General features: G+C 60.2%; 51 protein-coding genes and 1 other RNA gene (1 of these 52 cut by a window edge). 28 read left to right on the top strand and 24 right to left on the bottom strand.

Annotated features, from left to right (window positions below):
• The first annotated feature begins 70 nt into the window (after positions 1–70).
• From AWX27_RS20465 to AWX27_RS20455, 3 genes are all read left to right on the top strand, one after another.
• Entirely contained in the window at positions 71–358 is a 288-nt protein-coding gene (locus AWX27_RS20465; protein ID WP_004937121.1) for a YqjK-like family protein, read from the top strand.
• 294 nt (positions 359–652) lie between these two features.
• On the top strand, positions 653–1,048 hold the full coding sequence (locus AWX27_RS20460; RefSeq protein WP_004937119.1) for a DoxX family protein: 396 nt from the start codon (positions 653–655) through the stop codon (positions 1,046–1,048).
• A gap of 70 nt (positions 1,049–1,118) precedes the next feature.
• Positions 1,119–2,105, top strand: coding sequence for a glutathione S-transferase family protein (locus AWX27_RS20455; RefSeq protein WP_060424696.1), 987 nt, complete (start codon positions 1,119–1,121; stop codon positions 2,103–2,105).
• Positions 2,106–2,155: 50 nt separating this feature from the next.
• Here AWX27_RS20455 and AWX27_RS20450 read toward each other — a convergent pair whose 3' ends face one another.
• The gene (locus tag AWX27_RS20450; protein ID WP_004937113.1) at positions 2,156–3,052 is read right to left on the bottom strand and encodes a LysR family transcriptional regulator; all 897 of its coding nucleotides are present in this window, start codon (positions 3,050–3,052) and stop codon (positions 2,156–2,158) included.
• Between the two features lie 107 nt (positions 3,053–3,159).
• Here AWX27_RS20450 and AWX27_RS20445 point away from each other — a divergent pair, with 107 nt between their 5' ends.
• Positions 3,160–3,861, top strand: a complete 702-nt coding sequence (locus AWX27_RS20445; protein WP_060424694.1) for a pirin family protein — start codon at positions 3,160–3,162, stop codon at positions 3,859–3,861.
• A gap of 57 nt (positions 3,862–3,918) precedes the next feature.
• Here AWX27_RS20445 and rnpB read toward each other — a convergent pair.
• Positions 3,919–4,296: RNase P RNA component class A (rnpB, locus tag AWX27_RS20440), an RNA gene on the bottom strand.
• 41 nt (positions 4,297–4,337) lie between these two features.
• A complete protein-coding gene (gene rsmI, locus AWX27_RS20435) occupies positions 4,338–5,201 on the bottom strand; it encodes a 16S rRNA (cytidine(1402)-2'-O)-methyltransferase (RefSeq protein WP_004937108.1) in 864 nt (287 codons plus the stop codon).
• A 62-nt stretch (positions 5,202–5,263) separates the two neighbouring features.
• Between rsmI and AWX27_RS20430 the strand changes: the two genes are divergently transcribed.
• The 5 genes from AWX27_RS20430 to AWX27_RS20410 all read left to right on the top strand — a co-directional run bounded on the left by AWX27_RS20430 (position 5,264) and on the right by AWX27_RS20410 (position 10,559).
• Positions 5,264–7,303, top strand: coding sequence for a penicillin-binding protein activator (locus tag AWX27_RS20430; protein WP_060424690.1), 2,040 nt, complete (start codon positions 5,264–5,266; stop codon positions 7,301–7,303).
• Complete coding sequence (locus AWX27_RS20425) at positions 7,300–7,653, top strand: YraN family protein (RefSeq protein ID WP_094300729.1); 354 nt, start codon at positions 7,300–7,302, stop codon at positions 7,651–7,653. Before AWX27_RS20430 ends, AWX27_RS20425 begins: the two co-directional genes overlap by 4 nt.
• 51 nt (positions 7,654–7,704) lie before the next feature.
• The gene (gene diaA, locus AWX27_RS20420) at positions 7,705–8,295 is read left to right on the top strand and encodes a DnaA initiator-associating protein DiaA (RefSeq protein WP_004937103.1); all 591 of its coding nucleotides are present in this window, start codon (positions 7,705–7,707) and stop codon (positions 8,293–8,295) included.
• Positions 8,296–8,304: 9 nt separating this feature from the next.
• Complete coding sequence (dolP, locus tag AWX27_RS20415) at positions 8,305–8,880, top strand: division/outer membrane stress-associated lipid-binding lipoprotein (RefSeq protein WP_004937101.1); 576 nt, start codon at positions 8,305–8,307, stop codon at positions 8,878–8,880.
• Between the two features lie 116 nt (positions 8,881–8,996).
• Positions 8,997–10,559, top strand: a complete 1,563-nt coding sequence (locus tag AWX27_RS20410; RefSeq protein WP_072265375.1) for a S10 family peptidase — start codon at positions 8,997–8,999, stop codon at positions 10,557–10,559.
• A gap of 57 nt (positions 10,560–10,616) precedes the next feature.
• Here the strand turns inward: AWX27_RS20410 and mtgA are convergent, their stop codons facing one another.
• The 4 genes from mtgA to AWX27_RS20390 all read right to left on the bottom strand — a co-directional run bounded on the left by mtgA (position 10,617) and on the right by AWX27_RS20390 (position 15,606).
• Positions 10,617–11,348 carry a monofunctional biosynthetic peptidoglycan transglycosylase gene (gene mtgA, locus AWX27_RS20405; RefSeq protein ID WP_060424685.1) on the bottom strand — a complete coding sequence of 244 codons (732 nt, stop codon included), beginning with the start codon at positions 11,346–11,348 and terminating at the stop codon, positions 10,617–10,619.
• Entirely contained in the window at positions 11,345–11,998 is a 654-nt protein-coding gene (gene elbB / locus AWX27_RS20400; protein WP_060424683.1) for an isoprenoid biosynthesis glyoxalase ElbB, read from the bottom strand. Before elbB ends, mtgA begins: the two co-directional genes overlap by 4 nt.
• Positions 11,999–12,235: 237 nt before the next feature.
• Positions 12,236–14,575 carry an aerobic respiration two-component sensor histidine kinase ArcB gene (gene arcB, locus AWX27_RS20395; RefSeq protein WP_060424681.1) on the bottom strand — a complete coding sequence of 780 codons (2,340 nt, stop codon included), beginning with the start codon at positions 14,573–14,575 and terminating at the stop codon, positions 12,236–12,238.
• A gap of 92 nt (positions 14,576–14,667) precedes the next feature.
• Positions 14,668–15,606 carry a tRNA modification radical SAM protein MnmL/YtqA gene (locus AWX27_RS20390; protein ID WP_060424679.1) on the bottom strand — a complete coding sequence of 313 codons (939 nt, stop codon included), beginning with the start codon at positions 15,604–15,606 and terminating at the stop codon, positions 14,668–14,670.
• 692 nt (positions 15,607–16,298) lie between these two features.
• Between AWX27_RS20390 and gltB the strand changes: the two genes are divergently transcribed.
• The 3 genes from gltB (at position 16,299) to AWX27_RS20375 (ending at position 22,837) form a co-directional block, all read left to right on the top strand.
• Positions 16,299–20,759 (top strand): glutamate synthase large subunit, encoded by a 4,461-nt coding sequence (gene gltB, locus AWX27_RS20385; protein WP_060424677.1) that lies wholly within the window; start codon positions 16,299–16,301, stop codon positions 20,757–20,759.
• Positions 20,760–20,773: 14 nt separating this feature from the next.
• The gene (locus AWX27_RS20380) at positions 20,774–22,192 is read left to right on the top strand and encodes a glutamate synthase small subunit (RefSeq protein WP_048234903.1); all 1,419 of its coding nucleotides are present in this window, start codon (positions 20,774–20,776) and stop codon (positions 22,190–22,192) included.
• A gap of 165 nt (positions 22,193–22,357) precedes the next feature.
• Positions 22,358–22,837 carry a hypothetical protein gene (locus AWX27_RS20375; RefSeq protein WP_049198519.1) on the top strand — a complete coding sequence of 160 codons (480 nt, stop codon included), beginning with the start codon at positions 22,358–22,360 and terminating at the stop codon, positions 22,835–22,837.
• Between the two features lie 62 nt (positions 22,838–22,899).
• Here AWX27_RS20375 and sspB read toward each other — a convergent pair whose 3' ends face one another.
• From sspB to zapE, 5 genes are all read right to left on the bottom strand, one after another.
• Entirely contained in the window at positions 22,900–23,400 is a 501-nt protein-coding gene (gene sspB, locus AWX27_RS20370) for a ClpXP protease specificity-enhancing factor (protein WP_004937084.1), read from the bottom strand.
• A 5-nt stretch (positions 23,401–23,405) separates the two neighbouring features.
• On the bottom strand, positions 23,406–24,047 hold the full coding sequence (sspA, locus tag AWX27_RS20365) for a stringent starvation protein SspA (protein ID WP_004937082.1): 642 nt from the start codon (positions 24,045–24,047) through the stop codon (positions 23,406–23,408).
• A gap of 325 nt (positions 24,048–24,372) precedes the next feature.
• Entirely contained in the window at positions 24,373–24,765 is a 393-nt protein-coding gene (gene rpsI, locus AWX27_RS20360; RefSeq protein ID WP_004937080.1) for a 30S ribosomal protein S9, read from the bottom strand.
• 15 nt (positions 24,766–24,780) lie between these two features.
• Entirely contained in the window at positions 24,781–25,209 is a 429-nt protein-coding gene (gene rplM, locus AWX27_RS20355; protein WP_004937079.1) for a 50S ribosomal protein L13, read from the bottom strand.
• A 264-nt stretch (positions 25,210–25,473) separates the two neighbouring features.
• On the bottom strand, positions 25,474–26,601 hold the full coding sequence (gene zapE / locus AWX27_RS20350; RefSeq protein WP_060424675.1) for a cell division protein ZapE: 1,128 nt from the start codon (positions 26,599–26,601) through the stop codon (positions 25,474–25,476).
• A gap of 231 nt (positions 26,602–26,832) precedes the next feature.
• Here zapE and zapG point away from each other — a divergent pair, with 231 nt between their 5' ends.
• The 3 genes from zapG to degS all read left to right on the top strand — a co-directional run bounded on the left by zapG (position 26,833) and on the right by degS (position 29,933).
• Positions 26,833–27,234: a Z-ring associated protein ZapG gene (zapG, locus tag AWX27_RS20345; RefSeq protein ID WP_004937074.1), complete on the top strand. Its 402-nt coding sequence runs from the start codon at positions 26,833–26,835 to the stop codon at positions 27,232–27,234.
• A 181-nt stretch (positions 27,235–27,415) separates the two neighbouring features.
• Entirely contained in the window at positions 27,416–28,786 is a 1,371-nt protein-coding gene (degQ, locus tag AWX27_RS20340) for a serine endoprotease DegQ (RefSeq protein WP_060424673.1), read from the top strand.
• A gap of 88 nt (positions 28,787–28,874) precedes the next feature.
• A complete protein-coding gene (gene degS / locus AWX27_RS20335) occupies positions 28,875–29,933 on the top strand; it encodes an outer membrane-stress sensor serine endopeptidase DegS (protein WP_019453130.1) in 1,059 nt (352 codons plus the stop codon).
• A gap of 72 nt (positions 29,934–30,005) precedes the next feature.
• Here the strand turns inward: degS and murA are convergent, their stop codons facing one another.
• From murA to mlaF, 7 genes are all read right to left on the bottom strand, one after another.
• Positions 30,006–31,265, bottom strand: coding sequence for a UDP-N-acetylglucosamine 1-carboxyvinyltransferase (murA, locus tag AWX27_RS20330; RefSeq protein WP_004937068.1), 1,260 nt, complete (start codon positions 31,263–31,265; stop codon positions 30,006–30,008).
• 55 nt (positions 31,266–31,320) lie between these two features.
• Positions 31,321–31,575: a BolA family iron metabolism protein IbaG gene (gene ibaG / locus AWX27_RS20325; protein WP_004937066.1), complete on the bottom strand. Its 255-nt coding sequence runs from the start codon at positions 31,573–31,575 to the stop codon at positions 31,321–31,323.
• A 140-nt stretch (positions 31,576–31,715) separates the two neighbouring features.
• Positions 31,716–32,018, bottom strand: coding sequence for a lipid asymmetry maintenance protein MlaB (mlaB, locus tag AWX27_RS20320; protein ID WP_060424671.1), 303 nt, complete (start codon positions 32,016–32,018; stop codon positions 31,716–31,718).
• Positions 32,018–32,647, bottom strand: a complete 630-nt coding sequence (mlaC, locus tag AWX27_RS20315) for a phospholipid-binding protein MlaC (protein ID WP_060424669.1) — start codon at positions 32,645–32,647, stop codon at positions 32,018–32,020. Before mlaC ends, mlaB begins: the two co-directional genes overlap by 1 nt.
• Positions 32,648–32,661: 14 nt before the next feature.
• Positions 32,662–33,210, bottom strand: a complete 549-nt coding sequence (mlaD, locus tag AWX27_RS20310; RefSeq protein WP_060424667.1) for an outer membrane lipid asymmetry maintenance protein MlaD — start codon at positions 33,208–33,210, stop codon at positions 32,662–32,664.
• Between the two features lie 4 nt (positions 33,211–33,214).
• The gene (mlaE, locus tag AWX27_RS20305) at positions 33,215–33,997 is read right to left on the bottom strand and encodes a lipid asymmetry maintenance ABC transporter permease subunit MlaE (RefSeq protein ID WP_004937059.1); all 783 of its coding nucleotides are present in this window, start codon (positions 33,995–33,997) and stop codon (positions 33,215–33,217) included.
• A gap of 4 nt (positions 33,998–34,001) precedes the next feature.
• The gene (gene mlaF, locus AWX27_RS20300; RefSeq protein ID WP_060424665.1) at positions 34,002–34,817 is read right to left on the bottom strand and encodes a phospholipid ABC transporter ATP-binding protein MlaF; all 816 of its coding nucleotides are present in this window, start codon (positions 34,815–34,817) and stop codon (positions 34,002–34,004) included.
• A 303-nt stretch (positions 34,818–35,120) separates the two neighbouring features.
• Here mlaF and AWX27_RS20295 point away from each other — a divergent pair, with 303 nt between their 5' ends.
• From AWX27_RS20295 to AWX27_RS20235, 13 genes are all read left to right on the top strand, one after another.
• Positions 35,121–36,098: a calcium/sodium antiporter gene (locus tag AWX27_RS20295; protein WP_004937053.1), complete on the top strand. Its 978-nt coding sequence runs from the start codon at positions 35,121–35,123 to the stop codon at positions 36,096–36,098.
• A gap of 16 nt (positions 36,099–36,114) precedes the next feature.
• Entirely contained in the window at positions 36,115–37,101 is a 987-nt protein-coding gene (kdsD, locus tag AWX27_RS20290; protein ID WP_038879650.1) for an arabinose-5-phosphate isomerase KdsD, read from the top strand.
• 17 nt (positions 37,102–37,118) lie between these two features.
• Positions 37,119–37,673 (top strand): 3-deoxy-manno-octulosonate-8-phosphatase KdsC, encoded by a 555-nt coding sequence (gene kdsC / locus AWX27_RS20285; protein WP_021505108.1) that lies wholly within the window; start codon positions 37,119–37,121, stop codon positions 37,671–37,673.
• Complete coding sequence (gene lptC / locus AWX27_RS20280; RefSeq protein WP_060424663.1) at positions 37,670–38,248, top strand: LPS export ABC transporter periplasmic protein LptC; 579 nt, start codon at positions 37,670–37,672, stop codon at positions 38,246–38,248. Before kdsC ends, lptC begins: the two co-directional genes overlap by 4 nt.
• Positions 38,217–38,756 carry a lipopolysaccharide ABC transporter substrate-binding protein LptA gene (lptA, locus tag AWX27_RS20275; RefSeq protein WP_025304377.1) on the top strand — a complete coding sequence of 180 codons (540 nt, stop codon included), beginning with the start codon at positions 38,217–38,219 and terminating at the stop codon, positions 38,754–38,756. Before lptC ends, lptA begins: the two co-directional genes overlap by 32 nt.
• Positions 38,757–38,762: 6 nt before the next feature.
• Positions 38,763–39,488: an LPS export ABC transporter ATP-binding protein gene (gene lptB / locus AWX27_RS20270; protein ID WP_004937040.1), complete on the top strand. Its 726-nt coding sequence runs from the start codon at positions 38,763–38,765 to the stop codon at positions 39,486–39,488.
• A gap of 52 nt (positions 39,489–39,540) precedes the next feature.
• A complete protein-coding gene (gene rpoN, locus AWX27_RS20265; protein WP_060424661.1) occupies positions 39,541–40,974 on the top strand; it encodes an RNA polymerase factor sigma-54 in 1,434 nt (477 codons plus the stop codon).
• Positions 40,975–40,997: 23 nt separating this feature from the next.
• The gene (gene hpf, locus AWX27_RS20260) at positions 40,998–41,285 is read left to right on the top strand and encodes a ribosome hibernation promoting factor (protein ID WP_004937038.1); all 288 of its coding nucleotides are present in this window, start codon (positions 40,998–41,000) and stop codon (positions 41,283–41,285) included.
• Between the two features lie 155 nt (positions 41,286–41,440).
• Complete coding sequence (gene ptsN, locus AWX27_RS20255; RefSeq protein ID WP_016930212.1) at positions 41,441–41,902, top strand: PTS IIA-like nitrogen regulatory protein PtsN; 462 nt, start codon at positions 41,441–41,443, stop codon at positions 41,900–41,902.
• A gap of 129 nt (positions 41,903–42,031) precedes the next feature.
• The gene (gene rapZ, locus AWX27_RS20250; RefSeq protein ID WP_015379177.1) at positions 42,032–42,886 is read left to right on the top strand and encodes an RNase adapter RapZ; all 855 of its coding nucleotides are present in this window, start codon (positions 42,032–42,034) and stop codon (positions 42,884–42,886) included.
• Complete coding sequence (gene npr, locus AWX27_RS20245; protein ID WP_004937034.1) at positions 42,883–43,155, top strand: PTS phosphocarrier protein NPr; 273 nt, start codon at positions 42,883–42,885, stop codon at positions 43,153–43,155. Before rapZ ends, npr begins: the two co-directional genes overlap by 4 nt.
• Before the next feature lie 296 nt (positions 43,156–43,451).
• Entirely contained in the window at positions 43,452–43,763 is a 312-nt protein-coding gene (locus tag AWX27_RS20240) for a type II toxin-antitoxin system HigB family toxin (RefSeq protein WP_060424659.1), read from the top strand.
• The gene (locus AWX27_RS20235) at positions 43,760–44,182 is read left to right on the top strand and encodes a helix-turn-helix domain-containing protein (protein WP_060424657.1); all 423 of its coding nucleotides are present in this window, start codon (positions 43,760–43,762) and stop codon (positions 44,180–44,182) included. Before AWX27_RS20240 ends, AWX27_RS20235 begins: the two co-directional genes overlap by 4 nt.
• Positions 44,183–44,187: 5 nt before the next feature.
• Here AWX27_RS20235 and AWX27_RS20230 read toward each other — a convergent pair whose 3' ends face one another.
• From AWX27_RS20230 to AWX27_RS20210, 5 genes are all read right to left on the bottom strand, one after another.
• Complete coding sequence (locus AWX27_RS20230; RefSeq protein ID WP_060424654.1) at positions 44,188–46,104, bottom strand: BglG family transcription antiterminator; 1,917 nt, start codon at positions 46,102–46,104, stop codon at positions 44,188–44,190.
• Between the two features lie 51 nt (positions 46,105–46,155).
• On the bottom strand, positions 46,156–47,370 hold the full coding sequence (locus AWX27_RS20225) for a lactonase family protein (RefSeq protein ID WP_060424653.1): 1,215 nt from the start codon (positions 47,368–47,370) through the stop codon (positions 46,156–46,158).
• 337 nt (positions 47,371–47,707) lie between these two features.
• Positions 47,708–48,448 carry a 2-dehydro-3-deoxy-phosphogluconate aldolase gene (locus AWX27_RS20220; protein ID WP_033648993.1) on the bottom strand — a complete coding sequence of 247 codons (741 nt, stop codon included), beginning with the start codon at positions 48,446–48,448 and terminating at the stop codon, positions 47,708–47,710.
• Positions 48,445–49,563 carry a DgaE family pyridoxal phosphate-dependent ammonia lyase gene (locus AWX27_RS20215; RefSeq protein WP_060424650.1) on the bottom strand — a complete coding sequence of 373 codons (1,119 nt, stop codon included), beginning with the start codon at positions 49,561–49,563 and terminating at the stop codon, positions 48,445–48,447. The genes AWX27_RS20220 and AWX27_RS20215 overlap by 4 nt, the downstream gene beginning before the upstream one ends.
• A protein-coding gene (locus AWX27_RS20210) for an amidohydrolase/deacetylase family metallohydrolase (RefSeq protein ID WP_060424648.1) crosses the window boundary here: on the bottom strand, positions 49,547–50,508 show its 3' portion. The gene runs 178 nt beyond the window's last position; 962 of the gene's 1,140 nt are visible here — the last part of the coding sequence; its start codon lies off the right edge, out of view; its stop codon occupies positions 49,547–49,549. The genes AWX27_RS20215 and AWX27_RS20210 overlap by 17 nt, the downstream gene beginning before the upstream one ends.

Below are 50,508 nucleotides of genomic sequence, written 5' to 3'. Positions count from 1 at the left end.
GTCGCACCACGCTGCTCGGCGCCACGCGCAAGCAGCTGGAACTCGACCGCGCCGAACTGGAGCGCGAGCCATGAGCCGCCGCCGCTACCTGGAATGGAAAAAAGAAAGGCTGATTCGCCAGATCCAGCAGCAACGCCTGGATCTGGCCGAACACAAGTCTCTGTGGTTGGAGAAGACCGAACGCATTGACCGCGGCTGGCAGACGGTGTTTGGCCTGCGCCGCTATCTGGTGCTCGGTTCCAGCGTCATGGCGCTGTACGGCATTCGCCACCCCAGCAAGATGATCCGCTGGTCGCGCCGCGCTTTCGGTGCCTGGAGCGCTATCCGCCTGTTTAAAAAGACCTTCTCCGCCAAGTAAGCCTCACGCCTTTCCTTCAAACATCCTGTTGCTCCGCCCTCGTTTTCCCCCTAAAACAGCGCTGCTTATCCCGAGGGCCGGGCAACCTGCTGACCAGCGTCAGTTTATTAGCACGCTAAAGATTCAGATTTTTTGAAAAATTACGACAGTTTTACTTGCTAACAACCTGAGCACTTCCCGCTTAACATTCACTCCATCAATACGATATGGGCCGGACAGGGTGAGAGACCCGATATACCGCCCGTTGATATGACTACCGCCGAACAGGCGCACAAAAACACTTTGGAGTAGATGATGAAAAAATTAGAAGATACAGGTTTGCTGGTTGCTCGTATTCTGATGCCAATCCTGTTTATCGTGGCAGGCTACGGCAAAATGGGTGACGCTTATGCCGGTACCCAACAGTACATGCAATCGATGGGCGTGCCTGGCTTCTTGCTGCCGCTGACCATCCTGCTGGAATTTGGCGGCGGTCTGGCGATCCTGTTCGGTTTCCTGACCCGCACCGTAGCGCTGTTCACTGCCGGCTTCACCATTCTGACCGCGCTGCTGTTCCACACTGACTTTGCGGAAGGCGTAAACCAGCTGATGTTCATGAAAAACCTGACCATCGCCGGCGGCTTCATCGTGTTGGCGGTTGCAGGCCCGGGCGGCTTCAGCATCGACCGTCTTCTGAACAAGAAATGGTAATCTAAACTGTCATTCAGGGCCCGGCATGCCGGGCCCTGTCGCTTTTCACTCGGACACCAAGGAGATTCCCATGGGACAACTCGTCGATGGCGTTTGGCAAGACATCTGGTATGACACGAAATCTACCGGCGGCCGTTTCAAACGTTCAACCGCTCAGTTTCGCAATTGGGTGACCGCCGACGGTCAGCCGGGCGAACACGGCGCAGGCGGCTTCCAGGCCGAAGCGGGCCGTTATCACCTGTATGTTTCTCTCGCCTGCCCCTGGGCGCACCGCACGCTGCTGATGCGCAAACTGAAAGGGCTGGAGCAGATCATTCCGGTCTCGGTAGTGCACCCGCTGATGCTGAAAAACGGCTGGACCTTCGGCCAGGATTTTCCTGAAACCACCGGCGATCCGTTGTATCACGCCGACTTCCTGTATCAGATCTACCTGCAGGCCGATCCGCACTACAGCGGGCGCGTGACCGTGCCGGTACTGTGGGATAAACAGCGGCAAACCATCGTCAGCAACGAATCCGCCGACATCATCCGCATGTTCAACAGCGCGTTTGACGGCGTGGGGGCCCGCGCGGGCGATTACTACCCGGCCGAGCTGCGCGGCAAAATCGATGAGCTGAACGGTTGGATTTACGATCAGGTGAACAACGGCGTGTACAAGGCCGGTTTCGCCACCAGCCAGGAAGCGTATGACGAAGCGGTCAACGGGGTCTTCAACGCGCTGGAGCGCCTGGAGCAGATCCTGGGGCAGCACCGCTACCTGACCGGCGATCGGCTGACCGAAGCCGACCTGCGTCTGTGGACCACGCTGGTGCGCTTCGATCCGGTGTACGTCACCCACTTCAAGTGCGATAAACACCGCATCAGCGACTACCTGAACCTGTACGGTTTCCTGCGCGACATCTACCAGATGCCGGGCATTGCCGACACGGTCAGCCTGCCGCACATTCGCAACCACTACTACCGCAGCCACGCCACCATCAACCCGCACGGCATCATTTCCATCGGGCCGGCGCAGGATCTGGACGAGCCGCACGGTCGCGATCGGCTCTTCGGCTAAGACAAAAAAATCCCCTTGCCGCCCGGCAAGGGGATGTCATCCCACCGACGTTAACGCTGCGCGAACAGGCGCGGAATTTCGCGCAGGAACCAGGCTTTCGCCTCCCCCATGCTGTCGCGTCGCCAGGCCATGATGATATCGGCTTCGCGGCTGTATTCCGGCCCCACCACGCGCAGCCGCCCGGCCTCGATGTCTTTCTCCACCATCGGATACGGCATGGTCGCCACCCCCAGCCCGGCCAGCAGCGCCAGACGCTTGTCTTCGATGGTGCTCACCGTCAGACGCTGCTGCTTATCCAGCAGCTGCACGGTCAACACCGGGCGCTCGCGGGCGGTATCCGCCACCGCGATGCCGCGGTACTTCACGCGGGTCACCTCGGACAACGGCTCCGGCTCCTGGTGGATAGGATGATCCGGCGCGGCGACGTAAACGCTCATTACCTTGTACAGTTTGCGGGTGTTGATCTCCGACGACGCGCGAAAATGCATGTCCGGCGCGATCACGATGTCGGCGCGCCCCTGCTCCAGCCGTTCCCAGGCGCCCGCCAGCACCTCGGTGAAAATCGACACCTGGGTGTTGGCCTTCAGCGCCAGCTTGTCCACCAGCGGAAACAGCAGGCTTGGCGGCGACAGCGCTTCGCTGACGATGGTCAGGTGGGTTTCCCAACCGCGCGCCAGCGCCTCGGCGTCGGTGGTCAGCTTGTCGGCCGCTTCCAGCAGCACCCGCCCGCGCTCCAGCAACATGCGCCCTACGTTGGTGAACTTGGTGCGGTGGCCCGAACGGTCGAACAGCACCACGTCCAATTCTTCTTCCAATTTTTGCATGGTGTAGCTGAGCGCCGACGGCACCCGGCCCAATTCGTCGGCGGCCGCGGCGAAGCTGCCGCGGCGGTCGATCGCGTCCATCACTCTCAGCGCCTCAAGCGTGAGCGCCCGATCTCTGGCCATCACATCCCTCTGTCAGGAAATTTGAATATGCCGACCAGATTAACTGGCTAACAATCCGACGTCCAGATGCTTACCATTTGGATAATGAATTTAGAGAGCCGATTGCCATGATTACATGCAGAACAGCACAACAATGCGGGCAAGCTGACTTTGGTTGGCTGCAGGCTCGCTACACCTTTTCCTTTGGTCACTACTTCGATCCCAAACTGATGGGCTATGCGTCGCTGCGGGTGCTGAATCAGGAGGTGCTGGCGCCGGGCGCGTCGTTCCAGCCGCGCACCTATCCCAGCGTGGATATCCTGAACCTGATCCTGCAGGGCGAGGCGGAATACCGCGACAGCGACGGCAACGCCGCGCGCGCCAAAGCCGGCGAAGCGCTGCTGCTGGCCACCCAGCCAGGCCTGAGCTACAGCGAACAGAACGTCAGCAGCGATACGCCGCTGACCCGCCTGCAGCTGTGGCTGGACGCCTGCCCGGAACGCAACAACGAGCGGGTGCAGCGCCTGACGCTGCCGGCGGCGGGCAACCTGCTGCTGGCCTCGCCGGACGGTGCGCAGGGCAGCCTGCAGTTGCGCCAGCAGGTTTGGATCCACCATCTCGATCTGCAGCCGGGCGAAGAACAAACGCTGACGATTAACGGGCCGCGCGCCTATTTGCAGTCGATTCACGGCACCATCGCCGCCACCGGCGAACGCCACGAAGCGCAGCGCCTGACCTGCGGCGACGGCGCCTTCGTGCGCGAGGAGAACCGCCTGACGATTCGCGCCGAGACCCCGCTGCGCGCGCTGCTGATTGACCTGCCGGTGTAAGCCGGCCGGAAAACGAAAAACCCCGCGCAACTGGCGTTGCGCGGGGTTTTCTTTTGTCGAGGGAGTTGACCGGTAAGCCGGGTTCTGTCGTGGACAGTCATTCCTCTAGGCCAGCAATCGCTCACTGGCTCAAGCAGCCTACCCGGGTTCAGTACGGGCCGTACCATGTGAACCCCTATTTGGCCTTGCTCCGGGTGGAGTTTACCGTGCCACGAACTGTTGCCAGCCGCGCGGTGCGCTCTTACCGCACCCTTTCACCCTTACCTGATCCCGCTTGCGCGGGCCATCGGCGGTTTGCTCTCTGTTGCACTAGTCGTAGGCTTGCGCCTCCCAGGCGTTACCTGGCACCCTGCCCTATGGAGCCCGGACTTTCCTCCCCTCCATCTGTCTCCCCGAAGAGGACGGCAATGAAGCGGCGACTGTCTGGTCAACTCCGGCGCGGATAGTAGCGTCGCGGCGGCGGCAGGTCAACCGCTTTACGGCTGTTGTTGCTCCAGCGCGTGCTTATACAGCGCATTTTTCTTCACGCCGTGAATTTCCGCCGCCAGCGCCGCCGCCTTTTTCAGCGGCAGCTCTTTTTGCAGCAGCGCCAGCGTGCGCAGCGCCTCGAGCGGCAACGCATCCTCCTGCGCCTTGTGGCCTTCGACGATCAGCACCATCTCGCCGCGGCGGCGCACTTCATCTTCCTGCACCCACGCCAGCAGTTCGCCCACCGGCGCACCGTGGATAGATTCCCAGGTTTTGGTCAGCTCGCGCGCCAGCACCACATAGCGCTGCGGGCCCCAGACGGTGACCATGTCCTGCAGGCTTTCCAGCAGGCGGTGAGTGGATTCGTAGAAAATCAGCGTGCGCGGTTCCTCCGCCAGCGCCATCAGCGTATCCTTGCGCCCCTTGGTTTTCGCCGGCAGGAAGCCTTCATAGCAGAAGCGGTCGGAAGCGACGCCCGCAGCGCACAGCGCGGTGGTGGCGGCGCAGGCGCCCGGCAGAGGCACCACGCGAATGCCGGCCTCGCGGCAGCGGCGCACCAGGTGATAACCGGGATCGTTGATCAGCGGCGTGCCGGCGTCGGACACCAGCGCGATGCTCTGGCCTTCCTGCAGTTTCGCCAGCAGCTGATCGGCCTTTTGCTGTTCGTTGTGGTCATGCAGCGCGAACAGACGCGCGTTGATCGCGAAGTGTTGCAGCAGCAATCCGGTATGGCGCGTGTCTTCCGCCGCGATCAGATCAACGCTTTTCAGTACCTCTAACGCCCGGTGAGTGATATCGCCCAGATTGCCGATGGGGGTGGGCACCACATACAGCGTTGATGCAGAAATGACTGATTGTTGGTGTTGATTCATTGTTTCATCCGGGTTGCCGATTTAATATTGAGCATCTTGAAAAAAACATCACTGGATACAGTATGCTTTCCTCAACATTCGTTCGTACCAAAGCAGGGCGTTCCAAGCCTGTCCGACTTACCGCAGTCATCGCGGCCGCCCTTTTCCTGGCAGGCTGTCCAAGTCGGGCCCCGCAAACGCCGCCCGCCAATATACAGGACGAAGCGAGCGCCAGCTCCGATTACTACCTGCAGCAGTTGCAGCAAAGCAGCGATGATAACAAGGCTGACTGGCAATTACTTGCTATTCGCGCCTTGCTGCGTGAAGGAAAACTGCCGCAGGCCGGCGACCAGCTGAACCAGCTGCCGAAAAACCTCAGCGGTGCGCAGCAGACTGAACGCCAGTTGCTGACCGCCGAACTGCAGATCGCCAACAAGAGCTACGTCAGCGCCCGCAGTACGCTGGGCCATCTGGACAGCGCTTCGCTGTCGCCGAATCAGAAGGTGCGCTACTACCAGGCGCAGATTGCCGCCAATCAGGGCAAAGCGTCGCTGCCCTTGATCCGCGCCTATATCGCTCAGGAGCCGTTGCTGACCGGCAAACCGCACCAGGACAACCTGGATCAGACCTGGCAGGCGCTGCTGCAGCTGACGCCGCAGGAGATGAACAGCCTGGTGATCAACGCCGACGAGAACGTGCTGCAAGGCTGGCTGGATCTGCTGCGCGTCTATCAGGACAACAAGCAGGATCCCGATCTGCTGAAGGCCGGCATCAAAGACTGGCAGAACCGTTATCCGAAGAACCCGGCGGCCAAAACGCTGCCCGCTCGCCTGAACCAGGTGCTGAACTTCACCCAGGCCTCCACCTCGAAAATCGCCCTGCTGCTGCCGTTGAACGGCCAGGCGAAAGTGTTCGCCGACGCCATCCAGCAAGGCTTCGAAGCGGCGAAAAACGGCGGTTCCATGCCGGCGCCGCAGCCTCAAGCCGCGCAACCGGCCAGCGCACCGGCCCCAACGGCGCCGGCCGATCAGGCCGCCACGGGTGACATCAACGCCAACGGCGCGGTCAGCCCTTCGGCGCAAGAGAGCCAGCCTGCGGTGACCGCCGCGCAACCGGCGGCGCCGTCCAGTGCGCCGATAACGCCGCTGCAGGCCGCTAACGCACAGGTCAAAGTGTACGATACCACCAGCCAGCCGCTGGCCGCCTTGCTGAGCCAGGCGCAGCAGGATGGCGCCACCCTGGTGGTCGGGCCGCTGCTGAAAGAGAACGTCGATCAGTTGTCCGCCAGTACCACCACGCTGAACGTGCTGGCGCTCAACCAGCCGGAAACGCCGAAGGACAACCTGAACATCTGTTACTTCGCCCTGTCGCCGGAAGATGAAGCGCGCGACGCCGCCCGCCACATCTGGGAACAGCAGAAGCGTCAACCGCTGCTGCTGGTGCCGCGCGGCGCCTTCGGCGATCGCGTCGCCAAGGCCTTTAACCAGGAATGGCAGAAGCAAGGCGGGCAAACCGTGCTGCGTCAGGACATCGGCTCTGCCGGCGAACTGCGCCAGATGGTCAACAGCGGCGGCATCCGCATGACCGGTACGCCGATATCGAGCGCCCCGGCGCCGCAGAGCGTGACCATCGCCGGGCTGACTATTCCTGCGCCGCCGAGCGACGTGCCCGCCGCGACCGGCGGCAGCGTCGACGCGGTGTATATCGTCGCCACCCAGTCTCAGCTGACGCTGATCAAACCGATGATCGACATGGCCACCAGCTCGCGCGGCAAGCCGGCGATGTACGCCAGCTCGCGCAGCTATCAGGCCGGCGCCGGCCCGGACTTCCGTCTGGAAATGGAAGGCCTGCAGTTCAGCGACATCCCGCTGCTGGCCGGTTCAAACCCTCAGCTGTTGCAGCAGGCCAGCGCGCGCTTCCGCAACGACTACTCGCTGGTGCGCCTGTATGCGATGGGGATGGATGCCTGGACATTGGCCAACCACTTTGCTGAAATGCGCCAGCTGCCGGGCTTCCAGGTTTCCGGCACCACCGGTACGCTGAGCGCGTCGCCGAACTGCGTGATCAACCGCAAACTGCCTTGGCTGCAATACCGTCAGGGTACGGTCGTTCCGGTCTCTTGAACCCACGCGCCTCAGGGGCGGGCTATGAGTTACTGGCCCGCCGTCACCTGGAACACGCCGGGCTCACCTTCTGCGCCGCCAACGTCGCGGTGCGCGGCGGTGAGCTCGACCTCATCATGCGCGACGGCGCCACCTGGGTGTTCGTCGAAGTGCGCTACCGCCGCAACGACGCCTTCGGCGGCGCGGCCGCCAGCGTCACCTTTCGCAAACAACAGCGGTTGCTGCATGCCGCCGCCGTCTGGCTGGCGGGGCGCGGAGCCAGTTTTGACACATCATCTTGCCGTTTTGATGTTTTGGCCATTACCGGTAGCCAGTTAGAATGGATACCCAACGCCTTCAATGCGGATTAATCGGGGTTTTGCGGCGCAGACCGGCCCTTTGACTTAGTGGATTAATACAACGTGCTGGATAGAATTAAAGTCTGTTTTACCGAAAGCATCCAAACCCAGATCGCGGCGGCGGAAGCATTGCCGGACGCCATTTCCCGCGCTGCGATGACGCTGGTTCAATCCTTACTCAACGGCAACAAAATCCTGTGCTGCGGCAACGGCACCTCGGCGGCCAACGCGCAGCACTTCGCCGCCAGCATGATCAACCGTTTTGAAACCGAGCGCCCCAGCCTGCCGGCCATCGCCCTCAACGCCGACAACGTGGTGCTGACGGCGATCAGCAACGATCGGCTGCACGACGAAGTGTACGCCAAGCAGGTGCGCGCGCTCGGGCACACCGGCGACGTGCTGCTGGCGATTTCCACCCGCGGCAACAGCCGTGATATTGTGAAAGCGGTCGAGGCGGCCGTCACGCGCGATATGACCATCGTCGCGCTCACCGGCTACGACGGCGGCGAGCTGGCCGGGCTGCTCGGCCAGCAGGATGTCGAGATCCGCATCCCGTCGCACCGCAGCTCGCGCATTCAGGAAATGCATATGCTGACCGTAAACTGCCTGTGCGATCTGATAGACAATACGTTATTCCCCCACCAGGACGATTAAGGAACTGAGATGAAGCTAAAAGCCACATTTGCAGTGCTGTCCAGCGCCCTGCTGTTGCAAGGCTGTATCGCCGGCGTCGTCGTCGGCAGTGCGGCCGTCGCGACCAAAACCGCCACCGACCCGCGCAGCGTCGGGACCCAGGTGGATGACGGTACGCTGGAAGCCAGGGTCGAAAGCGCTCTGAGCAAAGACCAGCAGTTGAAGAAAGACGCCCGGGTGGTCGCCACCGCCTATCAGGGCAAAGTGCTGTTGACCGGCCAGTCGCCTAACGCCGATCTCACCGCGCGCGCCAAGCAGATCGCCATGGGCGTGGAAGGCACGACCGAAGTGTATAACGAAATCCGTCAGGGCACGCCGGTCAGCCTGAGCACCGCGTCCTCCGACACCTGGATCACCACCAAGGTGCGTTCGCAGCTGCTCACCAGCGATACGGTGAAATCATCCAACGTGAAGGTCACCACCGAAAACGGCGAAGTGTTCTTGCTGGGCCTGGTCACCCAACAGGAAGGGCAGTCGGCGGCGCAGATCGCCAGCCAGGTGAGCGGCGTGAAGCACGTCACCACCGCCTTTACCTATGTGAAATGATCCTGCAGGCAAGGGGCCTTCCCCTTGCCGCTTTTCTGTACGCTTCCCGCTGTTTTACCCTGGTTTAATGAGCCGCGTTTAAAGTAATCTCTCACTTCATTACGGATAAAATTCAAATGGACAGAATTTTAATCGGTTTTCTCACTGCCGTTTCTTTATTCACCGCCGGAGTTTCCGCCGCCAATCCCACACAGGATGCGCCCCGCACCGAACATGCCCCGGCCCCGATGGCCGATCAAACCGTGGCTACTGAAGGCGCGATCACGGTCGACCAGGTAAAAATCAATTATCAGGCGCAAACCGGGGTGCTGGAATTGAGTAAAGAGGATCCGGAAGATCCCGTGACCGGCATGTTCTATGTTGCGTATTTCAAAAAGGATGAGAATAAGAACGAGAGCAGGCCGATTACCTTTATCTACAACGGCGGGCCGGGCTCCGCCTCGCTTTGGCTGCATATGGGGGCGCTGGGGCCTAAACGGGTTATCGCTACTCAGCCAGAGAAAACACAGCTGGCGCCTTACCAACTCACCGATAACCAATACAGCCTGCTCAACGTCAGCGATCTGGTGTTTATCGATGCCCCCGGAACGGGTTACAGCCGCTTTTCCAGCAGTGCCGCCAGCCAGCCGGAGAGAGCGCAGCAAAAATCACAGAGTGCCAGCAACGTTTATGGCGTCAACGGCGATGCTCAGGCTTTCTCTCAATTTATCGTTCAGTTTTTAACGCATTACCAACGCTGGAACTCACCTAAATATTTATTGGGTGAAAGCTACGGCACTACCCGCTCGGTGGTATTGGCCGAGACGCTAAAAAATCAGAATATCGATCTTAACGGTATTATCCTGATGTCGCAGTTTCTGAACTACGACAATAACGTCGACGATCCCAATCAAAACCCCGGCGTCGATCAACCTTACTATCTGGCACTCCCCACCTACGCAGCCAGCGCATGGTACCACCAGCGGCTGCCGGGCAAGCACCCGAGCCTGAAAACCCTGTTAGACCAGGCCGAGCAGTTTGCGCTGGGGGCTTATGCCCAAGCCTTGCTGCAAGGTGCCAATCTGCCTGAAAAAGATCGCCAAACGCTCGCCGAGCAGCTTTACCAATTTACCGGCATTCCGGCCGATTATTGGCTCAAGGCCAATTTGCGCCTGAGTGGACCGGTCTTCGCCAAGCAACTGTTGCGCAGTCAGGACGAGACCATTGGCAGAATCGATACCCGCTATCGTGGGCCGTCGCTGGATAATATCGCTGAAACGTCCAACTACGATCCCAACGTCAGTGCCATTACTTCCGCCTACGTCGCGCAATTCCACAATTATCTTGGCAAAACGCTGCATTTTAGCGCCGACCAAAACTATCGCGCATTTTCCGATGAGGTCTATGACTGGAACATGTCCAGCAACAGCCGGGACAGATCATTTAACGTGTTGCCGAACCTGTCGCGGGTGATGAAAATGACCCCGACAATGAGAGTGATGGTGATTGGTGGGGTTTACGATTTGGCCACCCCTTACTTCGTCGCCAAATATGAGATGAGCCATCTGCCCGTGTCGCCCAAATTACGCGACAATATCCGTTTCTATTGGTATGACACCGGGCATATGCCGTACTTGGATGAACCATCGCTTAAAAAGATGCACGCGGATTTAACTGCATTTATCAGCGATAAGCCCTGATGCGGCATTAGCCACCGAAGAGAGAGATACCTTGCCCGAAAGCAGGGTATCGCTTGGTTAATCCAGCTTGTTTTCTTTCAGGAAATCTTCCCCACCCAGCTGCCGCATCTGGCGCATGATCCACTGCTGTCGCTGTATCACATAGCCGGAAGGCGCATCGGCCCTAAAGCGATGCGGATTCGGCAATACCGCCGCCAACAGCGCCGCTTCCGCCGCGCTTAGCCGTTTGGCCGGCTTATGGAAAAAGCGTTGTGAAGCCTCTTCAACGCCAAACACCCCGTCGCCGAACTCGACGATGTTCAGATACACCGTCAGAATGCGCCGCTTGGTCCACACCAGCTCGATGCCCGACGTCAAGCCGGCCTCCAGCCCTTTGCGTAGCCAGCTGCGGCCATCCCACAGAAACAGGTTCTTGGCGGTTTGCTGCGACAGCGTGGACGCGCCGCGGATGCGCGTCGGGCGCTTCTCGTTGTGGCTGAGCGCCTTTTCAATGGCCGACACATCGAAGCCCCAATGGTCTGGAAACTTCTGATCCTCCGCCGCCATCACCGCCAGCGCCATCTGCGGCGAGATGTCGTCCATCGACACCCAATCCGAATGGGCGACGTAGCCGAAGTCGCCGCTCAGCCAGGCGCTGACTTGCCGCTCCACCATCACGGCGGAAAACGGCACCGGCAGAAAGGCAAAGAGCACAATGCCCAACCCCCACAGGCCGAGAATCGCGATGACCCCGCGCTTCAGCCAATACCCTGGGCGCAGTCGCCGCCATCCGCCGAGCGATTTTCTCATTCAGCCAGTTCCAGCACCCGCGCCACCAGCTTATCGATGCCGAGGGCCGCCTGCGCGATCGACGGCGCCAGCATATAGGCCGGCGTGGTCACGACTTTGTGTTCGCTGTCCACCACGATATCGTCTACCGGACAAATCACCGGCTCGCCGCCCATGGCGTCAATCACTTCTCCCAGGTCCGGATCGTTGCCAATGGTCAGCCGCGCTTGTTGATCCAGCAGTTTCGGCAACAGCGCCGGCGCGATGCACATCAGGCCAATTGGTTTGCCGGCCTTATGCATCTCGCGCGTCAGACGCGCCAAATCCTCATCGACCCAACATTCCGCGCCGGCTTCGGCGAAATTGCTGAGGTTCTTGGCGGCGCCGAAGCCGCCGGGCACGATCAGCGCATCCAGCTGCGCGGCCTCCGCCAGCGCCAGCGGCTGCACCGCGCCGCGGGCAATGCGCGCCGACTCAATCAGAACATTGCGCGACTCCGCCATCTCCTCACCTGATAAGTGATTAATAACATGGCATTGTGGTTTATCGGGCGCAAAGCACACCGCCTGCGCGCCGGCACGGTCCAACGCCAGCAGCGTCAGCACCGCTTCATGGATCTCCGTACCGTCATAAACACCGCTGCCGCTGAGGACGACCCCCACCTTTTTCATCACTCTTACTCCTGTCGCTGCTGTCAACTGGTTCGTGCTCGGAGTTGACAAACACTAATCTACATCACACATTTTAATGAATCTTCTAACAAGAGCGCTTACATTTGCTATGTTGTTGGCTGTATGATGTTTAGGAATTCGCTACAACCTGCTCGACCAGAACACTGAAACCAATACGCAGGTTCACAATTTCCCTGGTGTTGGCGCAATATTCGCGCACCCCGGCTTAGGTCGGGGTCATTTTTTTTCAGCGTTCTCAACCCAAGCCCGCAGTACCTGCACGTCGTTGCGCCACTCTTGTTTCAACTCATCCACCCAATCCTGCACGTTATCCCACCAGGCCGGCAGCGTCGGCGTTTGAATCTGTTGCGCCAGCTGCTGCAGGTGACGCAGACCGACCGAACCGGCGGCGCCTTTGATCTTGTGCCCTTCTTCGGTGATGCCTTTCTGATCGCGCGCCGTCATGTTGGAGTCCAGCACCGCCAGATAGCCCGGCATCATCTGTTCAAACATCTCCAGGCTTTGGTGGATCAGCTGCGGGCCAACCAGGTCCATGTACTGTTCCAGCATCGCGGTATCGAGTAACGACTCATTAATCTGCATCGCCTTGTGCTCCGTTTTCTTTGAAGTGTGAGAAGGTTGATGATCCCAATAGTGTTTGATGACCTGGGTTAATGCCGGCACCGACAGCGGCTTGCTCAGCACATCGTCCATGCCCGCCTCGAGGTACTCTTTTTTGTCTTTCAGCACGTTAGCGGTCAGGGCCACCAGCGGCGGCAGCGCCTGCCCGGCGTAGCGTTCGCGCAGCACCCGGGCGATGTCCAGCCCGGTCATGTCCGGCAGCTGGATGTCCAGCAGCACCAGATCGAACTCGTCCGGATCGAACATCGCCAGCGCGTCGTGGCCGTTCATCGCCACCTCGACGCTGTTGCCCAGTTTCTCCAGCACCGAGCGCGCCACGATCACGTTCAGCTCGATATCCTCCACCAGCAGGATGTGCAGCGCCGGCAACGGCAGTTCCTCTTCCTCCAGCGCCGCGCTGGCGGCTTCCTGCACCGCCGGCGCCTGGATGGTCAGAGTGAAGCAAGAACCGTGCCCCTGTTCGCTGCGCACGGTGATGTCGCCGCCCATGCTCTGCGCCAGTCGCTTGGAGACCGCCAGCCCGATGCCGGTGCCGGTGGCCGGGCGGCCGCCGCGCTGATCTTTCACCTGGTAATACATGGCGAAGATCTTGTCCTGCTCGTCCTGCGGGATGCCCATGCCCGAGTCTTCCACCTCGAACACCAGCTTCTCCTGCGCCTCACGCCGCACGCGCACCACGATTTGCCCCTGCTGGGTGAATTTCACCGCGTTGCCGATCAGGTTCCACAAAATCTGCCGCAGGCGCGTACCGTCGGTCACGATCTGCTGCGGCAGCGGCGTCTGCGGCTCCATGATGAACTGCAGCCCTTTCGGCTGCGCCAACAGGCCGGAGAGGTTCTCCAGATCTGCCAGGAAGCCGGTGAAGTCCACCGGCTGGTTGTCGAGCTGCACCTTGCGCCGCTCGAGCTTATCCATTTCGATAATGTCGTTGAAGATATTGCCGAGGGTGATGGCGCTGACGTGAATGGTCTTCAGGTATTTCAGCTGCTCGTCGTTCAGCTCGGTATCGAGCAGGATACGGCTCAGGCCAACGATGCCGTTAAGCGGCGTACGCAGCTCGTGGCTGATCGTGGAGATAAAGGTGGTCTTCTCCCTGCTGGCGTTCTCCAGCGCGTCCTGGTAGCGCTTACGCTCGGTAATATCGCGGCCGAAGCCCATCAGCCCGTGGCGTTTGCCCACCCGGTCATAAAACGGGACCTTGCGCAGCTCGAAACAGGCCTTGCGGCCATCGGGATACACCAGCCACTGTTCGTAGGTCAGCGAGACGTTGTGGCGGAACACCTTCTCGTCGGTCTCAATGACCTTTTCGGCGATCTCCTGGCCGTAGACGTCGAACGGCGTCAGGCCGATCAGCTGCTTCTCGCTCTTGCCGGTCAGCAGCTCCATCGCGCGGTTGCAGCCGGAAAATTCTTTGTCTTCGTTGCGGTAGTAGACCAGATCCGGCGAGGCATCGAGGAAGGAACGCAGCAGCGCCGATTGCTGGCCCAGCTCAATCTGCGCCAGTTCACGCTGTTCCATCTCTTCCGTCAGCTTGTCCATCACCTGCAGGCGCTCTTCTTCCGCCTTGATACGGTCAGCGATCTCCTGGTTCAGCTGGCTGATATTGTCCTTAAGCTGCTGATTGAGCTCCAGATCGCGGTGGCGCATTTCCTCCAGCTTGTCCACCAGCCGCGCCAGCCGCTGGCGCGACTCCTCCAGCTGCTCCACCACCACCGAGAGGAAGTAGACCGCCCACGGGGTGATCAACAGGCCGAAGAAGATCGAACGCACCACGTCGATGCTTTCCACTTCGCCGCGCAGCAACATGGTCACCGCCATCTGCACCACCATCGCCAGCACCACCAGCGCCGAGGCCAGCAGCAGCGAGAAGCGCACCAACCCCAGTTTCACCATTAAATCGACGTAGTACTGGGCCAACACCCGGATTTGCTTCATAGCGGCTCCCATCAGACACAATCTTTTGAATCATACCGTAAAACAGCGGTGAGATAAGGCGGCAAACGCCGAAGTGTGGCAAAGATTGCACTTCAGAGCGGCATTCCAGGGCGGTAGCGCCGCTTTTCATCCAGCGCGCTGCCCTGCCCGCCGTATTGCTGCAGATAAGCGCCCACCGCCTGCATGCCGCTCCAGCGGTTTTCGCACCACAGCGGCGCCAGCAGCGTGGGCCGACGGGCGCTGGCGGACAGGCGGTGATACACCACCTCGCCAGGCGTGTGGCGGATCATCTCCCCGGCGCTGACGGCGTAGTCCTCCAGCGCCAGTTCGGGCAAACGCCCGGCTCGCCACGCGCGGGCCAGGGTACTGCCGGTCACGACGTGCAGCGGATGCAGCTTAATGCCATCCACGCCGGACTCCACCACCCGCTGCAGCGTGAGCAGATGATCGCGCTGGGTTTCTCCCGGCAGCCCGACGATCAGATGGCAGCACACCTTCAGCCCGCGCTGCCGGGCCCGTTGCGCGGTCTGCTGATAGCAGCGGAAATCATGGCCGCGGTTGATGCGTTTGAGCGTTTTATCGTGCGCCGTCTGCAGCCCCAGCTCCAGCCACACTTCATAACCCTCCTCGCGATACCCCGTCAGCAGATCCAATGCGGCGGGCGGCACGCAGTCCGGCCGGGTGCCGACGCACAGGCCGACCATCTCACTCTGCGCCAACGCCTGCCGATACATCGACGCCAACAATTCGACCTCCGCATAGGTGCTGGTATAGGCCTGGAAATAGGCCAGATAGCGCCGCGCCCGGTTGACCCGCGCGGCCTGCTGCGCCAGCTGTTCGGCGATACTTTGCCGCTGCATCGCCTCATCGGCAAACGAAGCGACGTTGCAAAACGTACAGCCGCCGCGCCCCAACGTGCCGTCGCGGTTAGGGCAGCTGAATCCGCCGTGCAGCGTGAGTTTATGGATCTTTTCGCCATAGCGGCGCTGGAGATCTGCGCCAAACATATTGACTAATTGCGGCAACTGCATAATCTTGGTGATTCTCTGTGTTCAAAGCCGCGATGCTAATAAGAAACGGCTTTTCCCGCGATGACAGAGATCAACGCTTTCCCCGCAAGGCGCCACCAGGCATAACTATTCATCATAAATGCAAATCAATTCACTATAATTCTGATGAATTATTCTAATCGTCGCGCAACCGTTAACGGCAATATGACAATGCGGTGAAAAACAGTGACAAACATCAACAAAGAAATATCTTATAGAATAAAATTCTGCCATTAACCCCCGCACTAGCATGGTGCAGAGATTAAGGGGTTGCACTATAGTGAGACAGCTCACACTTCTGTGGGGATCGGCGTTGCCCCACGATAGTGCAAAAACACATTAAAATACTTATTTTTCAAATAAATAAACATCATCAATTCGATAAGAATCTATCTTAAGCCCACATTTGACCTGCGAATTCTTTCTCGCTAAGTTGGAAGTCCGCTGGAAGCTTTCTGGACGGGCAAACGTCTCGTCATATTTATGCAGTAATTGAAGACTCCCTCTTAAAACAAGTCCTATACCACTTGTGAGACCGTCACGAGAGGCCATTGATGGAGGGCGGAAAAGCAGATTAGCGGGGTTAACTTGCTGATTGGACTTCTGCCTGAAATTGGGAAGCCCCCTCGCAGTAGGTTGTGAGAGTCACGCAGAGCCTGGGGAGGTTCACTGATATGTTGTACGATAAATCCCAAGAGAGGGACAACTGTGGTTTCGGCCTGATCGCCCACATAGAAGGCGAACCTAGCCACAAGGTGGTTCGCACCGCCATTCACGCGCTGGCCCGCATGCAACACCGCGGCGCAATCCTGGCCGACGGCAAGACCGGCGACGGCTGCGGCCTGTTGCTGCAAAAACCCGATCGCTTCTTCCGCATGGTGGCGGAAGAGCGCGGCTGGCGTTTGGCCAAGAACTACGCCGTCGGCATGATGTTCCTCAGCCAGAATGAAGAGGAAGCGCGCCTCAGCCGCCGCATCGTGGAAGAAGAGCTGCAAAACGAAACGCTGTCGATCGTCGGCTGGCGTGAAGTGCCGACCAACCCGGACGTGCTGGGTGAAATCGCCCTCTCCTCCCTGCCGCGCATCGAGCAAATCTTCGTTAACGCCCCGGCCGGCTGGCGCCCGCGCGATATGGAGCGCCGCCTGTTCGTGGCGCGCCGCCGCATCGAGAAACGCGTGCAGGACAACAGCTTCTACGTCTGCAGCTTCTCCAACCTGGTGACGATCTATAAAGGCCTGTGCATGCCTGCGGATCTGCCGCGCTTCTATCTCGATCTGGCGGACCTGCGCCTGGAGTCGGCCATTTGCCTGTTCCACCAGCGCTTCTCCACCAACACCGTGCCGCGCTGGCCGCTGGCGCAGCCGTTCCGCTACCTGGCGCACAACGGCGAAATCAACACCATCACCGGCAACCGCCAGTGGGCGCGTGCCCGTACCTACAAATTCCAAACGCCGCTGATCCCGGATCTGCAGGCCGCCGCGCCGTTCGTCAACGAAACCGGCTCCGACTCCAGCTCGCTGGACAACATGCTGGAGCTGCTGCTGGCGGGCGGGATGGATCTCATTCGCGCCATGCGTTTGCTAGTGCCGCCGGCCTGGCAGAACAACCCGGACATGGACGGCGATCTGCGCGCCTTCTTCGACTTCAACTCGATGCACATGGAGCCGTGGGACGGCCCGGCCGGCATCGTGATGTCCGACGGCCGCTACGCCGCCTGTAACCTCGATCGCAACGGCCTGCGCCCGGCGCGCTATGTGATCACCAAAGACAAGCTGATCACCTGCGCCTCCGAAGTCGGCATCTGGGATTACCAGCCGGACGAAGTGGTGGAAAAAGGCCGCGTCGGCCCCGGCGAGCTGATGGTGATCGACACCCGCAGCGGCCGCATCCTGCACTCGGCGGAAACCGACAACGATCTGAAAAGCCGCCATCCGTATAAAGAGTGGATGGAGAAAAACGTCAAACGTCTGGTGCCGTTCGAAGATCTGCCGGACGATCAGGTCGGCAGCCGCGAGCTCGACGACGCGCAGCTCGAAACCTACCAGAAACAGTTCGGCTACAGCAGCGAAGAGCTGGATCAGGTGATCCGCGTGCTGGGCGAGATTGGCCAGGAAGCCACCGGCTCGATGGGCGACGATACCCCGTTCGCCGTGCTCTCCAGCCGGCCGCGCATCGTTTACGACTATTTCCGCCAGCAGTTCGCGCAGGTCACCAACCCGCCGATCGATCCGCTGCGCGAAGCGCACGTCATGTCGCTGGCCACCAGCATCGGCCGTGAAATGAACGTGTTCTGCGAAGCCGAAGGCCAGGCGCACCGCCTGAGCTTCAAATCGCCGATCCTGCTGTACTCCGATTTCAAACAGCTCACCACGCTGGAAGGCGAATACTATCGCGCCGAGACCCTCGATCTGACCTTCGATCCGCAGCAGCAGGATCTGGAGCAGACCATTCGCGCCCTGTGCGACGAAGCGGAACGCAAGGTGCGCGAAGGTGCGGTGCTGTTGGTGCTGTCCGACCGCGCCATCGCGCCCGGCCGCCTGCCGGTACCGGCTCCGATGGCGGTGGGCGCCGTGCAAACCCGCCTGGTGGAGAAAAGCCTGCGCTGCGACGCCAACCTGATCGTTGAAACCGCCAGCGCCCGCGATCCGCACCACTTCGCCGTGCTGCTCGGCTTCGGCGCGACCGCCATCTACCCGTACCTGGCCTATGAAACCCTGGCCAAGCTGGTGGACAGCCAGGCGATCGACAAGAAATACCGCGACGTGATGCTGAACTACCGCAACGGCATCAACAAAGGCCTGTACAAGATCATGTCCAAAATGGGCATCTCGACCATCGCCTCTTACCGCTGCTCCAAGCTGTTCGAAGCGGTCGGCCTGCACCGCGATCTGGCGGATCTGTGCTTCCAGGGCGTGGTCAGCCGCATCGGCGGCGCCAGCTTCAGCGATTTCCAGCAGGATCTGCAGAACCTTTCCAAGCGCGCCTGGCTGAAACGCAAGCCGCTGGAGCAAGGCGGCCTGCTGAAGTTCGTGCACGGCGGCGAATACCACGCCTACAACCCGGACGTGGTGAACTCGCTGCAAAAAGCGGTGCACAGCGGGGAATACAGTGACTATCAGGCCTACGCCAAGCTGGTGAACGAGCGGCCGGTCGCCATGCTGCGCGATCTGCTGGCCATCACGCCGAAAGGCGAACCGATCCCGGTCGATCAGGTTGAACCGGCGGAGTCGCTGTTCAAACGCTTCGACACCGCGGCGATGTCGATCGGCGCACTGAGCCCGGAAGCGCACGAGTCGCTGGCGATCGCCATGAACGGCCTCGGCGGCTTCTCCAACTCCGGCGAAGGCGGCGAAGATCCGGCGCGCTACCGCACCAACAAGGTGTCGCGCATCAAACAGGTGGCTTCCGGCCGCTTCGGCGTGACGCCGGCCTACCTGGTGAACGCCGACGTGATCCAGATTAAGGTGGCGCAGGGCGCCAAGCCGGGCGAAGGCGGCCAGCTGCCGGGCGACAAAGTCACTCCGTACATCGCCAGACTGCGTTACTCGGTGCCGGGCGTGACCCTGATCTCTCCGCCGCCGCACCACGACATCTACTCGATCGAAGATCTGGCGCAGCTGATCTTCGACCTGAAGCAGGTCAACCCGAAGGCGGTGATCTCGGTGAAACTGGTGTCCGAACCGGGCGTCGGCACCATCGCCACTGGCGTGGCGAAGGCCTATGCCGATCTCATCACCATCGCCGGTTACGACGGCGGCACCGGCGCCAGCCCGCTGTCCTCGGTGAAATACGCCGGCTGTCCGTGGGAGCTAGGCCTGGTGGAAACCCAGCAGGCGCTGGTGGCCAACGGCCTACGCCACAAGATCCGCCTGCAGGTGGACGGCGGCCTGAAAACCGGCGTGGACATCGTCAAAGCGGCGATCCTGGGCGCGGAAAGCTTCGGCTTCGGCACCGGGCCGATGGTGGCGCTGGGCTGTAAATACCTGCGCATCTGCCACCTCAACAACTGCGCGACCGGCGTCGCGACTCAGGACGACAAGCTGCGCCGCGATCACTACCACGGCCTGCCGGAACGCGTGACGAATTACTTCCAGTTTATCGCGCGTGAAACCCGCGAGATCATGGCGCAGCTGGGCGTGAGTCAACTGGTGGATCTGATCGGCCGCACCGAGTTCCTGACCGAGCTGGACGGCATCTCTGCCAAGCAGAACAAGCTGGATCTGTCGCCGCTGCTGAAAACCGCCACGCCGCATCCGGGTAAATCGGTGTACTGCACCGAAAGCAGCAACCCGGCGTTCGACAAGGGCCTGCTGAACAAAGAACTGCTGGCGCAGGCGCAACCGTACATCGAAGCGAAGCAGGGTAAAACCTTCTACTTCGACATTCGCAACACCGACCGCTCCGTGGGCGCCATGCTGTCCGGCGCTATCGCCGACGTGCACGGCGATCAGGGCATGGCGGCCGATCCGATCAAGGCGCACTTCTCCGGCACCGCCGGGCAGAGCTTCGGCGTCTGGAACGCCGGCGGCGTCGAGCTGACCCTGACCGGCGATGCCAATGACTATGTCGGCAAAGGCATGGCCGGCGGCAGCATCGCGGTGCGTCCGCCGATCGGCTCCGCCTTCCGCAGCCATGAAGCCAGCATCGTCGGCAACACCTGCCTGTACGGCGCTACCGGCGGCAAGCTGTTCGCCGCCGGCCGCGCGGGCGAACGCTTCGCGGTGCGCAACTCCGGCGCCATCACCGTGGTGGAAGGCATCGGCGACAACGGCTGCGAATACATGACCGGCGGCATCGTCTGCGTGCTGGGTAAAACCGGCATCAACTTCGGTGCGGGCATGACCGGCGGTTTCGCCTACGTGCTGGACGAAGACGGCGAGTTCCGCAAGCGCGTGAACCCGGAGCTGGTGGAAGTGCTGGATGTCGATCAGCTGGCGATCCATGAGGAGCACCTGCGCGGCCTGATCACCGAACACGTGCAGGCGACCGGCTCTTCCCGCGCGGAAGAGATCCTGGCCAACTGGCCGGAGTGGGCACCGAAGTTCGCCCTGGTCAAACCGAAGTCCAGCGATGTCAAAGCGCTGTTGGGTCACCGTAGCCGTTCCGCAGCCGAGCTGCGGGTGCAGGCGCAGTAAGAGGTAGGTCATTAATGAGCCAGAACGTTTACCAATTTATCGACCTGCAGCGTGTTGATCCGCCAAAGAAACCGCTGAAGATCCGCAAAATCGAGTTCGTCGAGATCTACGAACCGTTTTCGGAAACCCAGGCCAAGGCCCAGGCGGACCGCTGTCTGTCCTGCGGCAACCCGTATTGCGAGTGGAAGTGCCCGGTGCACAACTACATCCCGAACTGGCTGAAGCTGGCCAACGAAGGCCGCATCATGGAAGCGGCGGACCTGGCGCATCAGACCAACAGCCTGCCGGAAGTGTGCGGCCGCGTGTGCCCGCAGGATCGCCTGTGCGAAGGCTCCTGCACCCTGAACGACGAGTTCGGTGCGGTCACCATCGGCAATATCGAACGCTACATCAGCGATAAGGCCATCGAAATGGGCTGGAAGCCGGACATGTCGCACGTGCAGCCGACCGGCAAGCGCGTGGCGATCGTCGGTGCCGGCCCTGCCGGGCTGGCCTGCGCCGACGTATTGACCCGCAACGGCGTCAAGGCGGTGGTATATGACCGTCATCCGGAGATCGGCGGCCTGCTGACCTTCGGCATCCCGGCCTTCAAGCTGGAAAAGGAAGTGATGGTCAAACGCCGCAGCATCTTCAGTGAGATGGGCATCGAGTTCCAGCTGAACACCGAAGTGGGCAAAGACATCAGCATGGAGACCTTGCTGAGCGAGTACGATGCGGTATTCCTCGGCGTCGGCACCTATCAGTCGATGCGCGGTGGCCTGGAGAACGAGGAAGCGCAGGGCGTGTACGATGCGCTGCCGTTCCTGATCGCCAACACCAAGCAGCTGATGGGCTATGAAACCGAGCAGCACGAGCCTTACGTCAGCATGGAAGGCAAGCGCGTGGTGGTGCTGGGCGGCGGCGATACCGCCATGGACTGCGTGCGTACCTCGGTGCGCCAGGGCGCGACGCAGGTCACCTGCGCCTACCGCCGCGACGAAGCCAACATGCCGGGTTCCAAGCGCGAAGTGAAGAACGCCCGGGAAGAAGGGGTAGATTTCCAGTTTAACCTGCAGCCGCTGAGCATCGAGCTGAACAGCGCCGGCCGCGTGGCCGGGGTGAAGATGGTACGCACCCAGCTGGGCGCACCGGATGCCAACGGCCGTCAGGCGGCGGAGCAGGTGCCGGGTTCTGAACACGTGATCGACGCCGACGCGGTGGTGATGGCATTCGGCTTCCGCCCACACCGTATGGACTGGCTGGCGGCGCACGACGTGCAGCTCGATAAACAGGGCCGCATCCTGGCGCCGGAAGGCAGCGACAACGCGTTCCAGACCAGTAACCCGAAAATCTTCGCCGGCGGCGACGCGGTGCGCGGTTCCGACCTGGTGGTGACGGCGATCGCCGAAGGCCGCAAGGCGGCAGACGGCATCATGAACTACCTGGAAGTGTAAACCTTCCGTACCGCCAGAGGCCCGGCACATTGCCGGGCCTCTGTTTTTAGCCTGCCACGCTTTGTAACAACCTCCCCTCACCTCACCGCCTCAACGCGCTATAGTATTGAGTTAGCACCATTGCGGGGCGCGGCTGCGCCTGACACCGAGATAAGGATAGCGAACATGAAATGCTCCATTTCCCTGTTGGCCGGCGCACTGCTGGCCGTCAGTTTCAGCGCTTCAGCCATGGCGCTGGATTCGCAGGAGGTCGGTTACAATATCGAAGCGCGCGGCGCGCGGCCGGTCGTGGCACAGTTGGGCAAGGCCGGGCAGTTCAGCGCCGTGGAAAACAGCATCCGGCTGGGGGACGACAGCTGGATTGCCCTGGCGCCCAAGCTGGCCGGCGGCGGCAATGCCGGCTTCACCGCCGGCATCAAATCGGCGCTCTCCGCCGCCCTGATTTACAATCCGGCGGCGGTGTTGCAGGCGCTCAACAAAGGCAACGATCTGCCGCTCAATGACATTTGCACCGCGCCGCCGGAAGTGCAAGGCGACACCGCCATCACCAGTTTCCGCCAGCGCGCAACCCGCGCCTTGTCCACCGTGCGCGTAGGCGATCTCAGCGCACCGCGCGATGCCTGCATTGCCGCCTTGAAAGGCTGATCCGCTTCTGCCGGGCAAAAAAAAGCACCCCATAGGGTGCTTTTTCGTTTGTTCGCGCGGGATTACTTCACCACGCGCAGCGCCGGGCGGCCACCGCGCGGCGGCTGCGGCGGCTCGTCGTCCGGGCCGTTGTCTTCCGCGGTATCCGGGCGATCGCCGTCGATCACCGACATCAGGGTTTCCGAAGGGATCGTCTCATTGTCCAGGCCTTCGAACACGCCTTCGCTCTCGTCGTAGGCGGCTTCCGGTTCGAACATCGTGCCGGCGCCGTTTTCACGCGCATAGATCGCCAGCACGGCGGCCATCGGCACCGAAACCTGACGCGGCACGCCGCCGAAGCGCGCGTTGAACTGCACGTCTTCGTTGCCCAACGCCAGGTTGCCTACCGCGCGCGGCGCGATATTCAGCACGATCTGGCCGTCACGCGCGAACTCCATCGGCACCTGCACGTCCGGGCGAGTCACATCGACCACCAGGTGCGGCGTCAGCTGGTTATCCAGCAGCCAGTCATAGAACGCCCGCAGCAGATACGGGCGACGCGGCGTCATCTGAGACATGTCCATCGCGCTTAGCCCCGGGTTTGCAGGCGCATTTCACGCTCGGCTTCGGTCAGGGAAGCCAGGAAAGCGTCGCGTTCGAAGACGCGGGTCATGTAGCCTTTCAGCTCTTTGGAGCCGGCACCGCTCAATTCAATGCCCAGCTGCGGCAGACGCCACAACAGCGGCGCCAGATAGCAATCCACCAGGCTGAACTCTTCGCTCATGAAATACGGCGCCTGGCCGAAGATCGGTGCGATCGCCAGCAGCTCCTCGCGCAGTTGGCGACGGGCGGACTCCGCTTCCTGACCGCTGCTCTTCTCGATCTTGTCCATCAGCGAGTACCAGTTCTTCTCGATGCGCAGCATCATCAGACGGCTCTCGCCACGGGCAACCGGGTAAACCGGCATCAGCGGCGGGTGTGGGAAACGCTCATCCAGATATTCCATGATGATGCGGGATTCATACAGGGTCAGTTCGCGATCGACCAGCGTAGGCACCGTCTGGTAAGGGTTGAGGTCAATCAGATCTTGCGGCAGGTTATCCATTTCGACCTGCTCGATCTCGACGCTGACACCTTTCTCCGCCAGTACGATACGTACTTGATGGCTAAAAATGTCGGTCGGGCCAGAGAACAGCGTCATTACCGAACGTTTGTTGGCAGCGACAGCCATGAAAACCTCCAAGTTATCTAGAAAATACTGCGAATAGCCAACTGACAGGCTGCTATCCTGAATAATCTTGCCGCAGGCCGGCAGCACGCAGCGCGACCCGAGCCCATGAAAAACCGGCCCAGGAGGTCAACTGCACGGCGAACAGGCGCAAAAGTGGGTGATAGTTTACCAGATTTTGCTTGTTTTGTGGGGACGGTGCGGTGAATTCATGTTGAATTGTCTGATCTGCCACAGATTTTAGTCGGGGACGGCGGATTTCAGGCATAAAAAAACCCGGTGAAGCACCGGGTTTTTTGCGTAAATCGCACTGCCGAAGCAGCGAAAATTAACGCTTGGAGAACTGCGGACGACGACGTGCTTTACGCAGGCCGACTTTCTTACGTTCAACCTGACGAGCGTCACGGGTGACGAAGCCAGCTTTACGCAGTTCAGAACGCAGAGTCTCATCGTACTCCATCAGTGCACGGGTGATACCGTGACGGATAGCGCCAGCTTGACCGGAGATACCACCACCTTTAACGGTGATGTACAGGTCCAGTTTGCCAACCATGTCGACCAGCTCCAGCGGCTGACGAACTACCATGCGGGCAGTTTCGCGACCGAAGTACTGTTCCAGGCTGCGCTGGTTGATAACGATGTTACCGTTGCCCGGCTTGATGAAGACGCGAGCGGCGGAGCTTTTGCGGCGACCAGTGCCGTAGTATTGATTTTCAGCCATTGCCATTAATCCCGATTAAATGTCCAGAACTTGCGGTTGCTGTGCCGCGTGATTGTGCTCGGTGCCCGCGTAAACTTTCAGTTTACGGAACATAGCACGACCCAGCGGGCCCTTTGGCAGCATGCCTTTAACCGCGATTTCAATCACGCGCTCAGGACGGCGGGCAATCATCTCTTCAAAGGTCGCTTGCTTGATACCACCGATGTGGCCGGTGTGGTGGTAGTACACTTTGTCTGTACGCTTGTTGCCGGTTACAGCAACTTTGTCAGCGTTCAGAACGATGATGTAATCACCGGTATCCACGTGCGGGGTGTATTCCGCTTTATGCTTGCCGCGCAGGCGACGAGCCAGTTCAGTAGCGAGACGGCCTAAAGTTTTACCATCTGCATCAACAACGTACCAGTCGCGTTTTACGGTTTCTGGTTTAGCTGTAAAAGTTTTCATTAGAAAGCTTACCCAATAATTAGTTACACGTTGGTGAACACCCAAACGCTCGAAAACAGTTGAGGCTCACACGACCATACAAGTCCAGCAAACCTACCCCTTCGAATAGCCATTGCCGGCACTATAAAGTTTTTGGGAAAAAAAACTTTGTTGTAACGTGGGGTCGCAAGATTATAGAGAAGTCGCTCACAAAGATCGAACGGTTTTTGAATGGAAAATAAATTTATCGCCGGCGGCAGGCAACCGGCGATAGGCCCGGCGGACTCAGGGCAGATGCGGCAGCTTGAGGTACTCTTCGCTCTGCATTTCCTGCAGGCGCGACAGGCAGCGCTGGTACTCGAACTTCAGCCTCTCCCCCTGGTAGATCTCGAACATCGACGCCTCGGCGCCGATCACCAGCTTGACGTGTCGCTCGTAGAATTCGTCCACCAGCGCCAGGAAGCGGCGCGCGGTATTCTCTTTCAGCGGCCCCATCACCTGCACATTATACAGGATCACGCTGTGATATAGCCGCGACAGCGCAATGTAGTCCAGCTGGCTGCGCGCCTCTTCGCACAGCGTGTGGAAATCCACCGCCAGCACGCCGTCCACCGAACGGATCGCCTGCAGCGGCCGATGGTTGATCTGCAGCACCGGCGCGTCCTCCCCCGCCTTGCCCGCCAGCTTGACGAACATCCGATCCAGGGTCGCGCGCGTCTGGTCGTTCAGCGGCGTCAGGTAGAGGTGCGCCTGGGTCAGGGTGCGCAGACGATAGTCGATGCCGGCATCGACGTTCATCACGTCGCAGTACTCATTGATCAGATCGATTGCCGGCAGGAAACGCGCCCGCTGCAGGCCGTTGCGGTACAGATCGTCCGGCGGGATGTTCGACGTGGCCACCAGCGTGATGCCGCGGGCGAACAGCGCCTGCAGCAGCGTGGCCAGCAGCATGGCGTCAGTGATGTCGGACACGAAGAATTCGTCGAAGCACAACACATCGGTCTCAGCCTTGAAGCCGTCAGCGACGATTTCCAGCGGATTTTCCCGCCCTTGCAGTTCGGTCAGCTCTTCATGCACCCGCAGCATGAAGCGGTGGAAGTGCAGACGCATTTTGCGATCGCCCGGCAGGCTGTGAAAAAACATGTCCATCAGCCAGGTTTTGCCGCGCCCGACGCCGCCCCACATATACAGCCCCTGCACCGGACGCTGCGGCGCCGTTTCGCCGCCCTTGCCCAACAAACGGCTGAGCTTGCCGCGCAGCCCGCCCGCAGGCGCGCTCGCCGCGGGCTTTTGCAGCAGAGCCTGATAAATGCGATCCAGTTGAGCGACGGCCCGGCGTTGAACCTCATCGGCCTGATATTCCCCCGCGTCCAGCGCCTGCTGGTAGCGAGATAACGGTGATAGTGCCTGCATCTGTTCGATGTTCCCTAAGAACGCTTAGAAATTATTTAGCCAACGTTGGCGGCAAGTTGATGCCGATTCGCACCGTTATCGCCACAAATGCCCGCTGCGGGCGCCGTTGAAAACCCTGTAAACACTGGGTGGAAGCGCATCAGGATTCCACTCGGACAAGGTTAACGGTTATAGTGGATATTATTAAGTGAAAAATCCCTGCGGAACAACGAAGTCAAAATAGGAGTCATCATGACCTGGGAGTATGCGCTGATTGGTTTGGTCGTCGGTATCGTGATTGGAGCGGTGGCGATGCGTTTTGGCAACCGTAAATTACGTCAACAACAAGTCCTGCAGAACGAGCTGGACAAGAGCAAAACCGAGCTGGAAGAGTACCGCCAGGAGCTGGTCGGCCACTTCGCCCGCAGCGCCGAGCTGCTGGACAACATGGCTCGCGATTATCGCCAGCTGTATCAGCATATGGCGAAAAGCTCCAACAACCTGCTGCCGGATCTGCCGATGCAGGAGAACCCGTTCCGCTATCGCCTGACCGAAGCGGAAGCGGACAACGATCAGGCGCCGGTGGAAATGCCGCGCGACTATTCTGAAGGGGCCTCCGGCCTGCTGCGCGGTCAAAGCGCACGCCGCGACTGATATTCCTTCTTCGCCCGCGGGGCCACCCGCGGGTTTATTCCCCCTTTGTGCCTTATTGACCTTCCTTCGCATTACCTTTACTGAACTTTGCACGCAAATTCACGGTCTTACCCTTCACTATGACAAGGTGATTGCCTTATCATCAAATTTTCATCGGCAGGTATTGAGAGAGTTATCATCAATGAAGAAAAAGTCTTTAATTCTTAGTGCATTGGCAATGAGCCTCGGCCTGGCGTTCAGCGCCGTACCGGTGGCCAACGCGGCCCTGCCCGTTGCCGTTCAGGGGCAGCCGCTGCCGAGCCTGGCGCCGATGCTGGAAAAAGTCTTGCCCGCCGTAGTGAGCGTGCATGTCGCAGGCACCCAGGTGCAGCGTCAACAGCTGCCGGAAGAGTTCAGACGCTTCTTCGGCCCCAATTTCCCCGGCCAACAGCAGAGCTCCCGCCCGTTTGAAGGGCTGGGTTCCGGCGTCATCATCGACGCCGCCAAAGGCTACGTGCTGACCAACAATCACGTCATCAACAACGCCGATAAAATCCGCGTACAGTTGAACGACGGGCGCGAACTGGACGCCAAGCTGGTCGGCCGCGATGAGCAATCCGACATCGCCCTGCTGCAGCTCAGCGACACCAAAAACCTGACCGCCATCAAGATGGCCGATTCCGACCAGCTACGCGTCGGCGACTTCGCTGTGGCGGTCGGCAACCCGTTTGGCCTGGGCCAAACCGCCACTTCAGGCATCATCTCGGCGCTGGGCCGCACCGGCCTGAATCTGGAAGGGCTGGAAAACTTCATTCAGACCGACGCCTCGATCAACCGCGGCAACTCCGGCGGCGCGTTGGTTAACCTGAACGGCGAGCTGATCGGCATCAATACCGCCATTCTCGCGCCGAGCGGCGGCAACGTCGGCATCGGTTTCGCCATTCCGAGCAATATGGCGCAGAACCTGAGCCAGCAGCTGATCGAATTCGGCGAAGTGAAACGCGGCCTGCTCGGCATCAAGGGCAGCGAAATGACCCCTGACATGGCCAAAGCCTTCAACACCGACGCGCAGCGCGGCGCCTTCGTCAGCGAAGTGCTGCCGAAATCCGCCGCCGCCAAGGCCGGCATCAAAGCCGGGGATATTCTGGTTTCCGTCGACGGCAAGCCGGTGAACAGCTTCGCCGAGCTGCGCGCCAAGGTCGGCACCACTGCGCCGGGCAAAACCCTCAAAGTGGGCCTGCTGCGCGACGGCAAACCGCAGGAAGTCTCGGTCACGCTGGACAACAGCGAGAGCGCCTCGACCAATGCCGAAACGCTGTCGCCGGCGCTGCAGGGCGTTTCCCTCAGCAACGGTGCGCTGCCGAGCGGCGACAAGGGCGTGAAGGTAGAGAACGTGGATAAAGGCTCGACGGCGGCGCAAATCGGCCTGCAAAAAGGCGACGTGATCATCGGCGTCAACCGCCAGCGCGTGGACAGCATTACCGCGCTGCGCAAGGTGCTGGAAGCCAAACCACCGGTGATGGCGCTCAATATCGTGCGCGGTACCGAAACCATTTATCTGCTGCTGCGTTAATTTGTGCAAAAACCGGGCTCGGTGACATACTGCGCCCGGTTAACTCATGCTATCCTCCGAACATCGTTCACCACACCACGAAAACTCCATGTTTGCTAAGCTCTTGCGTTCTGTCGTTATCGGTCTCATCGTTGCCGGCCTGCTGTTGGCTGCCCTGCCCATGCTGCGCTCTTCCAACGGCCTGTTTGCAGAGAAAACCGAGAATACCAGCGACGAAACGCCGGTGAGCTACAACAAGGCGGTGCGCCGCGCCGCGCCCGCCGTGGTGAACATCTACAACCGCAACCTGAACGGCGCCGCCAACGTGCTGTCGCTCGGTTCCGGCGTGATCATGAACGAACGCGGCTATATCATCACCAACCGCCACGTGATCAAAGACGCCCAGCAGATCACCGTGGTGTTGCAGGACGGCCGCCGCTACGAAGCGCTGCTGGTCGGCTCCGACGGCCTGACCGATTTGGCGGTGCTGAAGATCGATCCCGGCAACCTGCCGGTGATCCCGACCAACAAAAACCGCGTTGCCCACGTCGGCGACGTGGTGTTGGCGATCGGCAACCCGTATAACCTGGGGCAGACCGTCACTCAGGGCATCCTCAGCGCCACCGGGCGCATCAGTATGAGCACCACCGGCCGACAGACTTTCCTGCAGACCGACGCTTCAATCAACCGCGGCAACTCCGGCGGCGCGCTGGTCAACTCGCTGGGCGAGCTGATCGGCATCAACACCCTGACCTATGACAAAATCACCGACGGTGAAACGCCGGAGGGCCTCGGCTTCGCCATTCCGATCGAACTGGCCACCAAAATCATGGACAAGCTGATCCGCGACGGCCGCGTGATCCGTGGCTATTTCGGCATTCAGGGCAAGGAGATCATTCCGCTGCGTTCCTCCAATTCCGGCATCGATCGCCTGCAGGGCATCATCGTGACCGAAATTACGCCGAACGGCCCGGCGAGCAGCGCCGGTTTCCAGATCAACGACATCATCATCAACGTGGATAACAAACCGGCGGTATCCGTGCTGGAGACCATGGACCAGGTCGCGGAGATCAGACCGGGCACCGAGATACCGGTCATCGTGCTGCGCGACGGCAAGCGCATTACGTTGAAAATGACGGTGGGTGAATTCCCGGAAGACAGCAATTAAAAAAAGGGCCGGCATTGATAGCCGGCCCTTTGATTTTCATCCTGCCGACGCAGCCGCGCCGGCGCTAATCACTTACTCGCCTTTCACGCGTTCGATGTTCGCACCCAGCGCGCGCAGCTTGTCTTCAATACGCTCATAGCCGCGATCGATGTGGTAGATGCGATCGACGACGGTCACGCCGTCGGCGATGCAGCCGGCGATCACCAGGCTGGCGGAAGCGCGCAGATCGGTCGCCATCACCTGAGCGCCGGACAGCTGCTCAACGCCGTGGCAGATTACGGTGTTGCTCTCGATTTCCGCGTGCGCGCCCATGCGGATCAGTTCCGGCACGTGCATGAAGCGGTTTTCGAAGATGGTCTCGGTGATGACGCCGGTACCTTCCGCCACCAGGTTCAGCAGGCTGAACTGGGCCTGCATGTCGGTCGGGAAGCCCGGGTGCGGCGCGGTGCGCACGGTAACCGCTTTCGGGCGTTTGCCGTGCATGTCCAGGCTGATCCAGTCTTCACCCACTTCGATATCGGCACCGGCTTCGCGCAGCTTGGCCAGCACCGCATCCAGCGTGTCCGGACGGGTGTTGCGGCACATCACTTTGCCGCCGGAAACCGCGGCGGCGATCAGGAAGGTGCCGGTCTCGATGCGGTCAGGCAGCACGCGGTACACGCCGCCGCCAAGACGCTCGACGCCCTCGATGGTGATTTTGTCACTGCCGGCGCCGCTGATCTTCGCGCCCAGCGTGTTGAGGAAGTTGGCGGTATCGACAATTTCCGGCTCACGCGCGGCGTTCTCGATAACGGTGGTGCCGGTCGCCAGGGTCGCGGCGCTCATGATGGTCACGGTCGCGCCCACGCTCACCTTGTCCATGACGATGTGCGCGCCCTTCAGGCGGCCCTCGACGGACGCCTTGACGTAACCTTCTTCCAGCTTGATCTCGGCACCCAACTGCTCCAGGCCGGTGATGTGCAGATCGACCGGACGCGCGCCGATCGCGCAGCCGCCCGGCAGGGAAACCTGGCCGCGGCCGAAGCGCGCCACCAGTGGCCCCAGCGCCCAGATGGATGCGCGCATGGTTTTCACCAGATCGTAAGGGGCACAGAACTCGTTCACCCCGCTGGCGTCCACGAAGACCGAACCGTTGCGCTCAATCTTGGTACCCAACTGGTTGAGTAGTTTAATGGTGGTGTCGATGTCCTTCAGCTTAGGGACATTCTGCAGCTCGACCGGCTCTTCCGCCAACAGGGCGGCGAACAGGATCGGCAGGGCGGCGTTTTTGGCCCCGGAAATAGACACTTCACCGCTCAGGCGAGTCCGACCCTGCACACGAAATTTATCCATCTGACTACTCTCTGTTATCTAATCTGAAGCTGCCCGCCCGGCAGGGCAAACAGCCTTAAAATCCGTTGAGTTTGCGGTCTCGCTGCCACTCTTCAGGGGTGTACGCCTTGATAGACAAGGCATGAATGCGGTTGTCCGCAATGTATTCCATCAGCGGTGCGTAAACCGTCTGCTGTTTTTTGACGCGGCTCATACCGGCGAACAGTTCACCGACCACGATCGCCTGAAAATGGCTGCCGTCGCCCGTCACATGTACTTCATCCAGTGCCAATGCCTGCATCAGCACGTCTTTAATCTCGTTGGTTTCCATAGTATCCAGTTCTGCCGCTAAAGGATCATAAACAGCCTAGTATCTTAGTGGAATACGATGTTTTCTTAAACTAAAGAAAAAGCCCCTGCGTAACAGGGGCTTTGTATCGTTTTACCACGCAAGGGCGGCGTAAAACGCCGCTAACCGGCGGTATCGACAGGCATTATCGCCTGCAGGTTGTAGAGCGCGATCAGCGTTTTCAGGCGCTCGGTGGCGCCGAAAATTTTTAGCGCTACGCCGCGCTCGCGCTGCTCTTCCTGCAGATGCAGCAACAGCGCCAGCCCGGCGGAGTCCACCCGCTCCAGTTGCGCCACGTCGATCGCGGTTTTATCCGCCATCAGCGCATCGCGCTGCCGCCACAGCGGCTGCAGCGTTTCCCGGTCCAGTTCACCGCGCAGGATCAGCGTCTGCTGCTGTGATTCGAAGCTGAGCGCTGCCGACATCAGTTTTTCTTGTCCAGCGTAATAGGCTGCGCGGCGGCGGCCTGCAGCTGTTTGGTCAGGCCATCGATGCCCTGAGTACGCAGCGTAGACGCCCACTCGTTCTGCTTGGTGGTGATCATGCTGACGCCTTCGGCGATCATGTCATACGCCTGCCAATAGCCGGTTTTGCTGTTCTTGCGCCATTGGAAATCCAGACGCACCGGCGGGCGGCCGCCGTTGTCGATGATGGTGACGCGAATGGCCACGATGTCGGCATTGCCCAGCGGCTGTTCAGGCGCAATCTGGTAAGTCTGGCCGTGGTACATCGCCAGCGCCTGGCCGTAAGCCTGCTCCAGGTAAGCCTGGAAGGCGGTGAAGTAGGCTTCGCGCTGCGCAGGCGTCGCGTCTTTGTAGTAACGGCCCAGCACCAGCGCGCCGGCGTATTTCACCTGCACGAACGGCATCAGTTCCTGATGCACGATGGAGCGCAGGTAGTTCGGGTCCTGCTTGATCTTCGGCTGTTCGTTCTTCAAACGGCTGAAGGTCTTCTGCGCCGCGTCTTGCATCAAGCTGTAAGGATTGGTTTGGTCGGCTGCGCTCGCCAGCGGTGCAACCACCAGCAGAGCCACCATCAGTAAACGTTTAAACATGCAGGTATCCTCTCTTAATGATTTGGAACAGCGGGTTGCGGTGCGGCGCCGGCAGCCGGCTCAGCGGCCGCGTCTCCCGATTTGGCGCTGTCCTGACCGCCGCTTTTATACAGGAACTGGCCGATCAGATCTTCCAGAACCATGGCTGACTTGGTGTCCTGGATGGTGCCGCCGTCTTTCAGAATGGTGGTGCCCATGTCAGGATCTTCGAAGCCCACGTTAAGCGCCAGATATTGCTCGCCCAGCAGGCCGGAGGTGCGGATCGCCAGCGAGCTGGTATCCGGGATTTGGTCGTACTTTTTCTGGATATCCAGCGCCACGCGCGGCGTGTAGGTTTTCGGATCGAGCTCGATGTCCGCCACGCGGCCGATCACCACGCCACCGATCTTCACCGGCGAACGCGGTTTCAGGCCGCCGATGTTGTCGAACGTCGCGTAAATGCGGTAGGTCGGCTCGCTGCCGATCGATTTAAGGTTCGCCACCTGCAGGCAGATAAACACGATGGCGCACAGCGCGATCAGCATAAATGCCCCAACCCAGATTTCACTCTTCTTCGTTTGCATCGAATCAATTCCCAAACATCAGTGCTGTCAGCACGAAATCCAATCCCAACACCGCCAGTGACGAATGCACCACGGTACGCGTCGTCGCCCGGCTAATCCCTTCAGAGGTAGGCACGGCGTCGTACCCGTTGAAAATGGCAATCCAGGTTACGGTAATGGCGAATACCACGCTTTTGATCAGGCAGTTGAGCAGATCTTTTTTCCACTCCACGGCGCCCTGCATCGCCGACCAGAAGAAGCCGCTGTCGATGCCCTTCCAGTCCACGCCGACCACCGAGCCGCCCCAGATGCCGATCGCCACGAAAATGATGGTCAACAGCGGCATGCTGATGAGCCCCGCCCAGAAGCGCGGCGCCACGATGCGCCGCAGCGGATCGACCGCCATCATTTCCAGGCTGGAGATCTGCTCCGTCGCCTTCATCAGGCCGATTTCCGCCGTGAGCGCGGAACCGGCGCGGCCGGCGAACAGCAGCGCCGTCACCACCGGCCCCAGTTCGCGCAGCAGCGACAGCGCCACCATCATGCCGAGGCTGGCCTCGGCGCTGTAGGTGGTGAGCACGATATAGCCCTGCAGGCCCAGCACCATGCCGATGAACAGCCCGGAGACCATGATGATCAGCAGCGACTGCACGCCGACGCTGTAGAGCTGTTTCAACAACAGCGGCCACTGCTTGCCGGGTTCCGGCCGGCCAATCAACGCGTTGAACAGCATCAACCCGGCGCGGCCGAAGCTGGCGCTGGTGTTGATGCCACTGCGCCCCAAGGACGCTAACGCTCTTAATAACATGAGCTTATTTACTCCCTAAGCCTAGCAGTTCGGTCTGATAATCCCCGGCCGGGTAGCGGAACGGCACCGGCCCATCCGCTATACCATCCAGGAACTGGCGCACGCGCGCATCAGGATTGTTCTGCAATTGCTGCGTGGTGCCTTCGGCGATCACCCGGTGATCGGCCACGATGTAGGCGTAGTCGGCGATGCTCAGCACCTCCGGCACGTCGTGCGACACCACGATGCAGGTAATGCCCAGCGCATGGTTCAGCTCATCGATCAGCTTGACCAGCACCCCCATGGTGATCGGATCCTGGCCGACGAAGGGTTCGTCGAACATGATCATATCAGGGTCCAGCGCGATCGCGCGCGCCAACGCCGCCCGACGCGCCATGCCGCCAGAAAGCTCATTGGGCATCAGCTGGGCCGCACCGCGCAGCCCTACCGCCTCCAGCTTCATCAGCACCGTGCTGCGCAGCAGGGGTTCAGGCAGGTTGCTGTGCTCGCGCAGCGGGTAGGCCACGTTTTCGAATACGGTCAAATCGGTGAACAGCGCGCCCGACTGGAACAGCATGCTCATCTTTTTGCGCGCGTCGTATAACTGACGGCGGGACAACGCGGGAATGTTGTCGCCGTCGAACCAAATCTCCCCGCTGTCCGGCGTCAGCTGGCCGCCTATCAGGCGCAGCAGCGTGGTTTTGCCGATGCCCGATGGCCCCATGATTGCCGTGACCTTGCCTCGGGGCACCGTCAGGTTGATGTCTTCAAATATCCGCCGGTCGCCGCGCGAGAAGCTCATGTCGCGCACTTCGACCAAATTATCTGCCTTATGGAGCATGTTAATGGACCCTTTACGACTCATCTGTTGCTGAATCTACCCGTGATGTTAAAGCAATGGGCTCAATCCGTCTCATCTTTACAAAAACTTACTGCCATTTCGCGCCCAATGGTGCCATTGGTTTTACTTTTCCGCGCCACCCGGTCAAAATTGGCGCCATAACGAAAAAAAACGAAACTGTTCAACTATTAGCCGGGAAAAACCGTTGCTGTAGCTCTAGCGCGCGCAACGGAGGGCAAGCAATACCGCCGCATTGACGGCTTTAACCAACGAACCGGGATAATACCCGACAAAGGACCCTGCATGTTTCTCGCGATAGCATTATTAATCGTTGGTTTATTTCTACTGGTGTATGGTGCAGACCGCTTAGTTTATGGTGCTGCCGTGATTTCCCGCTCGCTCGGCGTCCCGCCGTTGATCATCGGCATGACCATCGTCGGCATCGGCACTTCGCTGCCGGAGCTGATCGTGTCCACCACTGCCGCGCTGAACGGGCAGATAGATATGGCCGTTGGCAACGTATTAGGTTCCAACATTACCAACATTTTATTGATCCTGGGCGTGGCGGCGCTGATTCACCCGCTGGCCGCGCGCTCCGAGATACTGCGGCGCGAACTGCCGCTGATGTTAGCGGTCACAGTATTGTGCGGTTTCGTGTTGATGGACGGCACCCTGAGCAGGCTGGACGGCGTGCTGCTGCTGGCCGCCGCCGCCGGCTTCATCCTGCTGATGCTGAAAATCGCCCGGCTGGCGCAGCGCGAGGGCAGCGACAGCCTGACCATGGAACAGATCGCCGAGCTGCCGCAGGACAGCAGCAACACCGTGGCGGTGCTGTGGCTGGTGTTGGCGTTTATCATTCTGCCGCTCTCTTCCAGGATGGTGGTCGATAACGCGACGGTGATTGCGCACTATTTCGGCCTGAGCGAACTGGTGGTCGGGTTGACCATTATCGCCATCGGCACCAGCCTGCCCGAACTGGCCACCTCCATCGCCGGGGCGCTGAAGGGCGAGGATGATATGGCGATTGGTAATATCATCGGCTCCAATATTTTCAACACGGTGATCGTGCTGGGCGTCCCCGCCCTGCTATCGCCGGGTAGCGTGGACACCGCCGCCTTCCAGCGCGATTACTGGGTGATGCTGGCGGCCAGCGTGCTGCTGAGCGTGCTGTGCATCGGCCGCAAACACCGCATCGGCCACCTGGCGGGCGCGCTGTTATTATGCGGCTTTATTGCGTATCTTGCGGTGCTGTTCTTTAACCCTTTCAGTACTTTCGGCTAAACCGACGGGAATGAGTATGTCGAACATTGAGTTGCAACCGGGCTTCGATTTTCAGCAGGCCGGCAAAGAAGTGCTTCAGATAGAGCGTGAAGGGCTGGCTCAGCTCGACAGCTACATCAACGCAGACTTCACCCGCGCCTGCGAAACGATCGCCGCCTGCGGCGGCAAAGTGGTGGTGATGGGCATGGGCAAATCCGGCCATATCGGCTGCAAGATCGCCGCGACCTTCGCCAGCACCGGCACCCCCTCATTCTTCGTTCACCCGGCGGAGGCCAGCCATGGCGATTTGGGCATGGTCACCCCGCAGGACATCGTGCTCGCCATCTCCAACTCCGGCGAGTCCAGCGAGATCCTGGCGCTGATCCCAGTATTGAAACGCCAGCAGATCACCCTCATCTGTATGACTAACAATCCGGAAAGCTCGATGGGCAAAGCGGCGGATATCCACCTGTGCATCAAGGTGCCGCAGGAAGCCTGCCCGCTCGGGCTCGCACCGACCACCAGCACCACCGCCACGCTGGTGATGGGCGATGCGCTGGCCGTCGCGCTGCTGAAAGCGCGCGGTTTCACGCCGGAGGATTTCGCGCTGTCGCATCCGGGTGGCGCACTCGGCCGCAAACTGCTGCTGCGGGTTAGCGATATCATGCACAGCGGCGACGAAATGCCCCACGTCAGCGCCGACGCCTCGTTGCGCGACGCGCTGCTGGAAATTACCCGAAAAAATCTGGGCCTGACGGTGATTTGCGACGATCTGATGAAAATCGCCGGCATCTTCACCGATGGCGACCTGCGCCGGGTGTTCGACATGGGCATCAACCTGCACGAGGCGAAGATCGCCGATGTCATGACGCCGGGCGGCGTGCGGGTGCGCCCCAATATTCTGGCGGTCGATGCATTGAACCTGATGCAACAACGCCACATCACCGCGCTGCTGGTTGCCGATGGCGACCAGTTGCTGGGTGTGGTACATATGCATGACATGCTGCGCGCCGGCGTCGTTTAATTAAGGAATAGAACGGAATGGGTATGGTAGAAACCTGCTACGGGCCGGTAGAACAAGAGGTTATGGCGCGTGCCGGGAACATCCGCCTGTTGATTTGCGACGTTGACGGCGTGCTGTCGGACGGCCTGATCTTCATGGGCAACAACGGTGAAGAACTGAAGGCGTTCAACGTGCGCGACGGTTACGGCATCCGCTGCTTGAAAACCTCGGACATCGAAGTGGCGATCATCACCGGCCGCTCCGCCAAGCTGCTGGAAGACCGCGCGCAGACGCTCGGTATCACCCATCTGTATCAGGGGCAATCCGATAAGCTTTTGGCCTTCCGCGAACTGTTGGATAAACTGTCGTTAACGGCGGATCAGGTCGCCTATATCGGCGATGACCTGATCGACTGGCCGGTGATGGCGCAGGTCGGCCTGGCGGTCGCGGTGGCGGACGCCCACCCGCTGTTGACGCCGCGCGCCCACTACGTCACCCGCATTGCCGGCGGCCGCGGCGCGGTGCGCGAACTGTGCGACATCATTCTTTTGGCTCAAAATAAGCTGGAGGACGCCAAAGGGCTGTCGATATGAGTAAAACCAAACTGTGGATCACCATCCTGTTGACGGTGATCGTTCTGGCGCTGATCGGCTGGAACATGACGGACTTCAGCGACGAGACGGCCCCTGGCCCGGTCAACGATCAGGATCCGACTTACCAGAGCCAGCACACGGTCACCGTGGTGTACAACCCGGCCGGCAAGCTGAATTACAAACTGGTGGCGGAAGACGCGAAGTATTACACCGCCGGCGAGCTGAGCTGGTTCACCCAGCCGGTGATGACGCTGTTCGATGAGAATGCGGTGGCCACCTGGTCAGTTCGCGCCGATCGCGCCAAACTGACTAATGACCAGATGCTGTATCTGTATGGTCACGTCGAGGTAAACAGCCTGACCACCACCTCGCAGCTGGAAAAAATTAAGACGGACAACGCTCAGGTAAACCTGGTCACCCAGGACGTCACCTCCGATGACGAAGTCACGCTTTACGGGACCAATTTTACCTCTAACGGCATGAAAATGCGTGGGAACCTGCGGACCAAAACCGCTGAGCTGATTGATAAGGTTAAGACCAACTATGAAATTCAGAACCAAAAACCAACTCCGTAACCTGTTGCTCGGCAGCTTAGTTTTGGCCGCCAGCGCCCCCGCACTGGCGCTGAAATCCGACTCCAGCCAGCCGGTGAGCATCGACTCGCTCAAGCAGTCGTTGGACATGCAAAGCAACGTCAGTACCTTCACCGACAACGTGGTGATCAAGCAAGGCACCATCGATATTCGCGCCGATAAGGTGGTGGTCACCCGTCCGGGCGGAGATCAGAATAAGACCTATATTGAAGCGTTCGGCAACCCGGTAACCTTCTACCAGATGCAGGACAGCGGCAAGCCGGTCAAAGGCCACGCGCAGAAAGTGCGTTACGACGTGGCGACCCAGCTGGTGACCCTGACGGGCAACGCCTATCTGGAGCAGCTCGACAGCAACGTGAAAGGCGATCGCATCACCTATCTGGTGCAACAGCAGCAAATGCAGGCGTTCAGCGATAAAGGCAAACGCGTGACAACGGTTCTGGTACCGTCGCAGTTGCAAGACAAAAACGGGCAAAAAAAGAGTAACTAATCACTTATGGCAACACTCATCGCAGAAAACCTGGCGAAAGCCTACAAGGGCCGTAAAGTTGTCGAAGACGTCAGCCTGAAAGTGAAATCCGGCGAGATCGTCGGCCTGCTCGGGCCGAACGGCGCCGGTAAAACCACCACCTTCTACATGGTGGTCGGCATCGTGCCGCGCGATGCCGGGCGCATCGTGATCGACGAAGAAGACATCAGCCTGCTGCCGCTGCACGCCCGCGCGCGCCGCGGCATCGGATACCTGCCGCAGGAAGCGTCGATCTTCCGCCGCCTGAGCGTGTACGACAACCTGATGGCGGTGCTGGAGATTCGCCCCGACCTCACCAGCGAACAACGCGAAGACCGCGCCAAAGAGCTGATGGAAGAGTTCCACATCTCCCATCTGCGCGACAGCCTCGGCCAGGCGCTGTCCGGCGGTGAACGCCGCCGCGTCGAAATCGCCCGCGCGCTGGCGGCCAACCCGAAATTCATTCTGCTGGACGAACCCTTCGCCGGGGTGGATCCGATTTCCGTTATCGACATCAAAAAAATCATCGAGCACCTGCGTGACAGCGGCCTGGGCGTGCTGATCACCGACCACAACGTGCGCGAGACGCTGGACGTATGTGAACGCGCCTACATCGTCAGCCAGGGCAAACTGATTGCCCACGGCACGCCGGATGCTATTCTGGCCGACGAGCAGGTAAAACGCGTTTATCTGGGCGAAGAGTTCCGCCTCTGAGCGCCGGCGCGCCCTGCGGGGCGACACCGTTAACGGAAGTAGACAGAAGACTATGAAGCAAGGTTTGCAACTCAGGCTCAGCCAACAGCTGGCCATGACTCCTCAGCTCCAGCAGGCGATCCGCCTGCTGCAGTTGTCCACGCTTGAGCTTCAGCAAGAGATCCAGCTGGCGCTGGAGAGCAATCCGCTGCTTGAACAGACCGATCTGCACGACGAAATCGACGCCAAAGAAATCCAGGAGACCGAGGGGCTCGATACCCGCGAGGCGCTGGAACAGAAAGACATGCCGGAAGAGCTGCCGCTAGACGCCACCTGGGATGAGATCTACACCGCCGGCACGCCGTCAGGCACCGGCACCGACTACAGCGACGACGAGCTGCCGGTCTATCAGGGCGAGACTACCCAAACGCTGCAGGATTACCTGATGTGGCAGGTGGATCTGACGCCGTTCTCCGATACCGACGCCGCCATCGCCACCTCCATCGTCGACGCGGTGGACGACACCGGTTATCTCACCGTGCCGCTGGAAGACATTCTGGAAAGCCTGGGCGACGAGAACGTGACCCTCGAGGAAGTCGAGGCGGTGTTGAAGCGCGTGCAGCGTTTCGATCCGATCGGCGTCGCCGCGCGCGATCTGCGCGATTGCCTGCTGGTGCAGCTCTCCCAATACGCCAAAGACACCCCTTATCTAGCCGAAGCGCGGCTGATCATCAGCGACCATTTGGATCTGTTGGCCAACCACGACTTTCGCAGCCTGATGCGATCAACCCGGCTAAAAGAAGATACACTGAAAGAAGCGATGCTGCTGATTCAGTCGCTCGATCCGCGCCCGGGGCAGTCGATCAATACCGGCGAATCGGAGTACGTAATTCCGGACGTGCTGGTGCGCAAAACGCAGAACACGTGGACGGTCGAGCTCAACGGCGACAGCATACCGCGTTTGAAGATCAATCAGCAGTACGCCGCGCTGGGCAACAGTGCCCGCAGCGAAGCCGACGGCCAGTTCATCCGCAGCAACCTGCAGGAAGCCAAGTGGCTGATTAAAAGCCTGGAGAGCCGCAACGAGACGCTGCTGAAGGTCACCCGCTGCATCGTCAGCCAACAGCAGGCGTTCTTCGAGCAAGGCGAAGAGTTTATGAAACCCATGGTGTTGGCGGATATCGCCCAGGCCGTGGAGATGCATGAATCGACGATCTCGCGCGTCACCACGCAGAAGTTTCTGCACAGCCCGCGCGGCATTTTCGAATTGAAATATTTCTTCTCCAGCCACGTGAATACCGACAGCGGCGGCGAAGCCTCCTCGACGGCGATCCGCGCGTTGGTGAAGAAATTGATTGCGGCGGAAAACCCCGCCAAACCACTCAGCGACAGCAAGCTGGCCACCCTGCTTTCCGATCAGGGGATCATCGTGGCGCGGCGCACCGTCGCCAAGTACCGAGAGTCTTTGTCCATCCCGCCGTCGAACCAGCGTAAACAGTTGGTTTGACCTCTATTGAGAAGGAAGACACTATGCAGCTCAACATTACCGGACACCACATCGAAATCACCGATCCGTTGCGCGAGTTCGTGAACAACAAGTTCGCCAAACTCGAACAGTATTTTGATCGCATCAATCAGGTGTATGTTGTATTAAGTGTGGAAAAAGTGCAGCAAATTGCGGAAGCAACGGTGCACGTGAATGGAGGCGAGTTGCACGCCACCTCGGAAGACGAGAATATGTATGCCGCAATTGATACGCTGATCGACAAATTGGCACGTCAATTGAACAAACATAAAGACAAATTGAAGCAACACTGACACCCTAACCCATTCCGTGAGGTTGCCTCCGTCGCAGCCTCGCCCTTCGGCGCGTGACCCGCATGGGTGACGCGCCGAACGGTAATCAGGGTTAAAACCGACGAAAAACCGCCTTGCCGGGTGCGCCCGGCGGCGCGGTTTTAAGTGAAGATGAGATGAACAACGAATATATGCAATTAAGCTCGGTGTTAAACATCGAGTGCACCAAAAGCTCGGTACACTGCACCAGCAAGAAGCGGGCTTTGGAAATTATCAGCGAACTGGCCGCCAAACAGCTCAATCTGCCTTCGCAGGTGGTGTTTGACGCGGTTCTCACCCGGGAGCGCATGGGCAGCACCGGTATCGGCAACGGTATCGCCATTCCCCACGGCAAACTGGAAGAGGACACACTGCGGGCCGTTGGCGTGTTTATCCGTCTCGACCAACCCATCGCTTTCGACGCTATCGACAACCAGCCGGTCGACCTGCTGTTCGCGCTGCTGGTGCCTGCCGATCAGTGCAAAACCCATTTGCATACCCTGTCGCTGGTCGCCAAACGCCTGGCCGACAAAACCGTATGCCGCCGCCTGCGCGCCGCGCAGAGCGACGAAGAGCTTTACCAAATCATCACCGAGTGAAGCCCGGCCGGCGTGACTTCCAGCCCGGATAACGCTACTGTTTCACGATGATGGATCCGGCTGCGGCCGGAATAACAAAGTTTCCACCGGTGGCGATGAACGCCGCCGCGATGCCAGGGGAGTTGCCACATGGTGCTGATGATTGTCAGCGGCCGTTCCGGTTCCGGAAAATCCGTCGCCTTGCGGGCGCTGGAAGACATGGGTTTTTACTGCGTTGACAACCTGCCGGTGGTGCTGCTGCCGCAGCTCGCCAACACGCTGGCGGAACGCAATATCTCCGCGGCGGTCAGCATCGACGTGCGCAACATGCCGGAATCGCCAGAAGTGTTCGAATACGCGATGACTCAGCTGCCGGACAGCTTCTCGCCGCAGCTGCTGTTCCTCGACGCCGATCGCAACACGCTGATCCGCCGTTACAGCGACACCCGCCGCCTGCACCCGCTCTCCAGCAAAAACCTGTCGCTGGAAAGCGCCATCGACGAAGAGAGCGATCTGCTCGAACCGCTGCGCTCGCGGGCTGACCTGATTATCGACACCTCGGAAATGTCGGTGCACGAACTGGCCGAAATGCTGCGCACCCGCCTGCTGGGCAAGCGCGAGCGCGAGCTGACCATGGTGTTCGAATCCTTCGGCTTCAAGCACGGCATTCCGATCGACGCCGACTACGTGTTCGACGTGCGCTTCCTGCCTAACCCGCACTGGGATCCGAAGCTGCGGCCGATGACCGGTCTGGACAAGCCGGTCGCGTCGTTCCTCGATCGCCATACCGAAGTGCACAACTTCATCTACCAGACCCGCAGCTACCTGGAGCAATGGCTGCCGATGCTGGAAACCAACAACCGCAGCTACCTGACGGTCGCCATCGGCTGTACCGGCGGTAAACACCGCTCGGTGTACGTGGCGGAACAGCTGGCCGATTACTTCCGCTCGCGCGGCAAGAACGTGCAGTCGCGCCACCGCACGCTGGAAAAGCGCAAACAATGACGGTTAAACAGACGGTTGAAATCAAAAACAAGCTGGGTATGCACGCGCGTCCGGCGATGAAACTGTTCGAGCTGGTGCAAAGCTTCGACGCCGAGGTGATGCTGCGCAACGAAAGCGGCACCGAAGCCGAAGCCAGCAGCGTCATCGCGCTGCTGATGCTGGACTCCGCCCAGGGCCGGCATATCGAAGTCGAAGCGACCGGCCCCGACGAAGTCAACGCGCTGGCGGCGGTGGTCGAGCTGTTCAACTCCGGGTTTGATGAAGATTAGCCGCTGAAGCCCTCTCGCGAATGCGTCGTACCGGCGCGTTCGTTCCCTTTGCTTCTTCTCCCTGACACAACCTCCCGCTTTTCACTTTGCGTACCCGCTTCCAAAATCAGCAGTAACTGCCTGTAAATGCGAGGTATGGATTTACCCGCACGGCGCTAACCGCAATAGTGTGCCACGACAAAAACGGGCTGCAGCCGGGTATTTCCCTCTCACTGCGAGCGAGGATGATAAGTTTACAATTTGTGAACGCCTAAGGCAGCCGCTATAATGTTCACCAGGCAGGAATCGAGGGAACGATGCATATCATTTCCAGGGAACCGTTCAATAACGCAACGAAGCAATACCCTAATGAAGCCGCTGCTCTCGAGGCCATTTATAAAACGTTGCGACGCGGCGAGTTCCGCACGCCGGACGAGTTAAAAGCGCTTTTTCCTTCGCTCGATCGTATGAAATACAAAGAGAAATGGTGGGTCATTGACGTAGGCGGCAACCACCTGCGAATTTTGTTCTTTGCCAGCTTTGAGACACAGAAAGTATTCATAAAGCACATTGTTAGCCACGCCGAGTACGACAAGCTGATGCAGCACTATCGAAGGAGTTCATCATGATTACAGATGCCATTAAGGCCGCCGATGCGCTGCTGCGCGCCGTGCCCTTATTGCAGGGCAGCGGTTCTCAGCAAGACTACCGGGAAGCGCTCGAATTGGTGGAATATCTGCTGGAAAACGATGAACACCATCCGCTGATTGACATGCTGGCAAAAAAGATCGCCGAATATGAAGATAACAGCGCCGAATTTACCGCATTCAACCAGCGTATCGCCCAACTCCCGCAGGGGGTGGCCGCGCTTCGCGTATTGATGGAACAGCACCAACTCAGCCAAAGTGATTTTGAACATGAGATCGGCAAAAAGTCGTTGGTCAACCAAATCCTAAGCGGCAAAAGATCGCTGACCATTCCGCACATTATGGCGCTGGCCAAACGCTTCAATCTGCCCCCGGCCCTCTTTCTGCCGGAAGCAGATTAGCCCCCTCAACTCCGGCTCAGGCAGTCCAGCGCCACCGCTTTAAAGCTGTCGAAGCTGTCGCTGCCCAACAGACGGCTCATTGAGCGTTCACGCACGAAGGTGACGAACAGCTCGTAGATCGCCATCGCCTCTTCATAGTCGCTCTTGCTGATCGCCAGCAGGAAAATCACGTGCGCGACCTCGCCTTCTCCCCAGGCGACGCCCTGCGGCGCCAACAGCGTCACCACCACGGTCTTTTTGGCCAGCAGCCCCAGCGAGTGCGGCAGCGCGATGCCCTCGCCCAGCAGCGTGGAAACGATCGCCTCGCGTTCGACCAGCGACGGATAGAAGTCCGCGCCGACGTACCCTTCCCGCTCCAGCTGGCCGCACACCCGGCTGAACAGCTCCGCCTGCGTCAACGGCTCGTTGAGCACCATGAAATGCTCGGCGTCGAAGAACTTCTCCAGCATGTACGGTCGGGTGCGATCCACCAGCACCAGCTTGCCCAGTTGCTCCAGTTGGTAATCGGTCGGGAACGGCGACATCACCACCACCGGCTTGTTCTTTTCGCCGATGCGGGCGTTGGAAATCACGAAGTCTTCGTCGATATGCGCAAGCATCTCGTAATCGCGCAGCGAGACAATGCGCGTCATCACCAGCTGCGGATACTTGCGCGCAATCTGCGCCTGGATCATGCGCACCGTCGAGTTGCCGGTATCGCACACCAGCATCACCTGCGGGTGGCGCTCATAACCGATGTTGTAATGCCGCTCCAGCCCCACGCCGATGTGCAGCACCAGATAGCCGATTTCGTTCTCGCTCAGGGTATAGGGGGTGTATTTGCCCCAGCTGGAGACCGCCGCCAGCGTCACGTCGTAAGCCATCGGATAGTGCTGCTTGATGTTGGCCAACAGCGGATTGGGGATATTGATCTGGTATTTCACCCGCGTAATCATGGTCTTGATATGGGTGAGCAGATCGGCCCGCAGCTGCTCGTCGCCCTGCAGGTTGTAGTTATAGTGTGCGTTGATGTAGGACAGGATGTAGTCCACCAGCGCTTCTTCATCGTCGGCGTTGATCTCGGTCGGCTGCACGTCCTGCACGCGCCGCGCGGCAATGTTGACCCGCAAATAGGCCTCTTCGGCCATCGAGATCTCTTTACCGGAGGCCGAACGCAGCTCCGCCGCCAGGCGGGTCGACACCTGACGCACCGCGTCGTCGCCGTCTTCCACCTCGAAGTCCGGCAGCGGATAGCCGTCGTTGATGCGCCGCAGCGCCACCGCGCAGTAGAAGATCAGGTACTGCTCGCCCTCGTCGGTCAGGCGAATGGCATATTGCGACAGCAGCGGGTGCAGCAATCCGGCGAACGCCGCTACCTGCGGCTGCAGCAGGATCTCGTTGTTGAGCAGCGGGTTCTCGGCGTCGGCCAGCTGCAGCTGGAACAGCAGATCGGTGAGACAGGCGCGGATCGCCATCTCGGCGCCGAACAGCTTCATGCCGTAGCGCGGCTTGGTTTCGATCGTCAATTGATAGTGCGCCAGACGTTCTCTCACCTCAGCCATGTCGTTTTGCAACGTACCGCGGCTGACGAACCACTCGTCGGCCAAATCTTCCAGTTTGAGGGAGAAGGCTGAGGTCAAAAAACGCACCAGCAGATAATGCACCCGCTCCTGTGCGCTGCGCGGGGTGGCGTGCTTGCGGCGCTCCTGATGCTGCAGGGCGCTGAACAGCGCGGCGTTATCGACCTGCAGGCGATAGCCGGCCCCGCGGCTATGCACGAAACGCGCGCCGTATTTGTCCAGGATCTCGTTCAGCGCGGTGATGTCCGCCCGCACCGTGCGGGTGGACACGGCGAAACGCTTCGCCAGCTCATCCTGCGGCAAAGTCTCGGTTTGCAAAGCATCGAACAAGTAAGCCAAACGCGGGTAAGGAAATCGCACCATTCTGTGTCCGTCAATCAGGCAACCCGCCCGGTGAACCGGGCGGGCCACGGGTTACTTCGGCGGCGGCAGGAACGCCATTTGCGAGGGGCTGCCGATCGGCAGATAGCCGCCCACAAAGCTGAGTTTGCCGTCCGTCGGGTTTACGCTGAAACGGGTAACGTTATCGCTGCGCTGGTTCAACGCATACAGATAGCGGCCATCCGGGCTCAGCGCCAGCGAACGCGGGTAATCGCCACGCGTCCAGGTTTCCGCCACCGGCTTCAACTCACCGCCGGCGCCCACGCTGAACTGGGCAATGCTGTTATGCAGCCGGTTGGCGACGTACAGCGTGTCGCCGTTCTTGCTGAGCGCCAGCCCCGAAGCGAAGCTGGTGCCCTGATAGTCGGCGGGCAGTGCGGAAACCGCATGCAGTTGTTTCAGAGTACCTTTTTGGCGATCAAAACGGTAGCTGGTCAACGTCGAGGCCTCTTCGTTCACCAGCAGCACGGTTTCGCCGTCCGGATGGAACACAAAGTGACGCGGCCCCGCGCCGGCGGAAGAGGCGGCGATCCACGGCGGATCGTTCGGCGTCAGCCGGCCGCTCTCGGCGTCAAAGCGCCATTGGTAGATGCGATCCAACCCCAGATCGGTGGAGAACACGAACTTGCCGCTCGGATCGCTGGCGATCATATGGGCATGCGGGCCATTGTGATCGCTGATGGCGAAGCTGCCGTTCACCGCCGCCGCCGGTTTGGCCGCGCCCGCCGGGCCCTGCTGTTGCTGCACCGAGCTGGCGGCGCCCAGGCTGCCGTCCGCTTCGATCGGGAAAGCCGCCACGCTGCCGCTGACGTAGTTGGCCACCAGCAGATGCCGCCCGTCCGGCGTCGATGAGAGATACACCGGCCCCGCCCCCTGCGAATCCACCTGGTTGAGCTGCGTCAGGCCGCCGTCGGCCGGATTGACCCGGTAAGCGGTGATGCCGCCGTGTTTGCCGCCGTTGAAATCGGCCACTTCGCTGGCGACATACAGCGTCTTGCCATCGGCGCCCAGCGTCAGCTGCGCCGGATTCGGCACTTTGCTGACCAGCGTAGTGTGGCTCAGCGCGCCGCTGGCCGGATCGACCTGCACCCGGTAAACGCCTTCGCCGTTGGGATTATAGGTGCCGATATAGGCGAAATGAGATGACGTGGAATTCATTGCATCCTCAGCATGCAGCGCTGGGCCGGTCACGGCCAGCAGCGCCAGGAACAACGCGGTGCGTCGGGTTGGAGCCTGCCAGTTTCGCATAGTAATCCTCAGTATATATCCGTCATCTTTCAAGCTGCAGCGTTGTTGGCTGCCCGCACTCACCCCAGTCACTTACTTAAGTAAGCTCCTGGGGCTCCTGCGCTTGCCGCCTAGCTGCAACTTGAAAGCTATAGGCTATAGCTAACGGCGACGCGGCATGCCGCGCCACGAGAAAACCTTCGCCTCCCAGCGTTATCCCGTCATACTTGAAGTTGCTTCTGTGTTGGCTGCAAGCACTCCCCCCAGTCACTTACTTAAGTAAGCTCCTGGGGACTCATGCTCTTGCCGCCGGGAAGCAACTCCAATTATTTAGGGCATACCTCATCCCATTGCGCGTTCAGCCCACCAGCTTTTTGGTCATCGCCAGCAGGGTTTTCACGTCCTGCGGTCGCGTGTCGCCGCTGGCGGCGTCGATGATCGAGCTGTAGATATGCGGGATCACGCGCTTCACGCCGGCCGCCAGCGCGATCTCGACGATCGGCTCGTAATTCTCCAGATCGATGCCGCCGGTCGGCTCCAGCATAAAGTCATGCTCGGCGCAGGCCTTGGCTACGTACTGGTATTCGTCCTTGCACTTCAGGCCGCCCATCGGGAAATACTTGATCGAGCTGCCGCCCATGTCCTTCAGCAAGGCGATGGCGGTTTCCACCGGCACGATGCCGTCAGGCGCTGCGGCACTCAATGGGCCAGTAGAAATCTTCACCCAGCCGACGCGGCCGGTCGGCGATACCAGGCCGTTGACCACGCTGTCGTTCTGGCCCAGCAGCGCGCGGCTGGCGCCGACGCCGGTAAACACCTGGTTAACGTGCTGCGGCTGCACCTGCTGAGCGATCAGGCTGACCATCGCCGACTGTTTCGGATCGCCGGCGCCCAGGCCGACCGAGAGCGCGTTTTCAATCAGGCGCGCATAGCGCAGCATGTCGGTCACCGCGCTGTCGACGTCCGGGTAGTTCTTGGAGAGTACGCCCACCAGCACATGGCCTTCCGCCGCGGCGTAGATGTCCTGCGCGTTGGCTTTGGAGCCGGCCAGCACGTTCAGGCAGACGCGGTCGCGATAGTAGTTCGGCTGCAGCTTCATGCTTGTTTCTCCGTAAACAGGTTCTTGATACAGCTAAAGACGGTCATCAGCTGTTGCTCGTCGACGCTGCGCACGTCGACCTCAATCTTGCCCTCGTTGGCCTTGTAGCCGCGGAAGTAGATGGCAATATCGCCGGTTTTCAGCGCCTGAACGATGTCATAGGTCGACCGCCCCAGCACCGCTTCGTCGAAGGTGATCTCGGCGCGGGCGATATCGCGGCCGGCGCTGTCCCAGACGGTTTTGGCGCTGACGCCGGTCAGGGTGTTGAGGCTGTCGAGGAACGGCGTCATCCGCGCCACCATCTGTTGCCCGGTGGTTTTCTCAATCGTCAGATAGCTTTCAATCGCCTGCGTCAGGCCGAGGATGCCCTCTTTGCCGACCTTCATCGCCCGGCCGATACCGCCGGACTGCAGCTTCACCCACTCGACGTACTGTTTTTTGCCGATCACGAGACCGCTGGTCGGCCCTTCGATGGCTTTGGCGCCGCTGTAGATCACCAGATCGGCCCCCATCTGGTAGTAACACATCAGATCTTCTTCCGCCGCGGCGTCGACGATCAGCGGCAGATTATGTTTGCGCGCCACCGCCGCCGCCTGTTCGACGGACAAAATGCTTTTCTGCACGCAGTGGTGCGATTTGACGTACAGGATCGCCGCCGTCTGCGGCGTGATGCAGGCTTCAATCTGCTCCGGCGAACATTCATTGGCGTAGCCCGCCTCTACCACCTTGCCGCCACCCAGCGCCACCATGGTGTCCACCGGCGCGCCGAAGTTGACGTTGTGACCGCGCGGCAACACGATCTCGCGCGGCACGGCGATCGACGCCGAGTGCAGGTTCACCAGCAGATTGGCGTTATCTTTGACGATCGCTGCCGCCACCGACTGGGCGATGCCCGCCGAGGCGCAGGAAACGATCACCGCGTCCTCCACGTTGAGCAGATCGGCGATGTAGGCGCCGGTCTTGTTGACCAGATCCTTGATTTCGAAATAGTGATTCAGGCCGTAGTCAACGGCGTCAATCACGTCCTGGCGCGGCGTGGAAACGCCGAGAATGGTCATGCGGCCGGAGGTGTTGATCACCTGCTTCAAACCGTATTTTTCATAAATCGAAGACATGGGCTGCCTCCCCTTGTTCGGTTAATAGGATTTCCCCGGCCACCACCGCGGCCAGCGGCACCAACAGCTGTTCGCCCTCGGCGGTTTGCCCTTCGGCGTCGGCGAACACCTGCGGTTCGCGGCGCAGTTCAAACAGCGTGAAATCGGCGTCATAGCCCGGCTCCAGCCGCCCTTTGCCGCTCAGCTGCAGCGCCGACGCGGCGTTCTCCGTCACGCAGGCGATCACCTGCGGCAGCGTCAGGCCGACGCTGAAGAATTTGGACATCACCGTCGCCAGGCTGTGCACCGGCCCGTTCATGCGGTTGCGGCAGTAAATATCGGAGCTGATGGTATGCGGCAAAATGCCCAGCGAGATCGCCTGGCGCGCCACCTCGAAGCTGAAGCTGGCGGTGCCGTGCCCCACGTCGAGCAACACGCCGCGCCGCAGCGCGCGCTGGATCGACTCGCGCAGCGTGCCCGCCGGCGTCAGAATGCGGTTCGGTTTGCCGTTGTAGCAGTGGGTGATGATGTCGCCACGGGTCAGCAGATCGGCGATCTCGTCCAGATTCGGCGGGTTGTTGCCGATATGCACCATCAGCGGCAGCTGGCGGTTTTCCCGCTGGATCTCTTTGGCCAACACCAGCGGCCGGGTGCCGTTCTTGCCCACCACGCTGCTGCTCATGCGCGCCTTGATGCCGATGATAAAGCCGGGATGGTTGGCGATGGCCTGGCCGGCCTCGTGCTTGTCGATGTCCGTCAACTCCGCCAGCTCGTTCTGCCGCAGCAGGCCGATGCGCGAGATGTTGAGGAAGGCGAACACGTTGGTTTTGGCGCTGCGCGTCAGCTGATAAAAGGCGTCGATATCGTCGGCGCCGGTGCTGCCGGCATCGACCACGCTGGTGACGCCGCTGGCGACGCCGACCCGATCCGGCTCGTCATGGTAAATCGGCGAGTCGGGATAGCAGT

Source organism: Serratia sp. 2880STDY5682894 (genome assembly GCF_001537385.1).
GTDB classification, from domain to species: Bacteria; Pseudomonadota; Gammaproteobacteria; order Enterobacterales; family Enterobacteriaceae; genus Serratia; species Serratia nevei.
This window is presented reverse-complemented; position numbering and strand designations above follow the sequence as displayed.

Bases quoted from the DNA above. Each gene is read 5' to 3' on its own strand.
- AWX27_RS20235 (WP_060424657.1), top strand. From the start codon at position 43,760: ATGATTACAGATGCCATTAAGGCCGCCGATGCGCTGCTGCGCGCCGTG.
- AWX27_RS20380 (WP_048234903.1), top strand. From the start codon at position 20,774: ATGAGCCAGAACGTTTACCAATTTATCGACCTGCAGCGTGTTGATCCG.
- ptsN (WP_016930212.1), top strand. From the start codon at position 41,441: ATGAACAACGAATATATGCAATTAAGCTCGGTGTTAAACATCGAGTGC.
- elbB (WP_060424683.1), bottom strand. From the start codon at position 11,998: ATGAAAAAGGTGGGGGTCGTCCTCAGCGGCAGCGGTGTTTATGACGGT.
- AWX27_RS20410 (WP_072265375.1), top strand. From the start codon at position 8,997: ATGGACAGAATTTTAATCGGTTTTCTCACTGCCGTTTCTTTATTCACC.
- rsmI (WP_004937108.1), bottom strand. From the start codon at position 5,201: ATGAATCAACACCAACAATCAGTCATTTCTGCATCAACGCTGTATGTG.
- mlaD (WP_060424667.1), bottom strand. From the start codon at position 33,210: ATGCAAACGAAGAAGAGTGAAATCTGGGTTGGGGCATTTATGCTGATC.
- AWX27_RS20450 (WP_004937113.1), bottom strand. From the start codon at position 3,052: ATGGCCAGAGATCGGGCGCTCACGCTTGAGGCGCTGAGAGTGATGGAC.
- AWX27_RS20225 (WP_060424653.1), bottom strand. From the start codon at position 47,370: ATGCGAAACTGGCAGGCTCCAACCCGACGCACCGCGTTGTTCCTGGCG.
- murA (WP_004937068.1), bottom strand. From the start codon at position 31,265: ATGGATAAATTTCGTGTGCAGGGTCGGACTCGCCTGAGCGGTGAAGTG.
- rpsI (WP_004937080.1), bottom strand. From the start codon at position 24,765: ATGGCTGAAAATCAATACTACGGCACTGGTCGCCGCAAAAGCTCCGCC.
- lptA (WP_025304377.1), top strand. From the start codon at position 38,217: ATGAAATTCAGAACCAAAAACCAACTCCGTAACCTGTTGCTCGGCAGC.
- lptB (WP_004937040.1), top strand. From the start codon at position 38,763: ATGGCAACACTCATCGCAGAAAACCTGGCGAAAGCCTACAAGGGCCGT.
- AWX27_RS20390 (WP_060424679.1), bottom strand. From the start codon at position 15,606: ATGCAGTTGCCGCAATTAGTCAATATGTTTGGCGCAGATCTCCAGCGC.
- AWX27_RS20460 (WP_004937119.1), top strand. From the start codon at position 653: ATGAAAAAATTAGAAGATACAGGTTTGCTGGTTGCTCGTATTCTGATG.
- AWX27_RS20465 (WP_004937121.1), top strand. From the start codon at position 71: ATGAGCCGCCGCCGCTACCTGGAATGGAAAAAAGAAAGGCTGATTCGC.
- gltB (WP_060424677.1), top strand. From the start codon at position 16,299: ATGTTGTACGATAAATCCCAAGAGAGGGACAACTGTGGTTTCGGCCTG.
- mlaC (WP_060424669.1), bottom strand. From the start codon at position 32,647: ATGTTTAAACGTTTACTGATGGTGGCTCTGCTGGTGGTTGCACCGCTG.
- degS (WP_019453130.1), top strand. From the start codon at position 28,875: ATGTTTGCTAAGCTCTTGCGTTCTGTCGTTATCGGTCTCATCGTTGCC.
- sspB (WP_004937084.1), bottom strand. From the start codon at position 23,400: ATGGACATGTCTCAGATGACGCCGCGTCGCCCGTATCTGCTGCGGGCG.
- AWX27_RS20375 (WP_049198519.1), top strand. From the start codon at position 22,358: ATGAAATGCTCCATTTCCCTGTTGGCCGGCGCACTGCTGGCCGTCAGT.
- AWX27_RS20455 (WP_060424696.1), top strand. From the start codon at position 1,119: ATGGGACAACTCGTCGATGGCGTTTGGCAAGACATCTGGTATGACACG.
- zapG (WP_004937074.1), top strand. From the start codon at position 26,833: ATGACCTGGGAGTATGCGCTGATTGGTTTGGTCGTCGGTATCGTGATT.
- lptC (WP_060424663.1), top strand. From the start codon at position 37,670: ATGAGTAAAACCAAACTGTGGATCACCATCCTGTTGACGGTGATCGTT.
- rpoN (WP_060424661.1), top strand. From the start codon at position 39,541: ATGAAGCAAGGTTTGCAACTCAGGCTCAGCCAACAGCTGGCCATGACT.
- mlaE (WP_004937059.1), bottom strand. From the start codon at position 33,997: ATGTTATTAAGAGCGTTAGCGTCCTTGGGGCGCAGTGGCATCAACACC.
- kdsD (WP_038879650.1), top strand. From the start codon at position 36,115: ATGTCGAACATTGAGTTGCAACCGGGCTTCGATTTTCAGCAGGCCGGC.
- degQ (WP_060424673.1), top strand. From the start codon at position 27,416: ATGAAGAAAAAGTCTTTAATTCTTAGTGCATTGGCAATGAGCCTCGGC.
- sspA (WP_004937082.1), bottom strand. From the start codon at position 24,047: ATGGCTGTCGCTGCCAACAAACGTTCGGTAATGACGCTGTTCTCTGGC.
- AWX27_RS20220 (WP_033648993.1), bottom strand. From the start codon at position 48,448: ATGAAGCTGCAGCCGAACTACTATCGCGACCGCGTCTGCCTGAACGTG.
- AWX27_RS20215 (WP_060424650.1), bottom strand. From the start codon at position 49,563: ATGTCTTCGATTTATGAAAAATACGGTTTGAAGCAGGTGATCAACACC.
- npr (WP_004937034.1), top strand. From the start codon at position 42,883: ATGACGGTTAAACAGACGGTTGAAATCAAAAACAAGCTGGGTATGCAC.
- mlaB (WP_060424671.1), bottom strand. From the start codon at position 32,018: ATGTCGGCAGCGCTCAGCTTCGAATCACAGCAGCAGACGCTGATCCTG.
- hpf (WP_004937038.1), top strand. From the start codon at position 40,998: ATGCAGCTCAACATTACCGGACACCACATCGAAATCACCGATCCGTTG.
- rplM (WP_004937079.1), bottom strand. From the start codon at position 25,209: ATGAAAACTTTTACAGCTAAACCAGAAACCGTAAAACGCGACTGGTAC.
- dolP (WP_004937101.1), top strand. From the start codon at position 8,305: ATGAAGCTAAAAGCCACATTTGCAGTGCTGTCCAGCGCCCTGCTGTTG.
- zapE (WP_060424675.1), bottom strand. From the start codon at position 26,601: ATGCAGGCACTATCACCGTTATCTCGCTACCAGCAGGCGCTGGACGCG.
- rapZ (WP_015379177.1), top strand. From the start codon at position 42,032: ATGGTGCTGATGATTGTCAGCGGCCGTTCCGGTTCCGGAAAATCCGTC.
- AWX27_RS20230 (WP_060424654.1), bottom strand. From the start codon at position 46,104: ATGGTGCGATTTCCTTACCCGCGTTTGGCTTACTTGTTCGATGCTTTG.
- mtgA (WP_060424685.1), bottom strand. From the start codon at position 11,348: ATGAGAAAATCGCTCGGCGGATGGCGGCGACTGCGCCCAGGGTATTGG.
- ibaG (WP_004937066.1), bottom strand. From the start codon at position 31,575: ATGGAAACCAACGAGATTAAAGACGTGCTGATGCAGGCATTGGCACTG.
- AWX27_RS20445 (WP_060424694.1), top strand. From the start codon at position 3,160: ATGATTACATGCAGAACAGCACAACAATGCGGGCAAGCTGACTTTGGT.
- kdsC (WP_021505108.1), top strand. From the start codon at position 37,119: ATGGGTATGGTAGAAACCTGCTACGGGCCGGTAGAACAAGAGGTTATG.
- AWX27_RS20295 (WP_004937053.1), top strand. From the start codon at position 35,121: ATGTTTCTCGCGATAGCATTATTAATCGTTGGTTTATTTCTACTGGTG.
- AWX27_RS20240 (WP_060424659.1), top strand. From the start codon at position 43,452: ATGCATATCATTTCCAGGGAACCGTTCAATAACGCAACGAAGCAATAC.
- AWX27_RS20430 (WP_060424690.1), top strand. From the start codon at position 5,264: ATGCTTTCCTCAACATTCGTTCGTACCAAAGCAGGGCGTTCCAAGCCT.
- arcB (WP_060424681.1), bottom strand. From the start codon at position 14,575: ATGAAGCAAATCCGGGTGTTGGCCCAGTACTACGTCGATTTAATGGTG.
- mlaF (WP_060424665.1), bottom strand. From the start codon at position 34,817: ATGCTCCATAAGGCAGATAATTTGGTCGAAGTGCGCGACATGAGCTTC.